57 protein-coding genes (1 of these 57 running past the window's edge) are annotated in these 54,473 nt (G+C 62.5%); 30 read left to right on the top strand and 27 right to left on the bottom strand.

Annotated elements, in window-relative coordinates; translation table 11 throughout:
- From NKH01_RS26410 to NKH01_RS26375, 8 genes are all read right to left on the bottom strand, one after another.
- A protein-coding gene (locus tag NKH01_RS26410) for an SDR family NAD(P)-dependent oxidoreductase (protein WP_353005778.1) crosses the window boundary here: on the bottom strand, positions 1-661 show its 5' portion. It extends 125 nt beyond the left edge of the window; the window shows 661 of its 786 coding nt (coding positions 1-661); it begins with the start codon at positions 659-661; the stop codon falls past the left edge of the window.
- Between the two features lies 1 nt (position 662).
- A complete protein-coding gene (locus tag NKH01_RS26405; RefSeq protein WP_353023181.1) occupies positions 663-1,658 on the bottom strand; it encodes an ABC transporter permease in 996 nt (331 codons plus the stop codon).
- 30 nt (positions 1,659-1,688) lie between these two features.
- Positions 1,689-3,221: a sugar ABC transporter ATP-binding protein gene (locus NKH01_RS26400; protein ID WP_353023179.1), complete on the bottom strand. Its 1,533-nt coding sequence runs from the start codon at positions 3,219-3,221 to the stop codon at positions 1,689-1,691.
- A complete protein-coding gene (locus NKH01_RS26395; protein WP_353023177.1) occupies positions 3,211-4,194 on the bottom strand; it encodes an ABC transporter permease in 984 nt (327 codons plus the stop codon). Before NKH01_RS26395 ends, NKH01_RS26400 begins: the two co-directional genes overlap by 11 nt.
- Before the next feature lie 138 nt (positions 4,195-4,332).
- A complete protein-coding gene (locus NKH01_RS26390; RefSeq protein WP_352918151.1) occupies positions 4,333-5,364 on the bottom strand; it encodes a sugar ABC transporter substrate-binding protein in 1,032 nt (343 codons plus the stop codon).
- 24 nt (positions 5,365-5,388) lie between these two features.
- On the bottom strand, positions 5,389-6,240 hold the full coding sequence (locus NKH01_RS26385) for an IclR family transcriptional regulator (protein WP_352640325.1): 852 nt from the start codon (positions 6,238-6,240) through the stop codon (positions 5,389-5,391).
- The gene (locus NKH01_RS26380) at positions 6,240-7,382 is read right to left on the bottom strand and encodes an extracellular solute-binding protein (protein WP_353023175.1); all 1,143 of its coding nucleotides are present in this window, start codon (positions 7,380-7,382) and stop codon (positions 6,240-6,242) included. The genes NKH01_RS26385 and NKH01_RS26380 overlap by 1 nt, the downstream gene beginning before the upstream one ends.
- 32 nt (positions 7,383-7,414) lie before the next feature.
- Positions 7,415-7,621 carry a hypothetical protein gene (locus NKH01_RS26375; RefSeq protein ID WP_353023173.1) on the bottom strand — a complete coding sequence of 69 codons (207 nt, stop codon included), beginning with the start codon at positions 7,619-7,621 and terminating at the stop codon, positions 7,415-7,417.
- 370 nt (positions 7,622-7,991) lie between these two features.
- On the opposite strand from NKH01_RS26375, the gene cyoA reads away from it, so the two are divergent.
- From cyoA to NKH01_RS26345, 6 genes are all read left to right on the top strand, one after another.
- Positions 7,992-8,915 (top strand): ubiquinol oxidase subunit II, encoded by a 924-nt coding sequence (gene cyoA, locus NKH01_RS26370; RefSeq protein WP_353023171.1) that lies wholly within the window; start codon positions 7,992-7,994, stop codon positions 8,913-8,915.
- A gap of 2 nt (positions 8,916-8,917) precedes the next feature.
- Positions 8,918-10,924, top strand: a complete 2,007-nt coding sequence (gene cyoB / locus NKH01_RS26365) for a cytochrome o ubiquinol oxidase subunit I (RefSeq protein ID WP_353023169.1) — start codon at positions 8,918-8,920, stop codon at positions 10,922-10,924.
- A complete protein-coding gene (gene cyoC, locus NKH01_RS26360; RefSeq protein WP_352640329.1) occupies positions 10,921-11,574 on the top strand; it encodes a cytochrome o ubiquinol oxidase subunit III in 654 nt (217 codons plus the stop codon). The genes cyoB and cyoC overlap by 4 nt, the downstream gene beginning before the upstream one ends.
- Entirely contained in the window at positions 11,571-11,999 is a 429-nt protein-coding gene (cyoD, locus tag NKH01_RS26355; RefSeq protein ID WP_023720496.1) for a cytochrome o ubiquinol oxidase subunit IV, read from the top strand. Before cyoC ends, cyoD begins: the two co-directional genes overlap by 4 nt.
- Positions 12,000-12,272: 273 nt before the next feature.
- Positions 12,273-13,478 (top strand): DUF3182 family protein, encoded by a 1,206-nt coding sequence (locus NKH01_RS26350; RefSeq protein ID WP_353023166.1) that lies wholly within the window; start codon positions 12,273-12,275, stop codon positions 13,476-13,478.
- A 9-nt stretch (positions 13,479-13,487) separates the two neighbouring features.
- A complete protein-coding gene (locus tag NKH01_RS26345) occupies positions 13,488-13,826 on the top strand; it encodes a SpoIIAA family protein (protein ID WP_353023164.1) in 339 nt (112 codons plus the stop codon).
- Positions 13,827-14,126: 300 nt separating this feature from the next.
- Here the strand turns inward: NKH01_RS26345 and NKH01_RS26340 are convergent, their stop codons facing one another.
- Together NKH01_RS26340 and NKH01_RS26335 are read right to left on the bottom strand one after the other, a co-directional pair.
- Positions 14,127-14,450: a hypothetical protein gene (locus NKH01_RS26340; protein WP_352481450.1), complete on the bottom strand. Its 324-nt coding sequence runs from the start codon at positions 14,448-14,450 to the stop codon at positions 14,127-14,129.
- 190 nt (positions 14,451-14,640) lie between these two features.
- Positions 14,641-15,078 (bottom strand): Lrp/AsnC family transcriptional regulator, encoded by a 438-nt coding sequence (locus NKH01_RS26335; protein WP_352481449.1) that lies wholly within the window; start codon positions 15,076-15,078, stop codon positions 14,641-14,643.
- A gap of 129 nt (positions 15,079-15,207) precedes the next feature.
- Between NKH01_RS26335 and rocF the strand changes: the two genes are divergently transcribed.
- Both rocF and ocd read left to right on the top strand, forming a co-directional pair.
- Positions 15,208-16,128 (top strand): arginase, encoded by a 921-nt coding sequence (gene rocF / locus NKH01_RS26330; RefSeq protein WP_353023162.1) that lies wholly within the window; start codon positions 15,208-15,210, stop codon positions 16,126-16,128.
- 3 nt (positions 16,129-16,131) lie between these two features.
- Positions 16,132-17,199 (top strand): ornithine cyclodeaminase, encoded by a 1,068-nt coding sequence (gene ocd, locus NKH01_RS26325; protein WP_023720502.1) that lies wholly within the window; start codon positions 16,132-16,134, stop codon positions 17,197-17,199.
- A 16-nt stretch (positions 17,200-17,215) separates the two neighbouring features.
- Here the strand turns inward: ocd and NKH01_RS26320 are convergent, their stop codons facing one another.
- Positions 17,216-17,377 (bottom strand): hypothetical protein, encoded by a 162-nt coding sequence (locus NKH01_RS26320; RefSeq protein WP_023720503.1) that lies wholly within the window; start codon positions 17,375-17,377, stop codon positions 17,216-17,218.
- Positions 17,378-17,648: 271 nt separating this feature from the next.
- Between NKH01_RS26320 and NKH01_RS26315 the strand changes: the two genes are divergently transcribed.
- The 4 genes from NKH01_RS26315 (at position 17,649) to NKH01_RS26300 (ending at position 23,048) form a co-directional block, all read left to right on the top strand.
- On the top strand, positions 17,649-19,598 hold the full coding sequence (locus tag NKH01_RS26315) for a PrkA family serine protein kinase (protein WP_023720504.1): 1,950 nt from the start codon (positions 17,649-17,651) through the stop codon (positions 19,596-19,598).
- A gap of 19 nt (positions 19,599-19,617) precedes the next feature.
- The gene (locus NKH01_RS26310) at positions 19,618-20,940 is read left to right on the top strand and encodes a YeaH/YhbH family protein (RefSeq protein ID WP_023720505.1); all 1,323 of its coding nucleotides are present in this window, start codon (positions 19,618-19,620) and stop codon (positions 20,938-20,940) included.
- Positions 20,940-22,478, top strand: a complete 1,539-nt coding sequence (locus tag NKH01_RS26305; protein ID WP_023720506.1) for a SpoVR family protein — start codon at positions 20,940-20,942, stop codon at positions 22,476-22,478. The genes NKH01_RS26310 and NKH01_RS26305 overlap by 1 nt, the downstream gene beginning before the upstream one ends.
- Before the next feature lie 78 nt (positions 22,479-22,556).
- The gene (locus NKH01_RS26300; RefSeq protein ID WP_352481447.1) at positions 22,557-23,048 is read left to right on the top strand and encodes a DUF1772 domain-containing protein; all 492 of its coding nucleotides are present in this window, start codon (positions 22,557-22,559) and stop codon (positions 23,046-23,048) included.
- Positions 23,049-23,168: 120 nt separating this feature from the next.
- Here NKH01_RS26300 and NKH01_RS26295 read toward each other — a convergent pair whose 3' ends face one another.
- A complete protein-coding gene (locus tag NKH01_RS26295) occupies positions 23,169-23,414 on the bottom strand; it encodes a hypothetical protein (protein ID WP_023720508.1) in 246 nt (81 codons plus the stop codon).
- A gap of 49 nt (positions 23,415-23,463) precedes the next feature.
- Positions 23,464-25,464, bottom strand: a complete 2,001-nt coding sequence (locus NKH01_RS26290) for a protein-L-isoaspartate(D-aspartate) O-methyltransferase (RefSeq protein ID WP_352481446.1) — start codon at positions 25,462-25,464, stop codon at positions 23,464-23,466.
- 299 nt (positions 25,465-25,763) lie between these two features.
- Between NKH01_RS26290 and NKH01_RS26285 the strand changes: the two genes are divergently transcribed.
- Together NKH01_RS26285 and NKH01_RS26280 are read left to right on the top strand one after the other, a co-directional pair.
- On the top strand, positions 25,764-28,175 hold the full coding sequence (locus NKH01_RS26285) for a phosphoketolase family protein (protein ID WP_353023159.1): 2,412 nt from the start codon (positions 25,764-25,766) through the stop codon (positions 28,173-28,175).
- Positions 28,175-29,356, top strand: coding sequence for an acetate/propionate family kinase (locus tag NKH01_RS26280; RefSeq protein WP_023720510.1), 1,182 nt, complete (start codon positions 28,175-28,177; stop codon positions 29,354-29,356). The genes NKH01_RS26285 and NKH01_RS26280 overlap by 1 nt, the downstream gene beginning before the upstream one ends.
- Before the next feature lie 48 nt (positions 29,357-29,404).
- Here NKH01_RS26280 and NKH01_RS26275 read toward each other — a convergent pair whose 3' ends face one another.
- Together NKH01_RS26275 and NKH01_RS26270 are read right to left on the bottom strand one after the other, a co-directional pair.
- Positions 29,405-30,187, bottom strand: a complete 783-nt coding sequence (locus NKH01_RS26275) for an ATP-binding protein (protein WP_353023157.1) — start codon at positions 30,185-30,187, stop codon at positions 29,405-29,407.
- A 133-nt stretch (positions 30,188-30,320) separates the two neighbouring features.
- On the bottom strand, positions 30,321-30,536 hold the full coding sequence (locus tag NKH01_RS26270; protein ID WP_353023155.1) for a KTSC domain-containing protein: 216 nt from the start codon (positions 30,534-30,536) through the stop codon (positions 30,321-30,323).
- A gap of 129 nt (positions 30,537-30,665) precedes the next feature.
- On the opposite strand from NKH01_RS26270, the gene NKH01_RS26265 reads away from it, so the two are divergent.
- Positions 30,666-31,268, top strand: coding sequence for an alpha-ketoglutarate-dependent dioxygenase AlkB (locus NKH01_RS26265; protein WP_352481442.1), 603 nt, complete (start codon positions 30,666-30,668; stop codon positions 31,266-31,268).
- Between the two features lie 55 nt (positions 31,269-31,323).
- Here the strand turns inward: NKH01_RS26265 and NKH01_RS26260 are convergent, their stop codons facing one another.
- Positions 31,324-31,788, bottom strand: a complete 465-nt coding sequence (locus NKH01_RS26260; RefSeq protein ID WP_353023153.1) for an NUDIX hydrolase — start codon at positions 31,786-31,788, stop codon at positions 31,324-31,326.
- 125 nt (positions 31,789-31,913) lie between these two features.
- Here NKH01_RS26260 and ku point away from each other — a divergent pair, with 125 nt between their 5' ends.
- The 4 genes from ku to NKH01_RS26240 all read left to right on the top strand — a co-directional run bounded on the left by ku (position 31,914) and on the right by NKH01_RS26240 (position 35,237).
- A complete protein-coding gene (gene ku / locus NKH01_RS26255; protein WP_352909716.1) occupies positions 31,914-32,747 on the top strand; it encodes a non-homologous end joining protein Ku in 834 nt (277 codons plus the stop codon).
- A 93-nt stretch (positions 32,748-32,840) separates the two neighbouring features.
- Entirely contained in the window at positions 32,841-34,241 is a 1,401-nt protein-coding gene (locus NKH01_RS26250; protein WP_353023151.1) for a PAS domain-containing HWE histidine kinase family protein, read from the top strand.
- Positions 34,242-34,316: 75 nt separating this feature from the next.
- Positions 34,317-34,688: an avidin/streptavidin family protein gene (locus tag NKH01_RS26245; RefSeq protein WP_023720517.1), complete on the top strand. Its 372-nt coding sequence runs from the start codon at positions 34,317-34,319 to the stop codon at positions 34,686-34,688.
- Between the two features lie 132 nt (positions 34,689-34,820).
- Positions 34,821-35,237 carry an HD domain-containing protein gene (locus tag NKH01_RS26240; RefSeq protein WP_023720518.1) on the top strand — a complete coding sequence of 139 codons (417 nt, stop codon included), beginning with the start codon at positions 34,821-34,823 and terminating at the stop codon, positions 35,235-35,237.
- A 31-nt stretch (positions 35,238-35,268) separates the two neighbouring features.
- Here the strand turns inward: NKH01_RS26240 and NKH01_RS26235 are convergent, their stop codons facing one another.
- Complete coding sequence (locus tag NKH01_RS26235) at positions 35,269-35,679, bottom strand: DUF427 domain-containing protein (protein WP_023720519.1); 411 nt, start codon at positions 35,677-35,679, stop codon at positions 35,269-35,271.
- A 181-nt stretch (positions 35,680-35,860) separates the two neighbouring features.
- On the opposite strand from NKH01_RS26235, the gene NKH01_RS26230 reads away from it, so the two are divergent.
- From NKH01_RS26230 to NKH01_RS26220, 3 genes are all read left to right on the top strand, one after another.
- The gene (locus NKH01_RS26230) at positions 35,861-36,676 is read left to right on the top strand and encodes an endonuclease/exonuclease/phosphatase family protein (RefSeq protein WP_023720520.1); all 816 of its coding nucleotides are present in this window, start codon (positions 35,861-35,863) and stop codon (positions 36,674-36,676) included.
- Positions 36,677-36,740: 64 nt separating this feature from the next.
- On the top strand, positions 36,741-38,141 hold the full coding sequence (locus NKH01_RS26225) for a phospholipase D family protein (protein ID WP_353023148.1): 1,401 nt from the start codon (positions 36,741-36,743) through the stop codon (positions 38,139-38,141).
- 472 nt (positions 38,142-38,613) lie between these two features.
- Complete coding sequence (locus NKH01_RS26220; protein ID WP_353023146.1) at positions 38,614-38,931, top strand: hypothetical protein; 318 nt, start codon at positions 38,614-38,616, stop codon at positions 38,929-38,931.
- A 20-nt stretch (positions 38,932-38,951) separates the two neighbouring features.
- On the opposite strand, the gene NKH01_RS26215 is transcribed toward NKH01_RS26220, so the two are convergent.
- Together NKH01_RS26215 and NKH01_RS26210 are read right to left on the bottom strand one after the other, a co-directional pair.
- Complete coding sequence (locus NKH01_RS26215) at positions 38,952-39,206, bottom strand: cytochrome C oxidase subunit IV family protein (RefSeq protein ID WP_353023144.1); 255 nt, start codon at positions 39,204-39,206, stop codon at positions 38,952-38,954.
- On the bottom strand, positions 39,203-39,622 hold the full coding sequence (locus tag NKH01_RS26210) for a cytochrome c oxidase subunit 3 (protein WP_353023142.1): 420 nt from the start codon (positions 39,620-39,622) through the stop codon (positions 39,203-39,205). The genes NKH01_RS26215 and NKH01_RS26210 overlap by 4 nt, the downstream gene beginning before the upstream one ends.
- A gap of 50 nt (positions 39,623-39,672) precedes the next feature.
- Between NKH01_RS26210 and NKH01_RS26205 the strand changes: the two genes are divergently transcribed.
- The 3 genes from NKH01_RS26205 to NKH01_RS26195 all read left to right on the top strand — a co-directional run bounded on the left by NKH01_RS26205 (position 39,673) and on the right by NKH01_RS26195 (position 43,023).
- Positions 39,673-40,269 (top strand): FAD-dependent oxidoreductase, encoded by a 597-nt coding sequence (locus NKH01_RS26205; RefSeq protein WP_353023140.1) that lies wholly within the window; start codon positions 39,673-39,675, stop codon positions 40,267-40,269.
- A 62-nt stretch (positions 40,270-40,331) separates the two neighbouring features.
- Complete coding sequence (locus tag NKH01_RS26200) at positions 40,332-41,303, top strand: SDR family oxidoreductase (protein ID WP_353023138.1); 972 nt, start codon at positions 40,332-40,334, stop codon at positions 41,301-41,303.
- A gap of 4 nt (positions 41,304-41,307) precedes the next feature.
- Positions 41,308-43,023 carry an HAD family hydrolase gene (locus NKH01_RS26195; protein ID WP_353023136.1) on the top strand — a complete coding sequence of 572 codons (1,716 nt, stop codon included), beginning with the start codon at positions 41,308-41,310 and terminating at the stop codon, positions 43,021-43,023.
- Positions 43,024-43,068: 45 nt separating this feature from the next.
- Here NKH01_RS26195 and NKH01_RS26190 read toward each other — a convergent pair whose 3' ends face one another.
- The 3 genes from NKH01_RS26190 to NKH01_RS26180 are packed head-to-tail and all read right to left on the bottom strand — an operon-like array spanning position 43,069 to position 46,990.
- Positions 43,069-45,348, bottom strand: coding sequence for a xanthine dehydrogenase family protein molybdopterin-binding subunit (locus NKH01_RS26190; RefSeq protein ID WP_353023134.1), 2,280 nt, complete (start codon positions 45,346-45,348; stop codon positions 43,069-43,071).
- A gap of 3 nt (positions 45,349-45,351) precedes the next feature.
- Positions 45,352-46,374 (bottom strand): FAD binding domain-containing protein, encoded by a 1,023-nt coding sequence (locus NKH01_RS26185; RefSeq protein ID WP_353023132.1) that lies wholly within the window; start codon positions 46,372-46,374, stop codon positions 45,352-45,354.
- A gap of 1 nt (position 46,375) precedes the next feature.
- On the bottom strand, positions 46,376-46,990 hold the full coding sequence (locus NKH01_RS26180; RefSeq protein ID WP_353023130.1) for a (2Fe-2S)-binding protein: 615 nt from the start codon (positions 46,988-46,990) through the stop codon (positions 46,376-46,378).
- 176 nt (positions 46,991-47,166) lie between these two features.
- On the opposite strand from NKH01_RS26180, the gene NKH01_RS26175 reads away from it, so the two are divergent.
- On the top strand, positions 47,167-47,610 hold the full coding sequence (locus NKH01_RS26175; RefSeq protein WP_353023128.1) for a PPC domain-containing DNA-binding protein: 444 nt from the start codon (positions 47,167-47,169) through the stop codon (positions 47,608-47,610).
- Positions 47,611-47,620: 10 nt separating this feature from the next.
- Here the strand turns inward: NKH01_RS26175 and NKH01_RS26170 are convergent, their stop codons facing one another.
- A complete protein-coding gene (locus NKH01_RS26170; RefSeq protein WP_353023126.1) occupies positions 47,621-48,883 on the bottom strand; it encodes a DUF763 domain-containing protein in 1,263 nt (420 codons plus the stop codon).
- Positions 48,884-49,083: 200 nt separating this feature from the next.
- Positions 49,084-49,788 (bottom strand): MgtC/SapB family protein, encoded by a 705-nt coding sequence (locus tag NKH01_RS26165; protein WP_031194456.1) that lies wholly within the window; start codon positions 49,786-49,788, stop codon positions 49,084-49,086.
- A gap of 225 nt (positions 49,789-50,013) precedes the next feature.
- On the opposite strand from NKH01_RS26165, the gene NKH01_RS26160 reads away from it, so the two are divergent.
- Both NKH01_RS26160 and NKH01_RS26155 read left to right on the top strand, forming a co-directional pair.
- Positions 50,014-50,181, top strand: a complete 168-nt coding sequence (locus NKH01_RS26160; protein WP_352791470.1) for a hypothetical protein — start codon at positions 50,014-50,016, stop codon at positions 50,179-50,181.
- Between the two features lie 30 nt (positions 50,182-50,211).
- Complete coding sequence (locus NKH01_RS26155; RefSeq protein ID WP_353023123.1) at positions 50,212-51,210, top strand: ATP-dependent DNA ligase; 999 nt, start codon at positions 50,212-50,214, stop codon at positions 51,208-51,210.
- Between the two features lie 138 nt (positions 51,211-51,348).
- Here the strand turns inward: NKH01_RS26155 and NKH01_RS26150 are convergent, their stop codons facing one another.
- Entirely contained in the window at positions 51,349-51,876 is a 528-nt protein-coding gene (locus tag NKH01_RS26150; protein ID WP_023677104.1) for a YciE/YciF ferroxidase family protein, read from the bottom strand.
- A 170-nt stretch (positions 51,877-52,046) separates the two neighbouring features.
- Positions 52,047-52,778 carry a Crp/Fnr family transcriptional regulator gene (locus NKH01_RS26145; RefSeq protein WP_353023121.1) on the bottom strand — a complete coding sequence of 244 codons (732 nt, stop codon included), beginning with the start codon at positions 52,776-52,778 and terminating at the stop codon, positions 52,047-52,049.
- 499 nt (positions 52,779-53,277) lie between these two features.
- On the opposite strand from NKH01_RS26145, the gene NKH01_RS26140 reads away from it, so the two are divergent.
- Positions 53,278-53,475, top strand: coding sequence for a hypothetical protein (locus tag NKH01_RS26140; protein WP_023720547.1), 198 nt, complete (start codon positions 53,278-53,280; stop codon positions 53,473-53,475).
- Between the two features lie 146 nt (positions 53,476-53,621).
- On the opposite strand, the gene NKH01_RS26135 is transcribed toward NKH01_RS26140, so the two are convergent.
- A complete protein-coding gene (locus NKH01_RS26135) occupies positions 53,622-53,786 on the bottom strand; it encodes a DUF3309 family protein (protein WP_023720548.1) in 165 nt (54 codons plus the stop codon).
- Between the two features lie 276 nt (positions 53,787-54,062).
- On the opposite strand from NKH01_RS26135, the gene NKH01_RS26130 reads away from it, so the two are divergent.
- Positions 54,063-54,374 (top strand): hypothetical protein, encoded by a 312-nt coding sequence (locus NKH01_RS26130; protein WP_023720549.1) that lies wholly within the window; start codon positions 54,063-54,065, stop codon positions 54,372-54,374.
- Positions 54,375-54,473 lie beyond the last annotated feature (99 nt).

Here is a 54,473-nt window from a genome sequence, read left to right as displayed (position 1 = left end):
GTTTGCCGATGCGGCCGAGCGGATGCATCTTCACCCAGGCCTTGGCGAGGTTGCCGCCGATCTCTTTGACCAGTTTGTCGTTCATTGGCGTGTTGATGGTGCCGGGCGAGATCGAGTTGACGCGAATGTTGAGCGGGCCGAACTCGACCGCCATCTGGCGCGTCATCGCCATCACCGCACCCTTGGCGCCGGCATAGGCGGTCCAGCCGTCGAGCCCGATATGACCTTGCGCCGAGGCCATGTTGATGATCGAGCCGGATTTCTGCGCGATCATGTGCGGCAGCGCATATTTGCAGCCGCGGAACACGCTGGTCAGGTTGACCGCGATCAGCCGGTGCCACTGCTCGTCGGTCATTTCGTGAACCGGCATGCCGCCGATGGCGATAGCGGCATTGTTGACCAGAATATCGAGATGGCCGGTCTTGGCGACGGCTGCGTCGATCAGGGCGGCGATGTCGGCCTCCTCCGCCACGTCGCAATGGACGTAGTCGGCGCGATGGCCGGCGGCGCGCAGTTCCGCGGCGAATTTTTCACCCTTCTCGTCGGCGATGTCGCCGAGGAAGACGTGCGCGCCTTCCCTTGCCATCGCCTCGCCGATCGCATGGCCGATGCCGTCGGCGGCGCCGGTAACGATTGCGGTTTTCCCTTTGAGACGATCCATATCAGCCTCCAATGGCGCGCCGGCGCTTTGCTTCGTCGAAGGCGACGGCGGCAATGATGATCATGCCGGTGATGACCAGTTGCCACTCGGTCGGCAGGCCGAGACCGCGCAGCCCGTTGGACAGGAATTGCAGGATCAGCACGCCAAGCGCCATGCCGGTCAGGCTGCCGATGCCGCCGGCAAGGCTCACGCCGCCGAGCACGGTGGCAGCGACGACCTGGAACTCGAAATTCAGCCCGGCCGTATGCTGGGCCGAACCGACGCGGGCGGCCAGGATGATGCCGGCAACCGTTGCAAGCAGCGCGCTGATGATGAAGCAGATGAATTTGACGCGGCGCACGTCGTAGCCTGCCAGCCGTGCCACTTCCGGATTGCCACCGACGGCATAGATCTGCCGTCCGAACGGACGATGCTGCATCATGTAGGCGAAGACGGCGAGCAGGACGATGGCGATGACCGCCGAATACGGAATGACATTGAACAGGCGGCCGTCCGACAGCGCAATGAAGCTGTCGAGCGCGGCATCGTCGGGGATGGCGCGCTGGCCGGTGTAGAGATAGACGCCGCCGCGCATGATGAACATCGTGCCCAGCGTCACGATCAGCGAGTTGATGCCGGCATAGGCGGTCAGATAGCCGTTCACCACGCCGATGATCAGCCCGAACAGCAGCGCACCACTGATGCCGAGCAGCAGCGAGTTGGTTTCGTTCATGATGATGATCAGCGGCAGGGCGATGGTCGCCAGCAGCGACCCTATCGAGATGTCGACCTCGCCGGACATGAAGACGATGGCGCAGCCGATGCCGGCGGTGAGCGCCAGCGACGCCTGTCCGAGCACATTGGTGATGTTGCGCACCGAGAAGAAGTTCTCTGCCGTCAGGGAAAAGAACGCAATCACCAGGATCAGGCAAAGCAGCAGGGCGAGCTCCTGCCGCGCCAGCAGCCGTGCCAGCATGGATGGCCCGGCTTTGATGGACTGGGTGCCTGCAAGACTCATCGCTTGCTCCCTTTGCGAAGCGTCATCATCTTAGCCGATCGCCGCATTGAGGATTTTCTCCTGCGTGGCCTCGTCGCGAGGCATGATCGCGGTGAGGCGGCCTTCGCACATCACCGCGATGCGGTCGGCAAGGCCCAGCAGTTCGGGCATTTCGGACGTCATCATGACGACCGCCAAGCCTTCGCCGGCGAGCCGGTCGATGAGCGCGAAAATCTCCGACTTGGCGCCGACGTCGATGCCGCGGGTCGGTTCGTCGACGACGATCACCTTGAGACCGCGCATCAGCCAGCGCGAGATCAGCACTTTCTGCTGATTGCCGCCGGACAGATTCTTGACCTGCTGGAACAGGCTGGGCGTCCTGATGCGAAAACGGTCGACATAGTCCTGCACCGCCTTGCGTTCCCTGGCCTTGTCGACGAAGCCCATTCTGGCGAAGGCACCGAGCGAGGCGAGGCTGGCATTCTGGTAGACCGGCAGCTCGCCCATCAGCCCTTCGCTCTTGCGATCCTCGGTGAGCAGTCCGATGCCGAGCCGGACGCCGGTGTGGGTATCGTGCGGCAGCAGCCTGCTGCCATCGACCGAAATGGCGCCGGAAGTGACCGGGTCGTAACCGACGATGGCCTTGGCGAGCTCCGTCCGGCCGGCCCCCATGAGGCCGAAGAAGCCGAGGACCTCGCCGGCATGCGCCTCGAACGATACGTCCTTCAGCTTCCTGGCGGTGCTGAGCCCTTCAACGGAAAGCGCGACCTTGCTGCCCGGCGCGCCGCGTTTGCGCGGGAACAGGTTTTCGATGCGCCGGCCGATCATGTCCTGGATCAGCGTATCGTTGGTGTGCTCGCCGATCGGCCTGGTCGAGACGTGACGGCCATCGCGCAGCACGGTCACGGTGTCGGCGATCTCGAAGACCTCGTCGAGCTTGTGGCTGACATAGAGCACCGCGATGCCGAGAGCGGCCAACCGGCGGATGACGGTGAACAGCAGCGAGACCTCGTTCGGCGTCAGCGAGGAGGTAGGCTCGTCCATCACCACGACGCGGGCTTCATGGGCGAGCGCGCGGGCGATCTCGACCATCTGCTGCTGGCTGACCGGCAGCGATCCGGTGCGCGCCGCCGGGTCGACGTTGAAGCCGATGCGCTTGAACAGAGCGGCCGCATCGGCACGGATCTTCTTCCAGTCGATCGAGCCGCCCTTGCCGGTCGGATAGCCCTCGAGGAAGATGTTTTCGGCGACGCTGAACTCGGCGATCAGCGCGATCTCCTGGAACACCACCTTGATGCCGTCTTTCAGGCTGTCGCGCGGCGACTTGATGTCGGCCTCACGGCCGCGCAGGCGGATGGTGCCGGCATCCTTGCCGTAGACCCCGGCCATGATCTTGATCAGCGTCGACTTGCCGGCGCCGTTCTCGCCCATCAGGGCGTGGATCTTGCCGGGTTCCAGGGTCAGATCGACATTGTCCAGCGCCACCACGCCGGGAAAGCGCTTGCCGATGCCGCGCATCTCGAGCGCCGGCACGCTTTTATCGACGGCCGCGGTTTTGCCGGGGTGGAGGAAATCAACCGACATTGGCTCTGTTCCGGACGATGTCGAGATAGGTTGCCATGATGATGACGATGCCAGGCACCACCATCTGCAGGTCCTGGTTCCAGCCGAGGATAATAATGCCGTTGTCGATGACCTTCAGCACCAGCACTCCAAGCAGCGTGCCGAGCAGCGAGCCGCGCCCGCCAAGCAGGCTGGTGCCGCCGAGGATGACGGCGGCAATCACGGTCAGCTCGAAGCCGCGGCCGGCGGTCGGCTGGCCGGCATTCATCAGCGACGACAGGATCATGCCGGCAATGCCGACGCAAAGGCCGGTGACGACGAAGGCGAACAGCTTCAGGCGTTGCGAGCGCACGCCGGAGAGGCGGACCGCCCGCTCATTGGCGCCGACCGCGTAAAGATAACGGCCGAGCGTGGTGAAGCGCAGCGTTGCCGCGGCTAGGGCGAAAATCAGCGCGGCAATGACCACCGGCAGCGGGATCGCGCCGATATAGCCGGCGCCGAGATCGGTAAAGCTTGCAAGCCGGTGGTGGTTCTGCACCGCTTCGCGGGTGAACAGATAGACGCCGCCCTGCAGCATCATCATGGTGCCGATGGTGGCGATCAGCGAGTTCACCTTAAGCCTGGTGACAACCAGCCCGTTGAACAGGCCGACCGCACCGGAAAAGGCGAGTGCCGCCAGCAGGCCGAGCGTCAGGCTGTGCGTCGAATTGAGTACGGCCATGCCGATGCAGCCGACAAAGGCCAGCGACGCACCGACCGACAGGTCGACTTCAGCGGTGATGATCAGCATCGTCATGCCGGAGGCGACGATCAGCACCAGCGCGCATTGGCGCAGGATGGCGATGATGTTGGCCTCGGAATAGAATTGCGGCGCCGCAATCGAGATGGCGATGCAGAGCACGGCCAGGATCACGCCGAGCACCAGCTGGCTGCTGCCCAGCAGCTGGCCGCCGATGAAACGCCTTGGCGCGGAGGATTGCGTAAGCTCGCTCATGTCCATTTCATTTCCGGGCCGCATCGGGTGCCGTCGCCGTTTGGAAACTGCCGGCCAAAACAGGGCGGTTGACCTGTTTTGCCGCCTGCATCCGATCCGATGCCCTTCCCGCGGCGCGGGAAGGGCTACCCGGAATCCTTACTTCTTCAGGTCGGCGGAAGTTTTCATGCATTTTTCCGGTGGCTGAAGCGCATTGACGGCATCCCATTTGATCGTTCGTGTGGTGCCGTCGTAGTCGTAGAACTTCTTCCAGTCGTCGCCGTTCATCGGCGCGGTCGGGCTGACGATGTGTTCCGGCACCTCTTCGCCGTTGAAGAGCTTAACCGCTGCATCGATGGCGGTGTAGCCTTCCTTTTCCGGGAACATCGCGGCTTCGATGCGATAGGACGGCTCGTTCTGCATGGCATTGATGAAGGCAAGGCCTTCGCCGCCGGTGCCGACCGTCAACAGGCCATCCTGCGACTTGCCGGCCGCTTTCCAGGCCTGAAGGCCGCCGAGCGACGAGGAATCGTTGATGCCGTAGATGATGTTGATGTCGGCGTTCTTGGCAAGTGCCGCCGAAGAGACTTCGAGCGCGCGGTCCGGATTGCCGCCGCCGTCGAGGTCGTGGACCATGACCGCGTCGGGGACGATGGTCTTGAGGCCGTCCATGAAACCCTGCGAACGCAGCACCGTGGCGGACAGCAGCGGCAGGCCGACATTCATCACCTTGGCTTTGCCTTCGAGCTTTTCCTTGGCGTATTTGCCGGCTTCGACGCCGGCGGTGTAGCCGGTGTCGTAGTCGCAGATCGCGACCATGGTGGTCATGCCCTTGACCGGATTGCCTTCGAGCACGACCGGAACGTTGTTGGATTTCGCCTGGCGCAGCAGCGGCACGACGCCTTCCTCGTTGACGGGCGTGATGATCAGGACGTCAACGCCCTTGGCCATGAAATCTTCGGCGGCGGAGACCTCCTTGGCAACGTCCAGATTGGCGTCCTGCACCTCGAGTTCGATACCGAGTTCCTTGGCGCGGGACTGCATGCCCTTGATAACGTTCTGATACCATTCATGCGTGGCGTAGTTGGTGACGTAGCCGATGCGCTTCGGCATGTTTTCGGCGTGTGCCGCGGCGGCGCTCAGAGCCAGCGCGGCCGCCGAGACAAACAGCATTGATTTGGACCAGTTCATGTTTCTTCTCCCTGTATTTTCTTGTCAGTTGCTGAACGGATAGTCCCGCCGTTCCGGGTCGGCACGTGGAGAGTTGGCAGCTTCGCCCGCGCCCAGCGCCGCCGATATCGTCTCGGCCGCCGCCTTCGTCCGTTCGAAGACGGTCTTGCGATCGAAGCGGGCGGCCTTTTGCGGCAGGAACGGGACTGTGAGCGCGGCAATGACCGCGCCGGTATGGTCGCGCACCGGCATCGAGATGTTGGTGCAGCCCTCGACAGCCAGCGAGGCGCGCATTTCATAGCCGAGCCTTGCGACGTCGTTCAGCCGCGCTTCGATTTCCGCCCGGCTGCCTTGGCCTTCGCCCGCAGCGACGATCCGTTCGACGATGCGGTCGCGCTCGGCGCGGCTCGAATGCGCCAGCAGCACCGCGCCGGAGCTCGTTTCGAGGATCGGGAAATGTGAGCCGAGGGCAACCGAATAACGCATCGGCAAAGGCGAATCGATCTGCAGCACGACCAGCGCGCTCTCGCCTTCGCGCACGACCAGATGGCAGCTCTGATCGGCATTGGCGGCGAGGCCGCGCATTACCGGCAGCGCGCATTCGACCAGGCGGTTTACCGGCGGATGCATATGCGCCAGCTCGAATAGCTTCAGCGACAGGCGGAAGCGGTCCGATTGCGTCCGGAAAATGTAGCCGCGCTTCTCCAGCAGCAGCAGGATGCGGTAGATCTCGTGAATGGAGCGCCCCATTCCGGTGGCGATCTCGGTCTGGGTCAGCGGCTCGCCGCTGGCAGCCATGAATTCCAGGATATCGAGCGCCTTCTCCACCGCCGGCACGCGATAGCCGTTGCGGCCGCTTTCGCCCTCGTCGACGATCTGGGCAATATCGGTGGCCATTACGCGACGCTCCGTTGCGGCTGGCCATGCCTAGTCTCGCGATAGAGCCGGTTCAGCCGGTCTGCCAACTCGGCCGCCTGCAATTCGCCGGCGAGCGCCGCCGCGGCATGAGGGGCGCATTGGCGGAAGAAGCTGATGAAGCCCGCATGGGTCGGGCGTAGATAGGAGGCTTCGATGGTCGCCAGCGTCGAGGCGAAGAAGCCGCCCGAGAGCGCGTTGACCTCGGTATCCTGCCACGCCGCCAGCGACCCCGGCTGTCCGCCGGATTTCACATAGTCGCCGCGCTGATAGCCGGGCGAGCACAGAAACAGCGCGTAGTCGATGGCTGCCTGTTTGTGTTGCGATTGCGTGCTGACGCCGATGCCGGCGCCGCCGAGCAAGGCGCCGGCGGATCGCGGCGTCGGCACATCGGCGAAGCGCAGATACGGCCTGTCTGCCTTGAAGGCATAGTTCACATAGCCGAAGGCGAACGGCACGTAGACCACATCGTCATGCGCGATCATATGATCGTAGCAGCGGATCGGGTTCCATTTCGGCGAATCCGGATGCGACAGCGCCGCAAGCTGGCGCAATTGCCCAACGGCCTGCTCGATTTTTTCCCTGGCAATGAACTCGTCGCCGTCTTCCCGCGGTTCGCCCAGCGTCAAAAGCAGGCACATGGCGTCAGTCGGCACCAACGGCAGCCCAAGCCATTTGCCGTCCTTCAAGGCGCGCCGGCCGAGCTCCAGCACCTCGTCATGGCTGCGCGGCAGCGGCCCGTAGCGCTCCAGGAGATCGGGGCGATACGAGGCAACCTGGCAGGCAGCATCGATCGGCAACGCCCATTGGCGCCCGTCCCTTGCGTAGGATTGCCAGGATGCGCCGACCGAATCCCGTTCGAAGCCGCGGCGCTGCTCAGCCGACAAATCGAACGGCACCATCAGCCCGCCTTCGGCAATATCGCCGATGAACGGATGGTCGAACACGACAAGATCATAGGCGCCGAGCACCGGACCAAGCGCGCCCTCGCCGAACTCGTAGAGGCTGCGGCGGTCCCATTCGATCTCAAGACCGGGATTGGCGGCACAATACGGCCCGATGCTGGCGTCGAGCGGACCCCAGCAGCGTCGGTGATCCCACGCGAGACCGCGCAGTCTTGTCATGCCCGAAATTCCTCCCTGAACTGCCCAGCCGATTAGTAGCAACTATTTTCACCTAGACAAGTAATTTTTACATACGCAAAACTAGTCTCGGCTCCGTTTGGCAGGGAAGCCGCCCAACCGCCGCTGGTGCGCATCGCATTGTCGCCGGCCTGCAACCAAAGGCTGCGACGGGTCTGGCTTTTTGGAACTTTCGCGACGAACATACGTTCGGTCGGCGCAACCATCTTGAGCAGCATCATTGGGCAGCGTCACTGGAATTCAGCGCCGAGTCGCAGGGAGCGGACGAAATGGCCCAACTGTGGGCGCGGCCATGAACCGGTTTACCGCCTTGGCATTCGCCACGTTTCTGGCGATAACTTCGATCTGGGTACTGTTTCTGGTTTCTTAAGATTTGGCTTTGGTTGCGTGGGATTTGCCGCTGGTTTGTTAGGATTTGGAGGGGTTCTCGACAGGTTGCCCGCTTAACGACATCCACGGCATGTGGTTCTGCCAGCCGGAGCCGCGTGCGTGAAGAAACTGTCGCCAGGAGCACACCGGCGCGCACATTCGGGGTTGGCAGCCACGCTGCCTGCAACGTTCCAATCGGTTTTCAGGAAACGGCGAGATCTCATGTTGCCGAGGGCGATCGTTCGAAACTGTGCCGCCATCCGTCCCGGCCGCATCGGCGCGTCGATGCTTCTTGCCGGGCTGCTTGCCGGCTGCCAGGGCGGCGTGCTCGACCCACAAGGGCCGGTGGGGGCGGCGCAGCGGACGATCCTGCTCAATTCGGTTGCCATCATGCTGGCCATCGTCATCCCGACGATCGTGGCGACGCTCGGCTTTGCCTGGTGGTTCCGGGAAACCAACACAAGAGCGCGGTATCTGCCGGAATGGGCCTATTCCGGACGCATCGAACTGGTGGTCTGGTCGATCCCTATCCTCGTCATCCTGTTTCTGAGCGGCATCATCTGGATCGGGTCGCATGACCTCGATCCAATGAAGCCGCTGGATTCCCAGCAAAAGCCGCTTGAGGTGCAGGTCGTCTCGCTCGACTGGAAATGGCTGTTCATCTACCCCGAGCAGAACGTCGCGAGCATCAACCAGCTCGTGGTGCCGGCGGGCAGGCCGGTGCATTTCTCGCTTACCTCGGCAAGTGTCATGAACGCGTTCTTCGTGCCTCAGCTCGGCGGCATGATCTACACGATGAACGGCATGACGACGCAGCTTCACCTGCAGGCGGACCAGCAGGGCGAATTCTATGGGCGGTCGGCCCATTTCAGCGGCGACGGCTTTCCAGGCATGCAATTCGTGCTGCATGCTGTCGCGGTGGACGACTTCGACGCGTTCGTCAATTCGGCGCGAAGCCAGGGACAGGCACTCGACAAGGCCAGCTACCAGGAACTGGCCCGACAGAGCCTGGACGTGCCGCCTTCGACCTATCGCTCGGTCGAGCCGGATCTTTTCCATGAAATCGCGACGCAGGGCGTTCCGCCCGCGCCCGGCCCCCAGGCCGGTCGCCCCGAGCCGAGCGTATCGCCCAAGACAGGAGGCTGACAATGCTCGGAAAATTGAGCTGGGACGTCATTCCGTTGGATCAGCCTCTGCCGATGATCGCCTCGGCGGTCGTCGCCCTGGCAATCCTCGGCGTGCTGGCCTGGGTCTTCCTGGCCGGCCATTTCCCCTATCTGTGGCGCGAATGGATCACAAGCGTCGATCACAAGCGGATCGGCGTCATGTACACGCTGCTGGCGCTGCTGATGCTGCTGCGCGGCTTCAGCGACGCCATCATGATGCGGTCCCAGCAGGCCCTCGCCTTCCAGGCGCCCGGCTATCTGCCGCCCGACCACTTCAACCAGGTCTTTTCCGCCCACGGCACCATCATGATCTTTTTCGGGGCGATGCCGTTCGTCATCGGCCTGATGAACCTGGTCGTGCCGCTGCAGCTCGGCGTCCGCGACGTTGCCTTTCCAACGCTCAACTCGGTGAGTTTCTGGCTCACCGCCACCGGTGCGCTGCTGGTCAACATCTCGCTGGTGATCGGCGAATTCGCGCGCACCGGATGGCTGCCCTATCCGCCGCTCAGCGAGACCGCCTACTCGCCGGGCGTCGGCGTCGATTATTATCTGTGGGCAGTGCAGATAGCGGGCGTCGGAACGCTGCTCACCGGCATCAATTTCGTCACCACGATCCTGAAGATGCGGGCGCCCGGCATGAGTTACCTCAGGATGTCGATGTTCTGCTGGACCTCACTCGCCGCCAGCTTGCTCATCGTCGCCGCGTTCCCGGTCCTCACCGCGACGCTCGCGATGCTGACGCTCGACCGCTATTTCGGCTTTCATTTCTTCACCAATGAAGCCGGCGGCAACATGCTGATGTTCGTGAACCTGATCTGGGCCTGGGGCCATCCCGAGGTCTACATCCTCGTCCTGCCGGCGTTCGGCATCTTCTCGGAGGTTATCTCCACGTTCTCCAGCAAGCCGCTGTTCGGCTACCGCTCGATGGTGGCCGCGACGCTCTTCATCTGCATCGTCTCCTTCATGGTGTGGCTGCACCACTTCTTCACCATGGGAGCCGGCGCCGACGTCAACGCCGCGTTCGGCATCGCCACCAGCATTATCGCTGTCGGTACCGGCGTGAAGATCTGCAACTGGATGTTCACCATGTATGGCGGCCGCATCCGCTTCGCGACGCCAATGCTGTGGTCGCTGGGCTTCATGGTGACGTTCGTCATCGGCGGCATGACGGGCGTTTTGCTGGCCGTGCCGCCGGCCGATTTCCTGCTCCACAACAGCCTGTTCCTGGTGGCGCATTTCCATAACGTCATCATCGGCGGTGTGCTGTTCGGCGCCTTCGCGGGATATACCTACTGGTTTCCCAAGGCATTCGGATTCCGGCTGCACGAGGGCTGGGGCAAGCTGGCCTTCTGGCTGACGCTGATCGGCTTCTACGCCACCTTCGTGCCGCTCTACACCGTCGGCCTGCTCGGCATGACCCGCCGCATGCAGCATTTCGACGTGCCGGCCTGGTATCCCTGGGTGCTGGTTGCCGGCGCCGGCATGTTAATCACCACCGCCGGCGTGGTCGCCCAGATCATTCAGCTCGTCGTCAGCATCCGACAGCGCGCGGCGCTTCGCGATGTCACCGGGGATCCCTGGGACGGGCGTTCGTTGGAATGGGCCACACCCTCGCCGCCGCCGGTCTTCAACTTCGCCGCGCTTCCGCATGTCGAGGGCGAAGAGCCCTACTGGAGCATCAAGCAGCGGGCACGCGAGCAAAACCGGCTGCGCGACGAGCCTGAATACGAGCCGATCGAGATGCCGCGCAACAGTCCCACCGGGTTCATCTGCGCCTTCTTTGCGACCGTGATGGGTTTCGCCCTCATCTGGCACATCTGGTGGATGGTGGCGCTCGGCGCGCTCGGTGCTTTCGCCACCTTCGTCGTATTCGCGTGGCGCGACATACCCGAATACGTCATTCCTGCCGCCGAAGTCGCCCGGATCGACCGCGCCAACCGAAGTGCCCGCCGCGAGGCGCTGGCCACGTATACGGGGCCAAGGCCATGACCGCGATCGACGTTCGAGAGCGTGACCCCTACCACCTCGGCCATCGCGGGCACGGCCATGCCCCCGGCCATGGCGACGGCGGACCGGCACCGATCCGGATCGTCGTCGGCTACGGCTTCTGGATCTTCCTTCTGAGCGACATCGTGATGTTCTCGGCCTTCTTTGCGGCCTACGCTGTGCTGGCGGGCAAGACGGCGGGCGGACCAAGCGGAGCCGAGCTGTTCGACCTGCGCAACGTCGCGATCGAGACGGCGGCCCTGCTGTTGTCGAGCTTTACCTGCGGTCTCGCCAGCCTCGCCGTGACCGCGCGGCGAAGCTCCTGGTTCTATGTTGCGATGGCTGTCACTTTCGTGCTCGGCGCCAGCTTCATCCTGCTCGAGCTGCGCGAGTTCGCGCATATGATTGCCCGCGATGCCGGACCGACGCGCAGTGCTTTCCTGTCGGCGTTCTTCACGCTGGTGGGATGCCATGGCCTGCACGTGACGGCGGGGCTGCTGTGGCTGCTCACGATGATGGCGCAGATCTTCGCCAAGGGATTCCGCGACGATATTCTTCGGCGTTTCATGTGCTTCAGCCTGTTCTGGCACGCCCTCGACATCATCTGGGTCGCCCTGTTCACGGTGGTCTATCTCCTGGGAGCAAGTCGATGAGCAATGCTGACGACCGCCATGCGCAAAGGCGCGACACCGATGGCCTGGAGCGCTACGACATCGATACGGCGCCGGGTGACGAATACCTCGGCGACGCCGAGGTCGGATCCGGGTTACGCGGCTATGTGATCGGCCTCGGGCTGGCAACGCTGTTGACCATCGCCTCGTTCTGGTTGCTCGGAACCAACCTTATATGGGCACCGGGCATCCCGGTGGCGCTGATTGTGCTGGCGATCGCGCAGATGGGCGTGCATCTCGTCTTCTTCCTGCATATCACGACGGGGCCGGACAACACCAACAACGCCCTGGCGCTTGCCTTCGGCGTGCTGATCGTCGTCCTGGTGATCGGCGGCTCGATCTGGATCATGGCCAACCTCGACCACAATTTGATGCCGACGAATGCGATCATGAACATGAACCGCTAGTGACAGTTCCGGCCGTTGGCCGCAGTTCATGCGACAGCCAGCTCGGTCTCAAGCCCGTTCGAATGTGTCGACGACCTCGGCCGCTCCCAGGGCGCGGGGCGCGGCCTCCTTGAGCACATCCATCACCCTGTCTGAGGCTCCCGCATAAAAACCATGAGCCGCCGATGTTCCGATCGCCGCAACTCGGTCAAACCGGATAGCGCGCCGTTGCCCGGAACATTCGCCGAGGAAGCGGGTTTTTCGGTTCGGACGCATCGCCGCGGAATAACGGCAATGGGCTCGGCAATGGACGAAGGGCGGCGCGACATGACCGGGCTAAGCGGCACACAATCGGGCGGAGCAAAAGGTGTTGTGGTCGCGTTCTCCGCGCCGGGCGGCGAGACCGTCTATGCCCACGAATGGGAGACCGTCGCTGCCGTCGCGCGCACGATTGCGGCGTTGAAGGGATTTTCCTTCCGCCAGGGCCTGCGTGACTGGGGCGGTGACAACGGCGGGCTGTATTTCGTGCCGGACGACAGCCTGCTTGCCGCCGATGCGGTCCAACTGGGCATCAACGGGCCCGACGACCTCTTCGGCGGTGTGGTGCCCTGGCGCCTCGCAACCACCAAGGCCATAACCCACGAGCTGGTGGACGGGTCGGCGGCACGGCCAAAAGATTGGCCAGCCGGCTTCGGCAGCGCCGTCGGCGCGGCCGTACTGCCCGGCTACACCGCATTTTCACGCGATGACGCGCTGCGCGCAGCGGAACGTCTGCTGCAGCTCGGGCTGGTCCGGTTCAAGCCACCGCGCGCTTCGCGGGGCCGCGACCAGCACACCGCCGCGACGGTCGCCGATATCGAAAGGCTGCTGGAACGATATCCATCCTCCGACCTAAGCGAATACGGGCTTGTTCTCGAAACGGAGCTTCGCGACATTGTCACGCTGAGCATTGGCAGAACCGCGATCGACGGAACATCGGTCAGCTATTACGGCGTGCAGCGGATGACCGCCGACAATGCCGGACAGCCCGTTTACGGCGGATCCGATCTGGTCGTCGTGCGCGGCGGATGGGAAGCGCTCGACAGGCTGCAGCTGTCTCCGGCGCTGACTTTGGCTGTGGCGCAGGCGAGGACCTACGACGCGGCGATGCTTGGCCATCCCGGATTCTTCGCCTCGAGGCGCAACTACGACATCGGCCAAGGTGTCGATTCCTCGGGCATCTGGCGATCGGGTGTGCTGGAAGCCAGCTGGCGGATCGGCGGCAGCAGCACGGCAGAGCTTGCGGCAATGGAGGCCATGACGCGTGACCCCGACGTACAGCTCGTGCATGCGTGCGCGGTCAAGCAATTCGGCAACACCGCGCAGATGCCGCTGGATGCAGAAATCCACTTCCACGGAGAGGACCCCGTGGAGGGCCAAATCACGCGTTATACCGTCGTCACGCAGGCGATCCGAGGACCGGTCAGGAAGCCAGCCGATCGTCATTTTAGGTCGAAGTGAAACACGCTTTTGGCAGGGAACATCCGCGAATGGCCCGAGTTTGTTTCAGGCAGCCAGCCAATCCCGGCCATCGAAGCGAAACTGAGCGACCACAAGGACATCGGCGTCCTGACTGACCTTACCGATTTCGAAGACATGACGGCTGGCGCCTTGCGGTGCGACCTGCAGTATGGGTTGCGCAAACTTGGCGAGCTCCACCGCTTCAAACGTGCCGCCGTGATTTCCGACAAGCAGTGGATCAAGGCAGCCACGGAAATGACGGACGCACTGTTTCCGCAAATCGAGGCGCGGGTGTTCCCGGAGGACGAGAAGGCCCAGGCCCTGAAATGGGTAGCGGCCGTACAATAGCGGCGTTGCCTGCAGGAGTGATTACGGAAATGGCCTTGCCAACCGTTTACGACAAACGACAGGATCCGGAAGGCCTTTGGGAGGTCTATGACAGCGAGAGTGACGAGGCCGTCGTGGTCGGCGGATTTGCCGCTTTCCGATCTCGACGAAAGCGAAGCCGGTGAAGCGATTGAAAAGCTCAATCGGGGCGAGCTGACGTCGGACAACATCCCCGAGACGGTTCGGTCAGGGTGGCCTCCGACCAAGGACGGATTGTGATGACAACCGGACGGACGTCACCGAGGACGACCGGTCGCGGATCTACGGCGAGGCCTTGACGCCTAACGCGCGGGCCTTGTCCTCGAAGTCGTCGCGAATGTCCTCGATCGTCGGCAGATGCAGGCGTCGCAGCTGGGCGTGCAACTTTTTGGCAGCGTCGGAATTCAGGTCGCGCTTGAAATTGGTCGCGACCTCCTCAGCCGAGCCGTAACGGCGATAGCGCTCGATCTCGGTCTTCGTGGCCTGCTGGACATGTTCGAGCATCTTGCGCTCGGCATCGGATTTTCCGTCGGGTTTGGCCCGCATGACCGGATTGAAGGCTTTGCTGATAACGAATTCGACGAGTTCTTGCTGGGCGTGAGCCATGCTTGTTCTCCCTCGAAGAAGGCCTGTCTGGGCTTGGAACGGTTTCGCGGAAACGCCGAACCGCTCAATCTTTTTGTTTTGACGCAATTCCGAACGGAAAATCGTTCCACACTTTTCCTGGAATTGCTCTAACCGCGGCGGCAATTGAAGGTTCCGTAGCTTCGTTACCGCTACAGGTCACGGGCGAAGGTCACAGCCGCGCTTTGGTGGTGCGCGGCGTTGCCAGGAGCAGGCTTGTTTCGCTGCCGGTAATTCCGGGGATCAGGCGGATACGTCTCAGCACCGCATCGAACTCGCTCAGCGTCTGGGTTCCGAGTTCTATCACCAGATCCCAACGGCCATTGGTGGTGTGGATCGTCGAGACCTCGGAGAAGCCGCCCAGCGCCCGGATGACGCGATCTGCGGCATGGCCTTCGATTTCGATCATCATGATGCCACGCACCCGCTGATCGACCGCGTCGGCGCGTAGAATGACGGTGTAGCCGACGATGACGCCTCCTCTTTCAAGTCGCTCGATCCGGGACCTTACCGTTGCCCGGGAGACACCCAGGCTAACGGCAAGGTCGGAAATGCTGCGCCGGGCGTCATGCCGCAAAGAGGTGATGATCTGCTCGTCGAGCTGGTCCATGATTGCTCACAACGGAAGTAGATGCTGCCACTATGGTAAGGCACTTCGACAAATTTGCCAATTTGATATGTTCATTCTGCCAGCGATGCGGGCTTCACTAAAGGCATCGTAATTTGGTGGGGTATGAGAATGCATTGCACGATCGTTGGGGCTCCGATCCAGGCGGGCTCAGGCAGGATGGGCTGCGAGATGGGGCCGAGCGCGCTGCGCACGGCCGGTCTGGCCGGCGCGCTGACCGAGCTTGGCCATACGCTGACCGACCTCGGAACGATTGTCCCTGCCGACATGCGCCCTGTCGTACACGGCAACGCGGTGGTGAAGGCGCTGCCGGAAATCGCAGCCTGGACGGCAGCGATCAGCGAAACCGCCTATGCCGCGAGCGCCGACGCAATGCCGATCTTTCTCGGCGGCGACCACAGCATTTCGGCCGGCACGCTCGCCGGCATTGCTCGCCGGGCGGCGAAGGCCGGCCGGCCGCTCTTCGTGCTGTGGCTCGACGCCCACCCCGATTTTCATACGCTCGACACGACGACCAGCGGCAATCTGCATGGTGTGCCGCTGGCCTATGCCAGCGGGCAGCCCGGCTTCGAGGGCTATTTCCCCCGCCTCGCGGCGCAGGTGGACCCGGCTCGCATATGCGCGCTGGGGATCCGCAGCGTGGACCTGGCGGAACGGGATGCGTTGCGCAGAGCCGGCGTGACGGTCCACGACATGCGTTCGATCGACGAGCACGGTATCGCGCAACTGCTTCGCGCCTTTCTCGAACGGGTGAGCGCCGCCAACGGCATGCTCCATGTCAGCCTCGATGTCGATTTTCTCGACCCGTCGATCGCGCCGGCGGTGGGCACCACCGTTCCCGGCGGCGCCACCTTCCGCGAGGCGCATCTGGCCATGGAAATGCTGCATGACAGCGGCCTCGTCACCAGCCTCGACCTGGTCGAACTCAACCCTTTTCTCGACGAGCGCGGCCGCACCGCCACGCTTTTGGTCGACCTGACCGCGAGTCTGATGGGCCGGCGGATCATGGATCGCCCGACGAGGGGGTTCTGAGCCATGACCGTCAATTTGAATATCGTTCCGTTCGTCAGCGTCGACCGCATGATGAAGCTGGTGCTTGCCATCGGCATCGAGCGCTTCCTGGTCGAGCTTGCCGCCTATATCGAAGAGGATTTCAGGCGTTGGGAGCTGTTCGACAAGACGCCGCGCGTCGCCTCGCACAGCATTGACGGCGTCATCGAGCTGATGCCGACCAGCGACGGGCAGCTTTACGGCTTCAAATACGTCAACGGGCATCCGAAGAACACACGTGACGGCCGCCAGACCGTGACCGCTTTCGGCGTGCTTGCCGATGTCGGCAACGGCTATCCGATGCTGCTTTCGGAAATGACCATCCTGACTGCCCTGCGAACGGCGGCCAGCTCGGCGGTCGCGGCGAAATACCTCGCTCCCGGGGCCGCCAGATGCATGGCGATCATCGGCAACGGCGCGCAATCGGAATTTCAGGCTATTGCGTTCAAGGCGCTGCTTGGCGTCGACAGGCTGCGCCTCTACGATATCGACCCGGCGGCCTCGACCAAATGCATGAAGAACCTTGCCGGCATGGGTTTCGACATCAAGCTCTGCGCGTCGGCGCAGGAGGCCGTTGAAGGTGCACAGATCATCACCACGGTAACCGCCGACAAGCGATCGGCAACAATCCTGACCGACAACATGGTCGGGTCCGGCGTGCACATCAACGCGGTCGGCGGCGACTGCCCGGGCAAGACCGAGCTGCATCGCGACATTCTGCTGCGCTCGGATATTTTCGTCGAATATCCGCCGCAGACGCGCATCGAAGGCGAGAGCCAGCAGCTCGATGCGGACCATCCGATCACCGAATTGTGGCAGGTGATGACAGGAAAGGCAGCAGGCCGGACGGACGCCGGACAGATCACGCTGTTTGATTCCGTCGGCTTTGCGATCGAGGATTTTTCCGCGCTACGCTACGTCCGCGATCAGCTTCAGCGGACCGGCCTTTACGAGGAACTAGACCTTCTGGCCGATCCCGATGAGCCGCGTGACCTGTTCGGCATGCTGCTGCGCGCCGAAAAAGTGGCCGGGCTGGCGGTTGCCCGCAGCTGAGCTGCGATCCCGTCGGTCAGTCCTTCTTTTCCTGGTACAGGCGCTCGGTCGCGCGCTCGCTTTCCCTGCGCTCCGCCGGGCCGCGACGGCGCTGGGTGAGCAGGGCGTAGGCGATCAGGATTGCCAGCAGCAGTGGACCGCCTGCAACAACGAGCAACCACAAACTAGTCTCAAACATCGAACCGTCTCCTTTCCCTCACAACCGGGAAGGACCAGAACCGTTCCTCCGTCTTGTCGGAGGTCGCCCGCACCGCGTGGCGTGATTCAGGATTTTGTGCCTCGAGCAGGACGTTCCACGCCTTGTCGGCATGCAGGATGCTCTTATCTAGAGTCTTATCATTCGGTCACAGGCACTCTCTGCAAAGTGAAGGGAACCACAAGGGCTTTCCGACATTTGGTTGTTCAAGAGACAAACGTGCAGCCACACCGGCTCCGGGGCTAGGAATACCATGCGTGAGAATCAATCCGACGTCTTCGATCTGTTTTCCGAGGTTTACAAGAATGCGGCGCAGGAGGAGATAAGCCTCCAGCAATATCTGCTTGCCTGCCGCGAGGACAAGTCGATGTACGCCTCGGCGCCCGAGCGGATGGTCGAGGCGATCGGCGAGCCGACCTTTGTCGATACCAGCAAGGACGAGCGGCTCGGCCGTATTTTTTCGAACCGGACGATCAAGATCTATCCGACCTTCGCCGACTTTTACGGCATGGAGGATACGATCGAGCGTATCGCCGGTTATTTCCGCTATGCCTCGCAAGGGCTCGAGGAACGCAAGCAGATCCTGTATCTCCTCGGCCCGGTCGGCGGCGGCAAGTCCTCGCTTGCGGAGCAGTTGAAAAGGCTGATGGAGCAGCGTCCGATCTATACGCTGAAGGTCGGCGGCCAGGTCAGTCCGGTCTTCGAATCGCCGCTCGGGCTGTTCGACCCCGACCGCATGGGCGACCTTTTGGAGGACAAATACGGCATCGCCCGGCGGCGGCTGAACGGCCTGATCTCGCCCTGGGCGGCCAAGCGCCTCGACGAATTGTCCGGCGACATCTCCAAATTCAGCGTCGTCAAGCTGATGCCGTCCAGGCTTCGCCAGATCGGCATCGCCAAGACCGAGCCGGGCGACGAGAACAACCAGGACGTTTCGGCCCTGGTCGGCAAGGTCGACATCAGGCAGCTGGAAAACTTCAGCCAGTCCGATCCGGATGCCTATTCCTATAGCGGCGGCCTGAACCGGACGACGCAAGGACTGCTCGAATTCGTCGAGATGTTCAAGGCGCCGATCAAGGTGCTGCATCCGCTGCTGACCGCGACCCAGGAAGGCAGCTACAACGGCACCGAGAATTTCGGCGCTTTCCCCTATCAGGGCATCATCGTTGCCCATTCCAACGAATCGGAATGGCTGCAGTTCAAGAACAACAAGAACAACGAGGCGTTCCTCGACCGCATCCTGGTGGTCAAGGTGCCGTATTGCCTGCGGGTCACGGAAGAGCGGCAGATCTACGAGAAGCTGTTGCGCGAAAGCGAATTGGCCTCCAGCCCCTGCGCTCCGGAAGTGCTCGATATCCTCAGCCGGTTCACCGTTTCGACCCGCCTGGCCGAACACGACAATTCGCCGCTCTACACCAAGATGCGCGTCTATGACGGCGAGAACCTCAAGGAAACCGATCCCAAGGCGAAGTCGGTCCAGGAGTACCGAAACGCGGCCGGTGTCGATGAAGGCATGACCGGCGTCAGCACCCGCTTCGCCTTCAAAATCCTGTCGCAGACCTTCAACTACGACACCGAAGAGGTCGCCGCCGATCCGGTGCATCTGATGTACATCCTGGAAGAGGCGATCAAGCGCGAGCAGTTCCCGAAGGAAACCGAGGCGGACTATCTCGATTTCATAAAGTCGGAGCTCGCCACCCGTTATGCCGAGTTCATCGGCCACGAGATCCAGAAGGCCTATCTGGAATCCTACAGCGAATACGGCCAGAACCTGTTCGACCGCTACATCGCCTATGCCGATGCCTGGATCGAGGATCAGGACTTCAAGGATACCGATACCGGCCAGATCCTCAATCGCGAGGTTTTGGACAACGAACTGTCGCAGGTCGAAAAGCCGGCCGGCATCGCCAATCCCAAGGACTTCCGCAACGAAGTGGTGAAGTTCACGCTGCGCGCGCGGGCCAGAAACCACGGCCGTAACCCGTCATGGACAAGCTATGAAAAGCTGCGCGAAGTCATCGAGAAGCGGATGTTCGGGCAGGTCGAAGATCTGCTGCCGGTGATCAGCTTCGGCTCCAAGCAGGACAGCGTGACGGAGAAGCGGCATACCGAATTCGTGCAGCGGATGATCCAGCGCGGTTACACCGAGCGCCAGGTCCGCCGGCTGGTGGACTGGTACATGCGGGTGAACAAGGCGGGTTGAAGCCAGCCCGGGGTAACATATGCCGATCTTCATCGATCGCCGACTGAACCCGAAGGACAAAAGCCTCGGCAACCGGCAGCGTTTCCTGCGGCGGGCGCGCGAAGAGTTGAAGCGCACCATCCGCGATCAGATCCGCACCGGCAAGATCGCCGACGTGGACGCCGAGCATGCCGTTTCGATGCCGGCGCGAGGCACCGGCGAGCCGAGCTTCAACGATGCCCGGAACAGCGGCAGCCGCCAGCACGTCCTGCCCGGCAACAAGCATTTTGCCCCAGGCGACCGGCTGCCCAAGCCGGGCCAGGGCGGCGGCATGGGATCCGCCCCGGGGAGAACCGAATCGGAGGACGATTTCCGTTTCGTGCTGTCGCGCGAAGAGGTGCTCGACCTCTTCTTCGAAGACCTCGAACTGCCTGATATGGTCAAGCTCAACCTCAAGGAGATCCTCGCCTTCAAGCCGCGCCGGGCCGGCTTCGCCGCGACCGGCTCGCCGACCAACATCAATGTCGGACGCACGATGCGCAACAGCCATGGCCGCCGCATAGCGCTCAGGCGTCCCAAGCAGGAGGCGGTCGACGCTGTCGCGCAGGAGATCGCGACGCTGGAGGCCAAGCCGCAAAACGCCGAGATGCGGCAGCGCATCGTGGCGCTGCAGGAAGAGCTTGAGCGGCTGGAGCGCCGCCGCAAGCGGATCGCCTTTGTCGATCCGGTCGATATCCGCTTCAACCGCTTCGACGCCCAGCCGGTGCCGAACGCCAATGCGGTGATGTTCTGCCTGATGGACGTGTCCGGTTCGATGGGCGAACGCGAGAAGGATCTGGCCAAGCGCTTCTTCGTGCTGCTGCACCTGTTCCTGAAGCGGCGCTATGACCGGACCGAGGTCGTCTTCATCCGCCACACGCACGAGGCGCAGGAGGTGGACGAGGAAACCTTCTTCTACAACACCCAGAGCGGCGGCACGGTGGTTTCCACGGCGCTCGAGGAGATGCACCGCATCGTCGAGCAACGCTATCCCAGCCGCGAATGGAACATCTATGTCGCCCAGGCCTCGGACGGCGACAATTTCGTCACCGATTCCGAGCGCTGCATCGCCCTTCTCGACGAACAGATCATGCGGCTTTGCCAGTATTTTGCCTATGTCGAGATCCTCGACGAGCGTGAGAGCCACATCTTCGGCGCCACCGACAACGGCACGTCGCTGTGGCGTGCCTACAGTGCGGTCAAGCTGAGATGGTCGAACTTCCAGATGAGCCGCATCGCCACGGCGGCCGACATCTACCCGGTTTTCCGCCAACTCTTCGCCAGACAGCCGGGTTATCAAAAGAGCGGTGAAAGAGGGGGCTGATGGCGAGCAAATCCGGGTTGCTGTTTTCCGGTTCCGACTGGGATTTCAGGACGCTGTCGCGCGCCTACGAGACCATCGAGGCGGTCGCCACCGAAGAGCTCCACCTCGACGTCTATCCGGTGCAGATGGAGATCATCTCGTCCGAACAGATGCTCGACGCCTATTCCTCTGTCGGCATGCCGCTGATGTACCGGCATTGGTCGTTCGGCAAGCACTACCTCTACCAGGAATTGCTCTACCGCAAAGGTGGGCGAGGGCTGGCCTACGAACTCGTCATCAATTCCAATCCCTGCATCGTCTATCTGATGGAGGAAAACACCATGGCCCTGCAGGCGCTGGTGACGGCGCACGCGGCGCTCGGCCATAACCATTTCTTCAAGAACAATTATCTTTTCCGGCAGTGGACGGACGCCGGCGCCATCCTCAGCTATCTCGACTTTGCCAAGGGCTATATTGCCCGCTGCGAAGAGCGGCACGGCGTCGATGCGGTGGAAGAGATCCTCGATGCCGCACATGCGCTGATGGAACAGGGCGTGTTCAGATATCACCGGCCGCCGAAGCTGTCGTCGGAAAAGCAGCGCGAGGGGATTCGCGAGCGCCTGGAATACGAGGAACGTTCCTACAACGATCTGTGGCGCACGCTGCCGCCTTCCAAGGACGGCACCAAGGTCCGCGAAACGGATACCATGACGGAGCGCAAGAAATCGCTCAAGCTGCCCGAGGAGAACCTGCTTTATTTCCTGGAGAAGAACAGCCTGATCCTGGAACCGTGGCAGCGTGAGGTCATCCGGATCGTCCGCGTGATCGCGCAGTATTTCTATCCCCAGCGGCAAACGCAGGTGATGAACGAGGGCTGCGCCACCTTCGTGCATTACACGCTGATGAACCTTTTGTTCGACCGCGGCCTGATCGGCGAAGGTGCCATGCTGGAAATCCTGCGCAACCATTCGAACGTGATCTTCCAGCCAGGGTTCGACGATCCGCGCTTTTCCGGTATCAATCCTTACGCGCTGGGTCTCGACATGATGCAGGACATCCAGCGCATCTCGACCGCGCCGACGGCTGAGGACCGCGACTGGTTTCCCGATATCGCCGGCAATGGCGACTGGCGCCAGACCTTGCTGGACGCCTGGGCCAACCATCGCGACGAGTCCTTCATCCGCCAGTATCTGAGCCCTACCCTGATACGGAAATGGCGGTTCTTTGTCCTTGCCGATGCCGCCAACGACCCGCATTACGAAGTCGCCTCGATACACAATGAGCGCGGCTACGAGAGCGTCCGCGCCGCACTCGCCCACAGCTACGACATCGGCGCCAGCCGGCCGGACATCCAGGTGGTGGACGTGGACCTGCTCGGCGACCGGCATCTGCGCCTGCAGCACAAGGTCAAGGACGGCATCGTGCTGGAAGGCGGCAGCCGTGACGCCACGCTGCGCCATATCCGCAAGCTCTGGGGCTACGAGGTCAGCATGGTCGCGGTCGACGCGCAGACCGGCGCCACACTCCACGAACGGTCGACCAGCCAGATCGGGGAATGACCGAACCGGCCTGCAGGGAAGTCGGGTGGCGTCGCCTTTACCGGATCACCAACCACGCTGTGGTCAGGGAGCAGGAACATGCGCGTATTGATGATCGCCGCCCTTCTTCTGGTCGCTGTCACGATGGCGCTGTCGCTTGCGCACGCTTTGGAGTTGCCGGGCAAGTTGCGCCTCAAGGAGGCTACCTACAAATCAGTGCAGGCGATCTACTATCCCGGCTTCACGATCGGCGGGTTTGCCGAGATCGGCGGCATCATTGCACTCGCCATCCTGCTCTACCTGACGCCTTATCCAAGCGCTCGATTCTGGTGGACCTTGGCGGCGCTTGTCTTCCTGCTGGCGGAACATGCGACCTATTGGTTGGTCACGCATCCCGTCAATAATTTCTGGGTGCAAGACGTTGCCATGCCGCAATCAGCCGCGACGTTTTTTTCAATGTTTTCTCGAAAGCAGACCGGCGACTGGAGAGATTTGCGCAACGTCTGGGAGACTTCGCATGTCGCCAGGGCAGGCCTGGCGATGCTGAGCCTCGTCTCAATTGCTGTCGCCGCGACATTTTTTGCTGAATAGCGCCGAGGGGATCAAGACGGCGCCCTCGTCCGCCAATTTGCGGCCACGAACGCTGCATCCGTCAGATCGGGGAACGGGAACCGGCGCCATACTGTCTTAACGTTAAGCGATCCCGCCGTTTCAGCGGTCGGCGCGATGCTTGTTGTGGGCGCTTTCCTGGTGCTCGCCGCGGATGATGTTGCGGTCGTCGGGATCGGCAATGTCCTTGGGGTCCGATCTGAGCTCGGCACCGCGCCGGAACGCCTCGCGCTCTTGCCTGGTCTTTTTCAAATCCGCTTCCGCGTCGAAATCCTTGCCAGCGTTTTTCGTGTTCTCGCGCTCTTCGATGATGCGCAATTGCTGCTCATGAGTCTTCTTTCCGGCCATTGGTGACGTCCTTCTTTCGATTTTCCGCTTCCCCCGGGGTCCAAATTCGCTACAGCCCGAAAGGATAGGTCTCGGGAAGGCCTGTCCCCGCATGTTCCGGCCCAAGCGGCGTCACGGCACTGGTTTCATCGAACCAGACGAAAGCATCGAACTGGCGGGCGAGCGAGGCATCCGCATAGTGGCTGTGCAACTCGGTCTCCGGCCGGTAGATAACGCCGATAAAGCGTTCCAGCCGGCGCTCCAGAAGCCGTTGGCGCAGCGTGTCGTCGCGCTCGAAATCGAGCAGGAAAGGCGAGACGCCGCTGTCATGGCAAAGCCGCTCATAGCTGTCGTTGTGGGAAGGACGAACCGGTTTCACTTCCATGTCGCCGTCCCAGTCGGTGGCGGCGGCCACCGTCCCGGAATGCGTGCTGAGCCCAATCAAGGCAACCTCGTCGCCAAAACGCTGGCGGCAGAGCTGGCCGATGTTCACTTCGTCCCTGACGATCCCCATCTCGGTATAGCGGGCATCGCCGATATGGGAATTATGTGCCCACACCACCGCCTTGGCGGCCGGGCCGCGGGCCTGCAGCAGGTGCTCCAGTGTTTCGAACATGTGGGTGTCGCGCAGGTTCCAGGACTGCGCGCCGCCGTAATACATGGTGCGGTAATAGCGTTCGGCGGAGGCGACCAGGCGGGCGTTTTGGGTGGCGTCGAGGAAATCGATGCCGTCCTGCTGCGCATAGTCGAGCTCTCTGGAAAGCAGTTCCCGGCATTGCTCGAGCACGGCCTTCTCGCATTTCTGGTAGCCGGAGGTGAGTGCGACACGGCCATAGGTGGCCGGGTCGTTCTGCCACGGCGTCAGGCAGCCATAGCGCTCGCGTGCGATCCTTGCCGCCTGCGGATCGATCCGGTCGAGATATTGCAAGACCGCCGCGATCGACCCGCCCATATTGTAGATGTCGAGGCCATAGAACCCGGCCCGCCGGGAGGATATCCTGATCCGCTCATTATGCTCTCGCATCCAGTCGACGAACGCCGCGACGTCGGTGTTGCGCCACATCCAGGTGGGAAAGCGCTGGAACGGCGGATCGGCGCCCGGCCGCGGTGGCCGGTGACGGACGTAGCGGTCGATCGCCGCGGCATCGGGCCAGTCGGCCTCGACCGCGACGATGGTGAAGCCATGCTTCTCGATCAGCCTGCGAGTGATCGCGGCGCGCGCGCGGTAGAACTCCGACGTGCCGTGGCTGGCTTCGCCGAGCAAGACGACGCGGCGGTCGGCAAACCGGTCGAACAGCGCACCGAAGGCGGGATCGTCGAAATCCGGAAGCGGTTCGGCGGCGGTCGCTATCATCTGCGGCAGGCTGCTTCTGCGCTGATGCCGGTGCGGAAGATCGGCCGCTATTTGGCTGTCGCTGCCTGGCTCGCCCCAGCCTTGCTCGCCGATCAGTGGAACAAACCGCACGCCGCCGAAATCCTCCTCGGTGTAAGTTGCTGCGCCAGTCCGGGTGACTTTGAGCAGGCGCTGCGAGTCGAATTCGTCGCCGACCGGGATGATAAGCCGGCCGGCGACGTCGAGCTGTTCTTGCAGGGCGAGCGGTGCGCCGGGCCCGGCGGCCGCAACCAGGATCGCATCGAAGGGTGCCGCCTCGGGCCAGCCCTTGGTGCCGTCGCCGGTGCGGACTTCGATATTGTCGTAGCCAAGCTTTTTAAACCGCTGCCTTGCCGTTTCAGCCAACGCGGCGTGGCGCTCGATCGTGTAGACGCGTTCGACGATCCGGCTCATTACGGCAGCCGCATAGCCCGAGCCGGTGCCAACCTCGAGGACGTGGTCACCGGCTCCGATCTCCGCCATTTCGATCATCAACGCAACGATGTAGGGCTGCGATATCGTCTGACCTTCGGCGATCGGCAGCGGCCCGTCCTCATAGGCAAATTCTTCAAAACCAGGCTCGACGAAAGCCTCGCGCGGCACCTCGCGCATCGCCTGAAGGACATTGCGGTCGCGAATGCCACGGCGGCTTAAGTGAATGTCGACCATTTGGTTGCGGGCATGGGAGAGATCGAGCATTTTTCTGCTCCTCCTATGGGCCTCCGCCACAATCGCCCAAGCTGCTCAAACGGCACTTTGGCCGGTCCATGTCCCAGGGCCTCGGCAGTCCGCCTGGATTCATACAATGCGGTGCACCTTCCTAACCGTTGGCAAGCCCCGAGGTTCCCCAAAGACCGACCCGCTTTTGTCGGGCTCGCCAGGTTGCAGGATCGGCAAGCGGCGCTGGCGGCCGCCCAAACTTATTTCGAGGCAAATCCTTTCTCCGGCGCGACGCCACCCCAGATAACGACGGACGAGGGTATTCCGGAGGCATTTCCATGAACGACGAGGCCCGCACCACTGCGCAAACAACCGGCCTTGACCAGATCGATGTGATGGACCGCTACTGGCGCGCCGCGAACTACATTTCGGTTGGCCAGATCTATCTGCTCGACAATCCGCTCTTGCGCGAGCCTTTGCTGCCCGAGCACATCAAGCCGCGGCTGCTCGGCCATTGGGGCACGACACCCGGCCTCAATTTCATCTATGTGCATCTGAACCGGATCATCCGTGAACGTGGTCTCGATGTTCTGTTCATCTGCGGTCCGGGTCACGGCGGCCCGGCAATGGTCGCGAACACCTGGCTCGAGGGGACCTACAGCGAGATCTATCCCGAGGTCGGCAAGGACGAAGACGGCTTGCGAAAGCTGTTCCGGCAGTTCTCGTTTCCCGGCGGAGTGCCGAGCCACGCGGCTCCGGAGACGCCCGGCTCGATCCACGAAGGCGGAGAGCTCGGTTATGCACTGGTCCATGCCTTCGGCGCCGCCTTCGACAATCCGAACCTTGTGGTCGCCTGCGTCGTCGGCGACGGCGAAGCCGAGACCGGTCCGCTCGCCGCGGCCTGGCATTCCAACAAGTTCCTGAACCCGGCATCCGACGGCGCCGTCCTGCCGATCCTGCATCTCAATGGCTACAAGATCGCCAGCCCGACGATCCTCGGCCGCATGGAAGACGAGGCGTTGCGCAGCCTGTTCCTCGGCTATGGCTACGAAACCTTCTTCGTCGAAGGTCATGAACCTGCTGCGATGCATCGGGAGATGGCCCGCACGCTCGATACCGTGCTCGACCGGATCCACTCCATCCAGGAGCCTGCACGAGCCGCGGGCTGGAAGGGAGAGCGGCCGCTGTGGCCGATGATCGTGCTGCGCAGCCCAAAGGGCTGGACTGGGCCGAAAGAGGTGGACGGTAAGAAGGTCGAGGATTTCTGGCGTTCGCACCAGGTACCGGTATCGAACGCACGCGGCGATGCGGCGCACCGCCAGATCCTCGAAGACTGGATGCGCAGTTACGAGCCGGAAAAACTGTTCGATAAAGGCGGCCATCTCCTGGCGGAGCTCGCGGCGCTGGCACCTACGGGGTCACGACGCATGGGCGCAATCCCCTACGCCAATGGCGGCCTGCTGAAACAGGACCTCGTGCTTCCCGACTGGAAAGGCCTGGCGCTCGACGTACCGCGTCCGGGCGGCACTGTGGGAGAGGCGACGCGCACGGTCGGAAGCTATCTTCGCGACGTGGTCCGCTTGAACGCCGAGGCCAGGAATTTCCGGCTGATGGGACCGGATGAGACGTCCTCCAACCGCCTCGACGACGTGTTCGAGGTTACGGACCGGGTCTGGATGGAACGGATCGAGCCCTACGACGTACATCTTTCCCGTGACGGCCGCGTCATGGAAGTGCTCAGTGAACATCTTTGCCAAGGCTGGCTGGAGGGCTATCTGCTGACCGGCCGCCATGGCCTGTTCTCGTGCTATGAAGCGTTCGTACACATTGTCGATTCCATGGTCAACCAGCACGCCAAATGGCTGAAGATCTCCGGCGAACTTGCCTGGCGCAAGCCGGTGGCCTCGCTCAATTACCTGCTGACCTCGCATGTCTGGCGGCAGGATCACAACGGCTTCAGCCATCAGGACCCGGGCTTTGCCGATTTCGTCGCCAACAAGAAGGCCGACACGGTCAGGCTCTATTTTCCGCCCGACGCCAACACGCTGCTGTGGATCACCGACCATTGCCTGAAAACCTACAACCGCATCAACGTCATCGTCGCCGGCAAGCAGCCGGCGCCGCAATGGCTGTCCGCCGAAGACGCGGAAGCGCACTGCAAGGCCGGTGCCGGCATCTGGGAATGGGCCGGGACGGTTGCCAAGGGCGAAGATCCGGATGTGGTTCTCGCTTGCGCCGGCGACGTGCCGACGCTGGAGACGCTTGCCGCAGCCGACATCCTGCGCTCAGGCATTCCGGACCTGCAGATCCGCGTCGTCAATGTCGTCGACCTGATGATTTTGCAGTCGAATTCCGAGCATCCGCATGGCTTTGCCGACGACAGATTCGACGCGCTGTTCACCAAGGCCAAGCCGGTCATCTTCGCCTATCACGGCTACCCCTATCTCATTCACCGCCTGACCTACCGGCGCGCCAACCACGACAACATGCATGTGCATGGCTTTCGCGAGGAAGGCACGACGACGACGCCGTTCGATATGGTGGTGCTCAACCAGCTCGACCGCTATCATCTGGCGCTCGCCGCGATCGCGCGCGTGCCGGGGCTGGCCGAGCGGGCGAAGGATCTTGCCGCGGCGCTGCATGGGAAATTGGCTGAGCACACGGCCTATGTCCGCGAACATGGCGAGGACATGCCCGAGATCCAGAAATGGTCCTGGCCACAGGACAGCGCGACGAGGGCCGGCGATTGATGCGACGATCGATCCTTGCGTTGAATGCCGGCTCGTCGAGCATCAAGTTCCGACTTTACGATCTTGCAGCGTCCGCCGAGCTGGATCTTGCCTCGCGCGGTTCACTGGATCTGGGCGATGCGCCAAGGCTGACCGCGAAAGCCGCCGATGGGGAGCTGCAGTGCGATCGGCCACTTGCCGCAGACGCATCACGCGACATGGGCATCGGCCAGATGCTGCAATGGATCGAGAACGAACTTGGCGGAAGGAAACTGATCGCCGCCGGACATCGCATCGTCCATGGCGGACGCGAGTTCGTCGAACCTGTCCGCCTGATGCCGACAATTATCGAGGCTCTCGACAGGCTGACGCCGCTTGCGCCACTGCACCAGCCGCGCAGCCTCGCGCCGATCCGGGCGCTTGCCGCGTTGCGACCCGACCTGCCGCAGGTCGGATGCTTCGACACGGCCTTCCATCGGACCATCGAGCCTCTGGTCAGCCGTTTCGCGCTGCCGCGCCACTATGAGGCAGACGGCATCCACCGCTACGGCTTTCACGGGCTTTCCTACGAATATGTCGCCGGCCGGCTCAAGCAGATATCGCCCGATCTGGCGGCGAAAAGAACCATCGTCGCCCATCTCGGCAACGGGGCGAGCCTGTGCGCCATGCGCGACGGGCGAAGCGTCGATACGACGATGGGCTTTTCGGCGCTTGACGGCCTGGTCATGGGCACACGCTGCGGCGCCATCGATCCGGGCGTGCTTTTGTACCTGCTATTGGAAAGAGGGATTTCGGGAGAGGCGCTGCAAGACATGCTCTACGAGGAATCCGGCCTGCTCGGCGTGTCCGGCATTTCCGGCGACATGCGCACGCTGGAAGCCAGCGACGACCGCCGGGCGCGCGAAGCGGTGGAGCTTTTCGCCTTCCGCGCCGCCAGGGAGATTGCCGCCCTCGCCAACACGCTGGGCGGGTTCGAATGCCTGGTGTTCACCGGCGGCATCGGCGAGCACTCGGCTCCGGCCCGCAAAGCGATTTGCGACAGGCTTGGCTGGCTCGGTGTGGCGATCGACGAGGCGGCCAACAGCTCCCATGCCGCGCTGATGAGCCAGGCGGAGAGCAAGGTCGAAGTCCGCGTCGTGGCGACCGACGAAGAAGGTGTCATCGCCCGCCACACGCGCAAGGTAATGGAGGGGCCCGGCTGATGCGGATGGCCTCGAATGACCCCGCTTGCGGCAGCCCTGCTCGTGCGGCTACGAAGCGAGCGCGGCCGATCTGTTGAAGACGATGGTCACTCGCGTTCCTTTGCCGGGGGTCGAGTCCACCTCGAACCGGGCTTTGGCGTTCTCGGTCAGCGATTGCGCGATCAACGCTCCGAGCTTGCCGGGTTTCGGCCAGGTCTCGCCTTCGGGCAGGCCGATGCCGTCATCGGCGACAACGATGCGAAAGCCGTCGCCGTCGACAACACTGCGCAGCGTGATTGTCCCGCCTTGGCGACCCAGAAAGGCGTGTTTCAGCGCGTTCGTCAAAAGCTCGTTGACCACCAGGCCGGTTGGCATCGCCACGTTGATGGACACGGGATAGGTGTCGACCTTCATATCCAGCCGGATGCCTTGCACGGCGTGCGACGTCATCACTGCGGAAGCGATCTGGCTGAGATAGACGCCGAGGTCAACTTCGGCCTTCTGTTCGTCGGCCGACAGCGCCTGATAAAGAATTGCGAGTGCATCGACGCGGCCGGCGAGACGCTCGACGATGGCCCGGGCCAGCGGCCGGTCCTTGTATTCGCCCAAGCCTTGTCCGCTCAGCGCAGCCCAGTTGCGGCGCTCCAGCTCTGCGACGGAAACGCCTGACAGTTTCTGGAACTCGGAATTGACGTAAACAACACGTTCATCGCCGCCCAAATCGGAAATTGCGATCGCAATCGGCAGCTGGTCGAGGAACCTTTTATAACTGTCACTGTCCAGGGCGCCCGCCAGGTCGAGGTTGTCGAGCAATTGCTGGAGCTGCTCGGTTTTTTCGGCTTCGGCGGACATTCCAGGCTTTCGATGTTTCGGGTAGGACCATGGTCAATATCAGGTCGCTCGCCAACTGCGAAGTCCGCTCATTGCCACCGCGCGGCTAGGCATGGCGGAGAACCGAGACCGTGGTTGAGAAGCGCCTGAAGGCTCACTTCGAATGGCTCTGCTCGACCAGATGGTATCTGTACCGGTCACGAATATGCTCGTTGAAGAACCGGCCCTTTGACGAGGCTTTGCGGAATGCCTCGTGGACCTGCGGCGGCACGTCCTCGTAGTCATAGCGGTTTCCGCTCGGGACGAACCATACGGAAAGTACCCTCGTCGCCGGCTGGTAATCGATGTTCCTGATCGCAGTTGAAGGCATCCTCGACAGGTCCAATGCTCGGCAGTGCTCCATTCCATGCCGTCGTGTGAATAACCCTGCACGGAGAGCGAGGTTCCTTGCTGCCGAAGCAGCCTTGCCGCTACGGGGCGGCTTCACCAAATACGGTTGATGCCATCGCCCAAGACATCGGCTGCAGCCCGCCAGGGCGATCTCTTTGCCGCCACCGACGACCGGCCGGAAGGATTCCGCTACCGGCCCGAACTGATCACGCCGGACGAAGAAGCAGCGTTGGCGAGCCAGCTCGCAAGCCAGCCATTTCAGGCTTTCGACTTTCATGGCCATCTGGCAAACCGGCGGATAGTCGGCTTCGGGCTGCGCTACGACTACGACCGGCGCGCAGTCGTCGAGGCACCGCCGATACCCGGCTTTCTGCTGCCGCTCAGGGAAAAGGTTGCAGCCTTTGCCCGCCTGCCCGCCGAGACCTTCGTGCAGGTGCTGATCAACGAGTACCGGCCGGGCGCCGGTATCGGCTGGCACCGCGACAAGCCTCACTTCGAGGCGGTCGCCGGCGTTTCCCTGCTGGCCGCGTGCAGCTTTCGCCTGCGCCGGAAAAACGGCACGCGATGGGACCGCAAGACGGTCACCGTCGAGCCAAGATCGGCCTATCTGATGACGGGCGCCGCGCGCAGTGAATGGGAGCACAGCATCCCGCCGGTTGCCGAGCACCGCTATTCGATCACGTTGCGCACGCTGCGGCCGCAACGCGCTTAAAGCAGAGCGGTGAGGAAGCCCAAGCACTGCCCTTAAGAACTGGGCTGAAACAAATTCATCCGTCGCCACGCCGACTGGCAAAGTCCGCCAACATGGCGCGCTGGCCTTTCAGGATCTTATGGTTGGCTTCAGGCAGGGAGAACCAGCCCGCTCTGTCGACTTCGGCGAATTCCTTCATCGAGCCGGACCTTGGCGGCCATTCCATGACGAAGGTGTTGCTGCTGATGGCGTCGCTGTCGAAATCCGCCTCGACGCACCATGCGATGACGAGCTTGCCGCCCGGCTGCCGGTAGCTGCCAAGGTGTTCGAAACCTCCATCGATGGCGACGCCGAGTTCCTCTTCGGCCTCGCGTTTTGCCGCCGCTAGCTCGTCCTCGTTCTCGTCGATCAAGCCCTTCGGGATCGACCATGCGCCGTCGTCCTTCTTCGCCCAGAATGGGCCGCCCGGATGCACCAGCAAGACCTGGAAACGTCCTTCGCTTCGGCGAAAGATCAGCAACCCTGCGCTGCGTTTAGCCATTGCGCTATTCCCCCGACGAAAATGAAACGAACGTTCTCGTCCGGGCGGGCCTATGGAATAGCCTGCCACGGCGGAACGATTTCCGCTCGCAGCCGTTCCGTCCGTTCGGCAAATGAGTGATCGACATGGCGACGCCACGAGCTGCCTGGAAGGGCTTTATGAAAGTCGGATCTGTTTCCTGTGGCGTCAAGATCATCGGCGCCGTCAGCGAGGCCGAGAAAGTGCATTTCAGGATCCTGAACCGCAAGGACGGTCTTCCGGTCAAGAGCGCCTATATAGACGAGGAGACCGGCGACACGGTCGAGGCGGCCGAGCAGGTAAAGGGCTACGAGGTCGAAAAGGGCGAGTTCATCCGCATTGAGCCGGACGAAATCAAGAAACTGAAGATGGTATCGCAGCATACGCTCGAGATCGGCGAGTTCGTGCCCGCCGCCGAAATCGACGCACGCTACCTCGAAAAACCCTACTATCTCGTTCCGGCCGACGCGCCCTCCACGGAGGCTTTCGCGGTGATCCGGGACGCCATGGCCAGGAAAAAGGTAGCAGCCCGCTCCTGCGTCGTACTGTACCAGCGTGGCCGAGAGGTGCTGATCCAGCCGCTGGGCAAGGGCATGGTGATGACTGAATTACGCAACCACAATGAAGTGGTCGCGGCGGACGCGGTGTTCGAAGGGCTGAAGGATCGCAAGGTCGATCCGGAGATGCAGGAAATCGCGCAATTGCTGATCGACAAGAAGCCGGCCAAATTCGACCCGTCGAAGTTCGAAGATACTTATGAACAGGCGCTGGTTGCGATGATCGAAGCCAAGCGCAAGGGCAAGAAACCGCCCAAGCCGGCACCCGAGCCGAGGACGAACGTCGTCAATCTCGCCGATGTTCTGCGCAAGAGCCTGGCGCAAGAAGGCGGCAAGGCTCCGAGCAAAGGTCCGGGAACGGCCGCGAAACGCAAATCAGCCTGAATGTCCGAAAGCAGACCGAACGGAACCGAAAACGCTCGCGCGCATTTAGATGACGAAGCAATCCGTCGGCAAGCCAAGCGGAGCGGGGGACTGGTGGACGTCGTTGAACTAAAGACTGGCGGAATCCCGCAAGTTTCCTCCGCCGATCTGATGCAGGCGTTGCCTGTGGCCGTCTACACCACCGACAGACAAGGCTACATCACCTTCTTCAACGAAGCCGCTGCCGATCTTTGGGGATATCGTCCGGTTATCGGCCAGGACCGCTGGTGCGGTTCATGGAAGCTTCGCCACCTCGACGGGCGACCGATGGCGCACGACGAATGTCCGATGGCCGTTGCCTTGCTGGAAGAGCGGGACGTTCGTGGGGGCCGGGCGATCGTCGAGCGGCCGGACGGCCAGTTCATCCCGTTCAGCGCGCACCCGGCCCTGCTTCGCGATGCGACCGGCGAGGTCGTCGGCGCCATCAACACCTTGCTCGACCTCCGCACCCAGGCGCTGGCTGACGACGTCGGCATAAGGCTCGCTGCCATCGTCGAATCCTCGATGGACGCGATCGTGTCGAAAGACCTGAACGGCATTATCACCAGCTGGAACGACGCCGCACAACGCCTGTTCGGCTACACGCCCGCCGAGGCGATCGGCCGCCCGGTGACGATCCTCATCCCGCCCGACCACCTGGATGAGGAAGCCATAATTATCAGCCGCATTCGCGCCGGCGAACGGATTCCCTCATACGAGACTATCCGGCAGCGCAAGGACGGCACCCTGGTACCGGTTTCGCTCACCATCTCGCCGATACGCGACGGCATCGGGCGTATCATCGGCGCCTCCAAGATCGCGCGCGACATCAGCCCGCATAAGGAGAGCGAACGGCGCATCCGCACACTCATGCGCGAAGTCAACCACCGCGTCAAAAACCAGTACTCGGTGATCGTCTCGATGATCCGCGAGACCAGCAAGCTGGCGGAGACGCCAGAGGCTTTCCTTTCACAGGTCCGGGAACGCATCATGGCGCTTTCGGAATCGCACGATCTGCTGGTCGATGCCGAATGGCGCGGCGCGACTATCGGCGAATTGATCCATGCCCAGACCAAGGCCTTCGCGACACAGGCCCGTCTGTCGATGAGCGGGCCGATGATCATGCTGCAGCCGAACGCCGTGCAATATCTCGGCATTGCCTTTCACGAGCTGGCCACCAATTCGGTAAAGCACGGAGCGCTGTCGCGCCATGACGGACGGGTCGAGGTCGAATGGACCGTGATGCCAGCCGCCGATGGCAGCGACGGCTTCCGCCTTGTCTGGCGGGAACTGGACGGGCCATTGGTGGATGAAAACACGCGACGCGGTTTCGGAACGGTTGTGCTCAAACGCGTCACGCCGCAGGCGCTCAGCGGCACCGGACGCCTGGAATTCGACAGGAGCGGCATCACCTGGACGCTGGAGGCGCCGCTGCACTTCGTGCAGATGTCGATGACTGGCATCGCGGCTGATTGAAGGCCGCTACACCGGCCGCGGCTTGGCGGCCGTGTGGCAACGCAATCCCTGTGGAGGCAATCAGGAGGAGCAACGATGAGTTGGCTGGGCACCTGGCGGAACCAGTACGGGTCGGTGGTCGAAATAACCGGCGAAGAAGGCGGACGGATCAGCGGAACCTTCAGGACGGCGCTGGAGGACAGCGCCTTCTTCGGCATGACGGTGCCGCTGTTCGGTGCCTGCCATGGAGACGTCATCGGATTCACCTGCGCGGCCGAAGGGCGGGTCGGAGCCGCAGCGGTGAGCTATACCGGCATCCTCAGGAACGGGAAGCTGGAGATGCTGTGGCACACTGTTGCCGATGCCGCTTTGTCGGCGGAAAAGGAAGGGGCGCCGGCCCGAGCCAGGAAACTCCCCGCCTGGCGCGCCTTTGGAACCAGCCTCGACAGTTTTGAACGCGTCTCCTGACGTGTCGCGCCTGCTGCGGCGGCATTCAGCACGCAAGTGAGGGAGCAGGGCGTCCCGTTGTGCATCGGAACTCGCGCTGACTATGGCGCGTTGGTGCGCCAGGAATGCGCTGTTCGTTACGGGGTCGATCCGATGAGCGTGCTGTATCGCGCGGCAAAAATCGCCGAACAGGCCCATGCCGCACAGGCGGACAAGACTGGAAGGCCTTATATCGAACATTGCCGCCGGGTCGTCGATGCCGTCGAAACGCTCGACCAGAAAGCCATCGCCTATCTTCACGACGTCATCGAAAAAGGCGACGGCTGGAACCGCGACCGGCTTGAGGCGGCCGGGTTTGGACCGTCCATCGTATCTGCCGTCGATGCCATGACGCGGCGGCCGAACGAGGACGATGCCGCCTTCGTTCGCAGGGCCGCGGCTAACCCGCTGGCATTGCCGGTCAAGCGCGCCGATCTCGCCGACAATCTATGGCAGGCACGGCAGATCGGTGCCTCGACGGCGAAATACGAAGACGGCCTGCGCATCCTCAAGGAAGAGTTCCCGAGCTGACGGAAAGCTGGCGGCTATCGCCGATGTGGGTCTACTCGGTGACGTGCGGCGTGTGCCGCTTGTCTTCCGCGGGATCGGCCTCGATCCGCGCCCGGTCGGGATCGAACGCACCATGGCGGGCGATCGCCAATGCCGGGGTGTCGGGCGTCTCGTAGGCCCACATGAAGTCTTCTGCCGACGAACCGACCGCATGAACACGCCAATAGCTTGCCGTGCCCTTCAGCGCGCCGTGGCTCGTTGTGTTCGTCTTCTCCAACAGGTCGAAATAGATGTCCTCGAAGGGGATGTAGAAAACCGGATCATGGCCGTCTTCATAGAGCAGCTTTGCCCGCTCGCTCGACGCAATAATGGCATCGGAGAACCGAACGGTCACAGTTCCATCGAACGGGACAATCCTGAGCGGGCCTGGGCGGGGGGCGGAATCTGCGGCTAAGGACTGCATTCGACTTCTCCGTTGACTGCGCTGCCTTCCCGAAACGTGTTGTTGCCCGTCTGAGTTCCAGACCGCGGGCGCGCCGAGGCCGGTGGTGGAACGGTTTTGCAAGGTCGTCGTTGTTTCAGACCTCCGCACGCGCCATAATCGCAATGGCCGCCACTCGCCGACTCAACCGCAAATGGACCACATGCTGGATCGATCGCCTACCCTCCCAAGGTCGCTTGGCGCTGCGCTGCGAAGGGAAGTGCCGCGGTTTACGGCACCCGGCAGTGAAATTTCATGCACCACGGTCGCATCCTACAATGTGCATAAATGCGTCGGCACCGACGGCAGGTTCGATCCGGAGCGGGTCGCGGCCGTGGTCAAGGAGCTCGATGCCGATATCATTGCTTTGCAGGAGGCCGACGAAAGGACCGGAAGCAGGCAGGGATTGCTGGATCTCGCAGCACTCGAGCGCGACAGCGATCTCGTCCCCACACATGTCCCGGAAAACCGCCGCAGCCATGGCTGGCATGGAAATCTGATCCTGGCGCGACGCGGCGTGGTCGAAAGCGTGAACCAGATCCGGCTGCCCGGCCTCGAGCCGCGCGGCGCGGTTATCGCGGACCTGGAGCTGAAGGGCGTCTCGCTCAGGATCATAGCCGCGCATTTCGGCTTGCTGCGGCGCTCGCGCTCGCAGCAAGCCAACGCGCTTGTCGAAGCCACGCACCCGGTTCTGCGGCCGACAATCTTGCTCGGCGATCTCAACGAGTGGCGCGTCCGCAACAGGTCTTCGCTGCTGGCCCTGCTGCCGCATTTCGGTCCGATCGATGCGGTTCTGCCGAGCTTTCCGTCGCGCTTTCCGCTGTTTGCGCTCGACCGCATCCTGGCCAGGCCGCCGCACCTCATTTCCAGCATCGAGGTGCACAAGACGCCGCTGGCGCAGCGCGCCTCCGACCATCTGCCCATCAAGGCCCGCCTGAACCTGGACGCGATAAGGCAGCCGCGACTGCAACCAGAATAAACCTGAAGGGTTGTTAGTCAGATTTTCAGATCGTTTGCTTCGCTGACGTTCGCCGGTGCATTTCATGGATACAGCCATTTCGCGGTTTGCCCAGGACAAGATCGCGGCCGGTAATAGCGGACTGCTGCTGATCGCCGACAATTATGACGCGTTTGCCGCGCGAATCCTTGCCGCGCGCAGTGCTACCAGCAGCCTCGACCTGATGTACTATCTCTGGCACGACGACCATAGCGGCCGGCTGCTTATGCAGGAGGTCGTCAAGGCGGCGGAGCGCGGTGTCCGCGTCCGCCTGCTGCTGGACGATATCAATCCGCGCAACAGCGACGCCGCTTACCTGGCGCTCAACAGCTACAAGAACATCGAGCTGAGGCTATTCAACCCCAGCGGCATGAGGAACGGCAGCATCTTTCGCTCGCTGGAGATGGTCGCCCGGCTGTTTGCGATGACCCGCCGCATGCACAACAAGGCCTGGATCGCCGACGAGAGCCTGGCCATCGTCGGAGGAAGAAACATCGGCGATGCCTATTTCGACGCTGCGGAGACGAATTTTCGTGATCTCGACCTGTTGCTTCTCGGTCCTGCCGTAGGGCAGACGATGCAGATCTTCGAGGCGTTCTGGAATTGCGAGGCGGCAAAGCCGATCCAACTGCTCAATCCGGCTACGGCGGGCTCGCGCGCCGATTTCCTCGACAATCTCGATGCGATCGCGGACGGCCAGCTTTTGAACAGCCTGCGTGCCTGGCGCACGATCACGGAGTTCATTGTAGCGCACAGCGACGTCTGCTGGACGAAAGGCGTTCGCGTCATTTCCGATCCGCCGGAAAAGGTGCGCGGCAAGAGGCGCAGGAACTGGCTGACAAAGGAGCTGCTTCCCGCTATCGCGGCGACCAGGCAGCGCCTCGAAATTGTCTCGCCCTATTTCATCCCCAGCCGCACCGGGTTGGCCATCCTGTCGAAGCTGGTGGACCGTGGCGCCGAGGTTGCAATCCTGACCAACTCGCTCGCCGCGACGGACGTCGCCGCCGTGCACGGCGCCTATGCCAAATACCGCCGCAAGCTGCTTAAAAAGGGTATCCAGCTTTTCGAATTGCAGCCATTCGACCGCCAGGCCAACATCTCCGTTTTCGGCTCAAAGGGAGCCAGCCTCCACACCAAGGCCTTCACGGTCGACGACACGTTGGGGTTTGTCGGTTCCTTCAATTTCGATCCGCGTTCGGTGTCGTTGAATGCGGAAATGGGCGTGCTTTTCCATGATACCAATCTGGTGATGGAGTTGCGCCGGCGGTTCGAGCGCGAAAAGTCGGCGCAGACGAGCTACCAGCTGGTCTTGGACAAAGGCGCCTTGCGGTGGCTCGGCATGGCGGATGGCGAGATGCGGCAATACTCGCATGAACCCGAGGCCAGTCTCTATCGGCGCATCGTTGCAGCGCTGGTTGGATGCCTGCCTATCGAATCGCAATTGTAGAGGCGACGGATTTGCCGGAACGCAACTCTTTGCTGGAACGGAACTCCGGGATGACGAGTTGTAACCGTTGTCCGGAGCATGCCGATGAAGACCACGATATACAGTTTTCTTGCCGAGCTCTTGCCATTCTGGATGGCGCATAAACGCAAAATGCGCGCCGACCGTGTCGCTGAGCGGCCGACACGATCTGCCGCAGATGACGATGTTCGGCCGTCCGGCGACCCGAATCGCGCAACACCGGCGCGACGGCGCAACGCGTCTTAGGGCGGGATGCCTTCAAATTACATCCCGCTCCAACTGTCTGGTTAGCCGCATTTCTGCGACGCCAAATGATTTCCCTGGCTGCAAAGCTCTAGCTCCTTGGCGATCACGCTATTGTCAAGTATCGCTATTCGAAATCCGGCGTTGCCAAGCATCCATTTTGCAGCACGTACGTTAATGGCACTACAGTTTGCCGCTACAGGTGAGCCCCATGAGTGATAGTGCGATAGAATTCTTGCAGGACTGGATTCACGAAAACGTTCATGTGCCGCCGCCTCCGATCAGGCTTGAAAGAGAGGCGGAAATCCTCGCCAGGGAATGCGAGGAAGAGGCGGCCGACGCCGGCGTACCCATCGAAGACATCGAGGAAGAGGTTGGCGAGCTCAAGGATCTGCTCGTCGCCAAGCTTGAAGACGCAGCCGAGGACGAGGCCCCGCATCTGAATGGCGATGGCCAAAGGGCTTCCATGCCCGCGGCCGAGCAAAAGCCGTCCGTGCAAAGCCGTTCCGGAGCCGCTGTAAGGGTATGAACGAGGTGCGCCGCTTCGGCCTATTGTCCGATCAGCGTCAGCCCGAACAGGATCATCAGCCAAAGCCCGGCAGCAGCGACCGCAAGACGCGGCAGGACGCCGGCGCTGGCCAGATGCATGAACAGGATGGCGATGACGGCAGCCTTGGCCGCGGCGATCGTCAGGTTGAGTGCCGAATTGAAGGTGCCAAGCGCCAGGAAGGACGAGCCGACAGTCAGGGCCAGCAGGGCCAGAAGCCCGACATAGGCAAGCGTGGGTTTGCGGAACTCGCTCATCTGTTGATCAGATAGAGGACGGGGAACAGGAAGACCCAGACGATATCGACGAAATGCCAATAGAGGCCGATTGCCTGCACGCGGCGGAACCGGCTGGCCTCGATCGTGCGCGGCCACAGAGCGAGGATGCCGCCGATGACGATTACGCCGCAAATCAGATGCAAGGCATGCAGTGAGGTCATCGCGAAATAGAGGCCGAAGAAGAATTCGGCATGGACAGGATCCGGGCCCTTATAGATGAAAGGCGCGCCGAGCACCGGCGCCAGCCCTTCGCCGAATTCCCTGGCGTACTCCGTCGCCTGATGATCGATACGCTCAACGGATTCGGCATCGAGGTCGAATGGCAAAGCACATTGGTCGGCATGGACGAGAACAAAGGCCGGGCCGAGGCGCGAATCGAGGCGCCCGATAGACATGATGAAGCAGGTTTCGACCTTGTCTTCGGAGCGACGGTGCGCAAAGCACGGTGCGTGACGCGATGGGCGTCGGCTTCGACGGCTATACGCATCGGCAGCAATGGAGCATTGCCGACACCGACATCGACGATTGGCCCTATGAGCCGATGGCCGCTCATGCGTTTCTTCACAGGGACGGCGACGTCGGTTTTATCATCCCGATCGGCGAGAAGCGCTATCGCGCGGTTTCGAACACCGAGGATGCGCTGGCCCGCATTCCAGGCAACTACCAGATCACGCGGGTGTTGCGGACCGATCGCTTCCACATCCCGGTGAAGCAGGCAACGCGTTATCAAACCGCATGCGCCTTCATGGGAGGCGATGCCGCCCATGTGCATTCGCCGCTGGGCGCGCGCGGCATGAATCTCGGCATCGAGGACGCCGCATCATTCGCCAGGCGTTTCGTCGAAGGCACGCTGGCCGGCTACACAAGCGAACGCCACCCGATAGGGCGACGGTGGATCACCCTCAGCGAGCGCATCCTGTCAATGGCCCAGTCGGACAACGGCATCATGCAAAGCTTCAGGAACGCGGCCTTCAGCGTCGTCGGCCATCTGCCGCGGCTGCAGCGGCCGCTGCTGGAGCGGGTCGCCGGGCTGAAGGAATGAAGTGGTCGCATAAACCTTTTCGCCGGACGTGCGTTGTTGGGTTTCAAGCCAGGGAGATGACCATGCAGATGAAATCGGAAATCGCCGGCGAGGCCGCCAAGCAACGGCACATCCAGCGCCGTATCGACGAGAAGGACAAGTCCAGGTCCAAAGGCAAGCCAAAAGGCGCCATGCAGGCCGGCGCCCGCAAATATCCCGAGCCGCCCTTCCCCGAGCAGCACCAGCCGAAGCCGGGGCATGAATGGGCGATCGAGCCGGCGCCGCTTTACGATGCGCCATTTTATATCGGATCGAAAAAGCTCGACGGCAAAGTGGCCGTCATTACCGGCGGCGATTCAGGCATCGGCCGCGCCGTGGCCGTGCTCTATGCACGTGAAGGCGCCGATGTGGCGATCGTCTATCTGTCGGAGGACAAGGACGCCGAAGAGACCAAAAGGGCCGTCGAAACCGAAGGCCGGCGATGCATCCTGATCAAGGCCGATGTCAGCGAACGCGACCACTGCCACAACGCGGTGGCTGAGATCGTGCAGCAGTTTGGGCGGATCGACGTGCTGGTCAACAACGCCGCTTTCCAGATTCATTCCAGCGATTTCAGCGAGCTGACCGAGGAGCATTTCGACACCACGCTGAAGACCAATCTCTACGGCTATTTCCACATGGCGCAGGAGGCCGTTCCGCACATGAAACCCGGTTCGGCGATCATCAACACCGGCTCCGTGACCGGCATCGAGGGCTCGAAGCAACTGGTCGATTACTCCATGACCAAGGGCGGCATTCATGCCTTCACCCGCGCGCTCTCGGGCAACCTTGTCGACAAGGGCATAAGGGTCAACGCCGTGGCACCAGGCCCGGTTTGGACGCCGCTCAACCCCTCGGACAAGGAAGCCGGCGATGTTTCGAAATTTGGCGCCGACACGCCGATGAAACGACCGGCACAACCGGAAGAGATCGCGCCAGCGTATGTGTTCCTCGCCTCGCCGCACTGCTCGAGCTACATCACCGGCGAGATATTGCCAATCGTCGGCGGCTACTGACGACATGTATTTCATAGCCTTGGCCACCGACTACGACGGCACGCTGGCGCATGAAGGGATTGTCGCGGAAAAGACCCTTGCGGCGCTTCAACGCTTCAAGAAGAGCGGCCGCAAGCTCATTCTCGTCACCGGGCGCGAGCTGCCCGACCTGAAACGCGTCTTTCCCGAAGTCGCGATCTTCGACAAGGTGGTCGCGGAAAACGGGGCGCTGATCTACACACCGGCCAGCGAGGAGGAGCGGACGATATCTCCGCCGCCCGCCCCCGAGTTCATCGCCAAACTCAGGAAACACGGTGTCAAACCGCTTTCGGTCGGACGCTCGATCGTCGCCACCTGGGAACCGCATCAGGTTACCGCGCTCGAGGTCATCAAGAAATTGGGGCTGGAGCTGGAAATCATCTTCAACAAGGGCGCGGTGATGATCCTGCCCAGCGGCATCAACAAGGCGACCGGGCTGACAGCCGCGCTTCAGGACCTCAGATTGTCGCCGCACAACGTCGTCGGTGTCGGCGACGCCGAAAACGACCACGCCTTCCTGCGCGCCTGCGGCTTCAGCGTCGCCGTCGACAACGCACTGCCGGCAGTCAAGGATACGGCGGATCTCGTGACACGAGGCGCGCGCGGAAAAGGCGTCGAGGAACTGATCGCCAAGGTGGTCGAGCGCGATCGCGAGCTTGTGCCGAACCGCGACGGCATTCTGCTTGGCTCGGACGATGGCAAGGAGGTGTATCTGTCGCCAACCGATACGGTGCTGATCGCCGGCAGCTCCGGCATCGGCAAATCGACCTTGGCGACCGCACTGACGGAGCGCTTTGTCGAGAGAAAGTTCCAGTTCTGCATCTTCGATCCGGAAGGCGACTATGACGGCCTCGAGGGCGCCGTCCGGCTGGGCGACGGCTCGAATGCGCCGACGAAGACGCAACTGCTCGATCTCCTGGAGAAGCCGGACAACAATCTGGTCGTCAACGGCCTGGCGCTGCGCGTCAACGAGCGGCCGGACTTCTTTGCCGACCTGCTGCCGGGCCTTGGCGGTGTTCGCTTCCGCACGGCACGACCACACTGGCTGATCATCGACGAAGCGCATCACCTCTTGCCGAAGCGGCGCGACGACACGCCAATGGTGCTGGCGATGGAGTTGCCGGGCACGATCCTGATCACGGTTCATCCGGATGCGATCTCAACCGAAGCATTGCGGCTGGTCACCGCCGTCATCGCACTCGGCCCCAAGGCGAAAAAGGTCATCAAGACGTTCTGTCGCGAGACCGGCACCGAACCGCCAAAGGACAAGGATCTGAGCTCACCAAAAGACGAGCACGTGCTGTTCTGGCGGCCGCAGGCGCACAAGAAACCTTGCACGGTCGAGCCGATCGAGCCGCGGCAGTCGCTCAAGCGCCATAGCCGCAAATATGCCGAGGGCCAGCTCGACGAGAAGGGCAGCTTCTATTTCCGCGGCCCCGACCATGCGATGAACCTGCGCGCCCATAATTTGATGATTTTCGCCCAGATCGCCGAGGGCATTGACGACAAGACCTGGGAACATCATTTGCGCGCCGGCGATTATTCCAAATGGTTTCGCCACCAGATCAGGGATAAGGAGCTGGCGCGCGAAACCGCCGAAGCGGAGAAAGACGACACACTTTCGGCGCAGGAGAGCCGCAACCACGTCCTGGACGCAGTGCGCCGCCGCTATACCGCGCCCGCCACCGCGCCGAAGGAATAGATGCAACGGCGCCCAGCCGGTCCCGAGCCGGCTGGTTTGGAGAGATCAGACGATCAGGTGATCGATCCTGATCGGCAGGTCGCGAATGCGCTTGCCGGTGGCGTGGTAGACCGCGCTCGCGACCGCCGCCGCGGTCCCGACATTGCCGAGTTCGCCCAAACCCTTGACGCCGGCCGGATTCACCTCGTGGTCGATCTCCGGAACCAGTATCACTTCCAGCTGCTTCACGTCGGCGTTGACCGGCACGAGATAGTCCTGCAGGTCGCGATTGACGTAGCGCGCATAACGCTTGTCGATTTCCGTCGCTTCGTGCAAGGCTTGGCCGATGCCCCAGATCATGCCGCCCATCAGCTGGCTGCGCGCGGTGCGGGTGTTCATGATGCGCCCGGCGGCAAAGGCGCCGACGATGCGTGGCACCCGGATCTCGCGCGTATGGCTGTTGATGCGCACCTCGACGAATTCCGCGCCAAAGGCGTATTTCACCGAATCCTTGTCCTGGTCGCCGCCGTGGAACTCCGATTGCCCGGCATAGAGCTTCTTCAGCGCCTCCGGTGACGATCCCTTTGGCGCGAATTCGGCATATTCCTCGATCGCACCGATCTGCATCGTCTTGAAAACATCCGACAGCTTGGCCGATTTGCGGTTGTCCGCGACGATTTTCTCTTGGCTCATTTCAAGCTTGGCGTTGCCGGACCCGGCCAGCGGCCCGGCTTCAGCGACGGCCGCGGCGAAGAGCTTTGCGCGGACGGCATCGCAGGCCTTCAGCACGGCCGAGCACACGCTTGCCGTCGAAATCGACCCGCCGGACACCGGTGCCGGCGGCAAGGCGCTGTCGCCCATTTCGACGCTGACCTTGTCCATTTCTATCCCGAGCCGTTCGGCTGCCATCTGCGCTGCCACCGTGCGCACACCGGTGCCGATCTCATGCGAGCCGCATTGGACGCGAACCTCGCCGTCAGTGGTCAGGCGGACGCGGGCGGCGCATGGCGCGGCCGCCGTCGGATAGATTGCGGTGGCGCAGCCCATGCCGACCAGCCAGTCGCCGTCACGCATCGAGCCAACCGCGGCCTCGCGTTTGGACCAGCCGAAGGCCTCGGCGGCCTGGTCGTAGCATTTCACGAGCGAGCGGCTGGAGAAGGGCTTGCCGCCGATCGGCTCCTTTTGCGGCTCGTTGACGCGGCGGAACTCGATCGGGTCCATGCCGAGCGCCACCGCCATCTCGTCCATGGCATTTTCCAGCGCATAGACATAGGGCGTCTCGGGCGGCGAACGCATATAGCCAGGCGTGTTGCGGTCGGCATGCACCAGCGAGACTTGCGTCAGCACGGAGCCGTAATCGTACATGCGTCCGGTGGCCGAAGTGCCACCGACGACATAGGGATCGGGCCGCGACGTGACTTCCCAGCCTTCGTGTGCAAAGGCGGTGATGCGGCCGTCCTGGTTGGCGCCGATGCGGATGCGGTGCCGGGTCTCCGCCCTGTAGGTCTGCGTGCCGTACGCCTGAATGCGGCTGACGACGCAGCGCACCGGCCGGCCGACGCGGCGGGCCGCAACGGCAACGATCGCCGTGCGGGCCGTCATCGGCCCCTTGGAGCCGAAAGCGCCGCCGACATAGGGACTGACGATCCGCACATTGCCCGGATCGATCTTCAACTGCCGGGCGAGCTCGGCCTTCCAGCCGGTGACGTTCTGGCTTGGTTCGTAGACCGTAAGCTGATCGCCCTGCCAGACCGCCGTCGTCGAGAACAGCTCGATCGGGTTGTGGTGCTGGGTCGGCGTCGAATAGTTCTCGTCGATCTTCACTGCGGCTGCGGCATAGGCAGCATCGAAGTCGCCGGCTTTGACGTCCTCCTTGAACAACGGACTCTTGCCGGCGGCCGGCTCCATCTCCGTTCCCCTGGAATCGAAGCCGGCGCTGGGCGTCTCTTCGGCGTAGTCGGCGCGGATCAGCGCCGCGGCTTCCTCGGCCGCCTCGAATGTTTCAGCCACCACCAGCGCGATGATCTGGCCGTCGTGGAAAATGGCCTTGTCATGCAGCGGCGCGATCGAACTTGCACCGGTGTTGCCGAATTTCGGCTTGTCGATGCCGTCCATGTCGCCGACGCTGACGATATCGAGAACGCCGGGCACCTTACGCGCCCTTTCGAGCCGGACGGCGGTGATGCTGCCCTTGGCGATGCTGCTGGTAGCAAGTGCGCCATAGGCCATATTGGCGGTTGGAAGATCGGCCGAATAGCCGGCCTGTCCGGTGACCTTCAGGCGGGCATCGATGCGCGGAACGGGATTTCCCATGTTCTCTTTCGGCGCGGGAGCAGCTTGGTTCATGGGTCAGACCTTCATGTCGCGCGTTTCGAGCAGTGCCCGCACAAGCGTGCGCTTGCCGAGCGGTATCTTGAACGCATTGTGTTCGCGCGGTTTCGCCTCGGCGAACGCGGCTTCGGCGGCAGCTTCGGCCGCCTCATCGTCGAGTGCCTTGCCGCTCAGTGCTTCCTCGGCCGCCTTGGCCCGCCATGGCACGGTTGCCACGCCGCCGAGCGCAATGCGCGCCTGGCTGACGGTGTCGCCGTCCATATCCAGAGCCACGGCCGCCGAGGCCAGCGCGAACGCATAGGACTCGCGGTCGCGGATCTTCAGGTAGCGTGAGCGGCGGCTCCAGGCCCCAAGCGGCACCTTGATGGCCGTGATCACCTCGTCGGAGGCCAGTTCGGTCTCAACGTTGGGCGTATCTCCCGGCAGGCGATGTAGCCTCGAAAACGCTATCTTGCGCATACCGCGCCTTGCCTCCACCTCGACCGTCGCGCCGAGCGCGATCAGCGCTTGGGCGAAATCGCCGTGGTAGGTGGCGATGCAGGCGTTGCTGGTGCCAAGGACCGCATGTTGCCGGTTGAAGCCTTCCATGGCCGCGCAGCCGGAGCCCGGCTCGCGCTTGTTGCATGGCCAGGAGGTCTCGCGAAAATACTCGCACCGCGTCCGCTGCAACACATTGCCGGCAAGGCTCGCCATGTTGCGGATCTGGCCGCTGGCGGCGAACTTCAGGCTTTCGGCAAGCATCGGGCAAAGGCGCTTGATCTCGCCTGTGTCAGCAGCCTCGCCCATGCGGACCAGCGCGCCGAAGCGGATGCTGTCGTCGCCGACCTCGATCTGCCGCAGGGCCCTGTCACCGAGACCATTGAGATCGACCAGCCGTTCCGGCCGGGCCACGCCAAGCTTCATGTAGTCGGCCAGATTGGTGCCGCCGGCGATGAATTGCGCGGCGGCCTCGGTCGGCGGAACACCCTCTGCGGCAAAACGGGAAGCAATGGCGGCCGCCGCGGACACGCTGGCCGGTCTCTCGTAAACGAAGGGGCGCATCTCAGGCTTTCCTTGTTTCGTCCCGGGCCTGCACGATGGCCGCGACTATGTTGGGGTAGGCAGCGCAGCGGCAGAGATTACCGCTCATATACTCGCGGATATCGTCCTCGGAGCCGGCATGGCCTTCGTTGATGCAACCGATGGCGGACATGATCTGGCCGGGCGTGCAGTACCCGCATTGGAAGGCGTCATTGTCGATGAAGGCCTGCTGCATCGGATGCAGATTGCCGTCGGCGGAAGCGAGCCCTTCCACCGTGGTGATCTCATGGCCCTTGTTCATCACGGCGAAGCTCAGGCACGACAGCACCCGCTTGCCGTCGACAAGAACGGTGCAGGCCCCGCACTGGCCGTGATCGCAGCCTTTCTTCGTGCCCGTCAGGCCGACATGGTCGCGCAGCGCGTCGAGCAGGCTGGTGCGATTGTCGAGGGCGAGATTGTAGGGCTGCTTGTTGATGCGCAGTGAAATCGCCGACAGATCGCGCGGCTCGGCCGAAGCGGCAGGTTGCGGGGCGGCGGCTTTTGCCGACGTGGCCATGAGCGGCCCTGCCGCAGCCGCCGAAACGGATCCGGTCATGAAACTGCGTCGGCTCAGGCTGGCAAGGGGGGGTTCGGACATGGCTGGCTCCCGGCTGGCTGGGTCTCAAGCCGGCCGAACCAGTCACGCAAGGCAAGGTTCCTCCGCCTCACGTGGCTGTGATCCTATGTTCATCCGAACCGTGCCGGGGAACTCTCGAGCCGGCTTGCCGTTCAACCCCGATCGGACAGAACCGAAATGGCGTCTGGAGCGAGATCATGAAGTCACAGATTGTTGCCGAAAGCGCCGGCCAAAGAACGTTCGTCGTTGTGCTTGATCCCGGCGAAGAGGCGTTTGCGCAGCTGACCTCGTTTGCGGCCGACCACGGCGTTGGCAGCGCGTCGCTGACCGCGCTCGGCGCTTTCGAAAGGGCAACTGTCGGCTGGTTCGACCCTAGGGAAAGGACCTACCGGAAAATTCCCATCCGGGAACAGTGCGAGGTGCTGAGCGCGATTGGCGATGTTGCCATCGGCGACGACGGCAAGCCCAGCCTGCACGTCCATGCCGTGCTCGGATTGAGCGACGGCAGCACAAGGGGCGGCCATCTACTCGACGGTATCGTGCGGCCGACGCTCGAGGTCACGTTGGTAGAGACGCCTGGACATCTGCGCCGCAGGCACCGTCCCGAACTCGGTGTCGCGTTGATCGACCTGGAGGCTTGATCCGAGCCGATCACTTCGTTGATTTAACTGCGGTCGTTTCGGGGGCGACTTCCCAACCGAAGACGCTGCGGCCGCCGAGCAGATGCGATTGGTCGAACTCCCCGGCGACGATTTCCTTCAGGCTCGGCCCGGTGGCATAGCGCTCGACTTGCCGCGACTGGTCGTCCAGCCGCCGCAAGGCGCCGATCTCTTCCTCACGGCCGAGCCTGGCCTTCTGGACAGCCGACTTCAGCACGCCGATCGTCTCGTCATAGACCTTCAGCGGCACAGGGAACGGATGCCTGTCCTTGCCGCCATGCGCCAGCGAGAAACGTCCTGGATCGGAAAAACGGCATGGCGCGCCATGCACGACTTCGGCGACCAGCGCCAGCGCCCGCACCGTGCGCGCGCCGACGTTGGGCACCAGGAGAAGGCCGGCGAAATCCGCCGGGCCGCGCTCGGCCGCCGCCGCGATGTTGCCGTGCAGGCGGCGCATGACGACATCGCTTTCGCGTACATCGTGGTGCGCCGGCATCACCAGATGCGGCAGCAGCTTCTGTGCCGGCTCCGGCACTGGCGCCGAACCCCGCTCCAAAGCGGCAAGCTCCCTCACGATGCGATCCGGTCCAAGATCGTGCAGAAGGTCCAGTTGTCCCTGGCGCGACGCTTCGGCGCGGCGGTCGGTCAGGTTGACGATCTCGCCCTGGTTGGCGCCTTCGATGGCGGCATGCGGCTGGTCGACAAAGCTCTTCAGGCCCTCCGACAGCCAGTGATAGCGGCGCGCCACCTTGCTGTCGCCGTTCATGCCTTGCTGCACCACCACCCACTTGCCGTCATCGGTGACGATGAAGCCGTGGAGATAGAGATCGAAACCGTCCTGGACCGCGGCGCTGTCCACCTTGGCGACGAGCCGGCTGGCAGTCGCCAGGCCTTCCCCGTCGAGGCCGACACGCTCGCCGATCAAGGCAAGCTCGTGCGGGGTCTTGCGCGAATGCGCACCGCGGCCGCCGCAAACGTGAATGCCGAGTTCGCTGGAAAGCGGCGACAGGCCGCGCTTCAAGGCACCGACGACGCTGGTGGTGATGCCGGAGGAGTGCCAGTCCATCCCCATCACGGCGCCAAAAGACTGGAACCAGAACGGATGCGCCAGCCGGCGCAGCAATTCATCGCGGCCGTAATGGTGGATGATCGCCTCGCACATGACCGCGCCAAGCCGCGTCATGCGGTCGCCGAGCCATTTCGGCACGCGCCCGCCGTGAAGTGGAAGGTCAGCACTTCCCGATCGCTGTGCCACGCTCTTTGCTTGCTCCTTGAGTCCTGCCTCCACAGATAGGTATCGAAAGCGCCGCGAAGAAGCGATGGCCTGATTCAGGCCGCGATCGTTGCGAGCCGCTAGAGCACTTCCAGGAAAAGTGTGAAACGGTTTTCCGTCCGAGATTGCGCAGAAATAAAGAGATAGAGCGGTTCGGCGTTTCCGTGAAACGATGAACCGCTCTACCGGGCAGGCTCGCTGAGGAGATCAAACTTCTGGATCTCGCAATGCTCGCCCACCGATGCCAGCAGATCCATTGGCGGTGCGCCAGTGTCGGGCCGCCTCCAACTGATCTCGAACGAGAACACAGGGTCCTTGAGATCTGGGCGCCTCTCTATTGCGACGAGGCGTGCCTGGTAGCCAAGCGGCCCGATGAGCGCATCGAGCTCCTGTCGAGCCGCGGCCTTCCACGTCAGTGCCAACTGGGCATGGTGTTCGCGCGACATTCGAAGGTCCACCCATTTCAGGACCAGCAAAGTGGCCAGCGTCAGCGCCGTGCCGGCCGCGCCCAAGCCGTATTGGCCACCACCGAAAGCCAATCCGATGGCCGTCATCACCCACAACGTGGCCGCTGTGGTGACCCCGCTGACAAGATTGCCGCGGCGAAGAATGGCGCCACCGCCGATAAAGCCGACGCCGGTCAACACGCCCAGCGGAAAGCGCAGGACGTCCATCGATGCAAACGAATCCGGGTGCTTGCCAACGGTCTCCAGCAGAATACTGGCCTGGATCATTGTGATGGCGGCGGCCAATCCCACCAGCACGGTGGTGCGTAGCCCCGCCGCGTGCCCGCGCGCCTCCCGGTTGAGGCCTATCAACAGGCCGGCGAGCGCGGTCAGAAGCAACCGTGCCGCGATGTCTTGCCAAACCGGAACAACGAGGAGCATCGCGGTCACCCGTCAGGCCAAGCGCTGCTGGCCTGGATTGGCGCCAGGGTCAAAGCGAACAAGGGTAACAGCGTCTTCATCGCAGACTCTTTTCGTCGATAAGCAACAAACGATGCGCTTAGGTTTTGGTTGCGCAGCCGACGATTCACCTCGGCTATGGGCAGCGGCGGAACAAAACCTTCGGCTCGGGGTTGGTGGGTTCACGCCAACGAAGGATTTTCAATCATGGTCCGCTTGCTGGTTGCAGGAGCCGTCGCTTATCTGGCCTATCGCATTACCAAGGAGATCGGCGGGTCCGACGAAGTCGATCCGCTGGCGCCTTCGCCCGACCAGACCGGCCGCAAAGTGGCGAGGCGGCAAAGCAGGGCCCAGGGGAATGGCCGACGGCGGTAGCGAATGCCTCGGCGGCGGCGCGGACCAGCCATGACCGCATTTCCGTTGCCGCTCGACCTTCGTCCGATGGAAGCCAAAGCCGCCGACGCAATTCCTGGCGGTGACGGGCTTTGGCAGTACGAACCGAAATGGGACGGGTTTCGCTGCCTCGTGTTCAAGGGCGACGATGCCGTCGATCTGCGTGCAAAATCGGGCAAGCCGCTTGGCCGCTATTTTCCCGAACTGGTCGCGGTGCTGCGCGATGTGAGGTCGCGACGGTTTGTTGCCGACGGCGAGATCGTCATCGAGGTCGACGGATCGTCCTCGTTCGAGGCCCTGCAAATGCGCCTTCATCCAGCCGAAAGCAGGATCCGCAAGTTGAGCCTGGAGACGCCTGCCATGCTGGTCCTGTTCGATATGCTGGCCGAACCCGGCGGCAAGGTCATCATCGAACAACCCCTCACCAACAGGAGACGGGCGATCGAGGCCTTTGTCGCGTCGGCGGGACGGCCCGAACTGTGCCTGTCCAAATGCACGCACGATGCCGCTGCCGCCGAGCGCTGGCTGCAAGGCGCCGGCCATGGCTCGACCGACGGTGTTGTTGCAAAACTGATCGCCGAGCCATACCAGCCCGGCGAGCGCGCCATGGTCAAGGTCAAGCGGCTGCGCACTGCGGATTGCGTGGTCGGCGGCTTTCGCTATGTCGCCGGCAGCAACGAAGTCGGATCCCTGCTGCTTGGCCTCTACAATAACGAAGGCAGGTTGGACCATGTCGGATTCACCTCGACCATCGGCAAGGACGACAGGGCGGCGCTGACCAGACGGCTGGAAAAACTGCGGGCCAAACCGGGTTTCACCGGCAAGGCGCCGGGCGGACCAAGCCGCTGGAGCACGGAGCGCAGCGGACAATGGGAACCGATAAAGCCTGAACTGGTGGTCGAGGTTCGTTTCGACCATGTGACAGGCGACCGGTTCCGGCACGGAACCAAGCTGTTGCGCTGGCGGCCGGACAAGGAGCCCCGGCAATGTACGTTCGAGCAGATCGAGTAAGTCCGTCCCGAGGCACCGCTTCAAAGTTCTTGCTGCCCCGTCCTGCCGATGACGACGGAACCAATGCAGAATTCGCTGGTTCGCTGTGCTAGCCGAGCCTCGGCAATCCATTGCCGAGGCTCGGAAGCGGTCTGAAGGTCAAGCGGCTTCTTGCATTGCGCGTTCGTTGACACCGCTTTCGCCGAGCTTGGAAAGCGCTTCGTCGGTCGCGACCTCTTCCTTGAGTGTTGCCCTGAGCAGTTCGACAACGTCGCTCTTGCCGAGTTCTTCGGCCCACGCGATCAAAGTGCCGTAACGAGCGATCTCGTAATGCTCGACGGCCTGCGCCGCGCCGACAAGCCCGGCGTCGAGTGCGGGAGCACCGTTATACTCCTCGAGCACTTCCGAGCCCTCTTCGATGATGCCGTCAATCGCCGGACAGGTCTTGCCACGGGCCGGCTTGCCGAATTTCTCGAACACCTCCTCCAGGCGGTCGACATGTCCTTCGGTTTCCATGCGGTGCTTCTCGAAGGCGGCGGTCACTTCTTCCGACTCCGCGCCCTTGGCCATTTTGGGCAGCGCTTTCAGTATCTTCTTCTCAGCGTAGTAGAGGTCTTTGAGCCCGTCGAGGAACAGATCCTCAAGGCCCTTGCTTGCCGCCTTCGCGGCCTTTTTCGTAGTCGCCATGATCCTCTCCCGAAGGTTGGTGGCCGCCTCTCAAAATAGAGGCGTCCGATAACCCTCCGATGGGAAACAAGTTCCCTCACGGTTCGGCAGCTTTGAAAATTTTTCCGACGGCGCTTGTGTGGTATCGCAAGGGGTCTCGACCTGCGGCAGCAACAAGCGAGGAAAGCGCGTCAGCGCTCACCGATATGCTCGAGCAAGCGGGTATATTCGGCTTCGGCCAAGCCATATCCGCCATCCGCAAGTGCGACGAGACCATCGCGGTCGCGGATGATAATTTCGCCGCGGCGGGACCGGATGAGCCCTCGCCCCTCAAGCAGCTGAAGCGCGACCGTGACGCCCGGACGCCTTACGCCGAGCATGATCGACAGGAATTCGTGAGTGATCGTCAGCCGGTCGCCGGCCACCCGATCGTCACACATGAGCAGCCAGCGCGCCAGCCGGTCTTCAAGCTTCGATCGCGCGTTGACCAGCGCGGTGTAGCCGGTCTGGACATGTAGACACTGCACGTAGCGCAACAAAAACAGCCGCAGTGTCGGGCTTTGCGTCAGCGCTGCCTTGAATGGCTCGGCATCTATCCTGGCGGCTTCTCCCGCCAGTTGCACATAACAATCATGGACCATGCGATCGTCGCCCATCACCAGGGCCGAGCCGGTCATACCTTCCAAGCCAATGAGGCCAACTTCCGCATCGCTGCCATTCGGCATTTTCGCAACCACTGAACCAATGCCGTCCTCGACGAAATAGATGGCCTCGATCGGTGATCCGGATACTTCGAGCGATTGCCGCAACTCCAGCGAACAGCGCTCGATGTGCGGCTCGAGGAATGCAAAATCGCCGGCGCTAATCCGGCGCAACAGCTTGTTTTTGAATAGATTTTGATTGGAAATTGCTGGATCAGACATAGCCAGGCCCAAAACAGGGCAAGAGCGTTTTGATCTCCCAGCCGTCCGCGCCCGGTATAACCTGCGGACGATACGGTTTATATAAGCGCTGAAAGGTATGGAGCCTACTAAATAAATAAATCAATCGATGCACGGCAGTTTCTCCTGCCGCTTGCCTACGAAAACATCCCACTGAAAGTTAGAGTTGAAAACGTACCAAAGGTGCTTTGGTACGAAATCGACAAATCAAGAATGTCGGGCGCGAAAGAGCCCGTCGCGAGGGATGCAACGGGCTCCATTCGGGCGTCGTGGGCTACGCCCAGTGATCCAAATGAGGGTGGCTTGGATCACTACAATAATGCAGGTGAAAGGTAGTCGTTCCCGATCTGTCCGCTCGGTAATTTCCGTACATTGAGTTTGGAGGCGAGCGGCGCTAATTGAATTTGAGTCATCCACACCGACATGGCGAGTGGATGCTTGAAAGACGCTTCGCGCTTTCGCCCTTTTCAGGGAGGATGGCATGTCGATGCATGGTGCAGCAACTCCAGCCGAACTGAGCGTGCTGAGAAAAGCGCTCGACGACTGCTGCCGCGAGTTGGGTGTTGCGGACGACAGTCCGGTCCGCGAGCGGTTGGCCGCCCGTATCATGTCGCTGTTCAACGAGGGCGTGCTAAGCGCCGATCTAAAAGAAGCACTGGCCGCCGATCGCCAACACTAAAGCTGCTGCTATGGCGGGGTCCTCCGTGTAGAAGGGTCCGGCGCGGGTCGGCATTTTTAGCCAGGGTCCCAGAGACTTTTTGTCTGTTCACGACAAAACGCCCGCCGCTTATTACCGGCGGCAGGCGTTTTGTCGTGAGCGTGACGCTAAATGCGCCCAAGCACGACCAAGATGATGACGATGAGCAGCACCAGGCCGAGGCCACCGCCACCGTAATAGCCGGTGCCGTAGAACGGTCCGCCGCCCAAGCCGCTGAAGCCGCCAAGCAAGGCAAGGACCAAGATGATGATGAGAATGGTTCCAAGGCCCATGATGTCTGCTCTCCTTGTTTGCGCTGCCGCCATTCGCATCAGCGCGTTCGCATTGTACAAAGGTATGAACTCGCAAGGAGCATTCCTGTTCCGGCGGGACAGCAAGGCGCACGCTCATGTAGCGAGGAAAACGCCGGGCTGTGCAATGGCGCGCCGGCCACCTTGAACACCTGAGAACATGCTGAATTCATAGGAAATTTGTCGGAACCTTCGCCCGCCCGAACGGTTGTTTTCGTAGTCGCAACGCGACGACCCTCGTAAAAAAGGAGAAGCATCATGCTCACGAAAATTCTCGCAGCTTCGGCGCTTACGATCGGTCTGGCCACGTCAGCGATGGCCCAGAACGTCGGCGACCCCTCCGGAGCCGCTGCCGACGGCAGCGGGCGGACGGTCGTAGTCCCGGATAATGGCGGCCCTGACACCGGCACAGATTCGACCATCACCAACAGCATTCGCGATTTCTCAACGACGAATTCGAATGCCGACCGGAATTGCCCGCCGGGCCCGCAGGGGGCTCTGCCCGATGCGACCGGCAAGGCTCCGGGCACGATGGCGCCGACGGTGAACGACAACCACTGCGGCAAGTAAGCGCCCTGTGATCATAGCCTGACGAGGGGGGCGGGCGGGGGGGGCCCCCCCCCGGGGTGAGTATAACAAAACCGCCGCCCCCCCCCAAAGGACGAGAGG

This window comes from Mesorhizobium sp. M1403, assembly GCF_040317695.1.
Taxonomy (GTDB): domain Bacteria; phylum Pseudomonadota; class Alphaproteobacteria; order Rhizobiales; family Rhizobiaceae; genus Mesorhizobium.
This window is presented reverse-complemented; position numbering and strand designations above follow the sequence as displayed.

Excerpts from the sequence above, each read along its gene's own strand:
- NKH01_RS26405 (WP_353023181.1), bottom strand. The coding sequence starts at position 1,658 with ATGAGTCTTGCAGGCACCCAGTCCATCAAAGCCGGGCCATCCATGCTG.
- NKH01_RS26400 (WP_353023179.1), bottom strand. The coding sequence starts at position 3,221 with ATGTCGGTTGATTTCCTCCACCCCGGCAAAACCGCGGCCGTCGATAAA.
- NKH01_RS26395 (WP_353023177.1), bottom strand. The coding sequence starts at position 4,194 with ATGAGCGAGCTTACGCAATCCTCCGCGCCAAGGCGTTTCATCGGCGGC.
- NKH01_RS26390 (WP_352918151.1), bottom strand. The coding sequence starts at position 5,364 with ATGAACTGGTCCAAATCAATGCTGTTTGTCTCGGCGGCCGCGCTGGCT.
- NKH01_RS26385 (WP_352640325.1), bottom strand. The coding sequence starts at position 6,240 with ATGGCCACCGATATTGCCCAGATCGTCGACGAGGGCGAAAGCGGCCGC.
- NKH01_RS26380 (WP_353023175.1), bottom strand. The coding sequence starts at position 7,382 with ATGACAAGACTGCGCGGTCTCGCGTGGGATCACCGACGCTGCTGGGGT.
- NKH01_RS26375 (WP_353023173.1), bottom strand. The coding sequence starts at position 7,621 with ATGATGCTGCTCAAGATGGTTGCGCCGACCGAACGTATGTTCGTCGCG.
- cyoA (WP_353023171.1), top strand. The coding sequence starts at position 7,992 with ATGTTGCCGAGGGCGATCGTTCGAAACTGTGCCGCCATCCGTCCCGGC.
- cyoB (WP_353023169.1), top strand. The coding sequence starts at position 8,918 with ATGCTCGGAAAATTGAGCTGGGACGTCATTCCGTTGGATCAGCCTCTG.
- cyoC (WP_352640329.1), top strand. The coding sequence starts at position 10,921 with ATGACCGCGATCGACGTTCGAGAGCGTGACCCCTACCACCTCGGCCAT.
- cyoD (WP_023720496.1), top strand. The coding sequence starts at position 11,571 with ATGAGCAATGCTGACGACCGCCATGCGCAAAGGCGCGACACCGATGGC.
- NKH01_RS26350 (WP_353023166.1), top strand. The coding sequence starts at position 12,273 with ATGGGCTCGGCAATGGACGAAGGGCGGCGCGACATGACCGGGCTAAGC.
- NKH01_RS26340 (WP_352481450.1), bottom strand. The coding sequence starts at position 14,450 with ATGGCTCACGCCCAGCAAGAACTCGTCGAATTCGTTATCAGCAAAGCC.
- NKH01_RS26335 (WP_352481449.1), bottom strand. The coding sequence starts at position 15,078 with ATGGACCAGCTCGACGAGCAGATCATCACCTCTTTGCGGCATGACGCC.
- rocF (WP_353023162.1), top strand. The coding sequence starts at position 15,208 with ATGCATTGCACGATCGTTGGGGCTCCGATCCAGGCGGGCTCAGGCAGG.
- ocd (WP_023720502.1), top strand. The coding sequence starts at position 16,132 with ATGACCGTCAATTTGAATATCGTTCCGTTCGTCAGCGTCGACCGCATG.
- NKH01_RS26320 (WP_023720503.1), bottom strand. The coding sequence starts at position 17,377 with ATGTTTGAGACTAGTTTGTGGTTGCTCGTTGTTGCAGGCGGTCCACTG.
- NKH01_RS26315 (WP_023720504.1), top strand. The coding sequence starts at position 17,649 with ATGCGTGAGAATCAATCCGACGTCTTCGATCTGTTTTCCGAGGTTTAC.
- NKH01_RS26310 (WP_023720505.1), top strand. The coding sequence starts at position 19,618 with ATGCCGATCTTCATCGATCGCCGACTGAACCCGAAGGACAAAAGCCTC.
- NKH01_RS26305 (WP_023720506.1), top strand. The coding sequence starts at position 20,940 with ATGGCGAGCAAATCCGGGTTGCTGTTTTCCGGTTCCGACTGGGATTTC.
- NKH01_RS26300 (WP_352481447.1), top strand. The coding sequence starts at position 22,557 with ATGCGCGTATTGATGATCGCCGCCCTTCTTCTGGTCGCTGTCACGATG.
- NKH01_RS26295 (WP_023720508.1), bottom strand. The coding sequence starts at position 23,414 with ATGGCCGGAAAGAAGACTCATGAGCAGCAATTGCGCATCATCGAAGAG.
- NKH01_RS26290 (WP_352481446.1), bottom strand. The coding sequence starts at position 25,464 with ATGCTCGATCTCTCCCATGCCCGCAACCAAATGGTCGACATTCACTTA.
- NKH01_RS26285 (WP_353023159.1), top strand. The coding sequence starts at position 25,764 with ATGAACGACGAGGCCCGCACCACTGCGCAAACAACCGGCCTTGACCAG.
- NKH01_RS26280 (WP_023720510.1), top strand. The coding sequence starts at position 28,175 with ATGCGACGATCGATCCTTGCGTTGAATGCCGGCTCGTCGAGCATCAAG.
- NKH01_RS26275 (WP_353023157.1), bottom strand. The coding sequence starts at position 30,187 with ATGTCCGCCGAAGCCGAAAAAACCGAGCAGCTCCAGCAATTGCTCGAC.
- NKH01_RS26270 (WP_353023155.1), bottom strand. The coding sequence starts at position 30,536 with ATGCCTTCAACTGCGATCAGGAACATCGATTACCAGCCGGCGACGAGG.
- NKH01_RS26265 (WP_352481442.1), top strand. The coding sequence starts at position 30,666 with ATGCCATCGCCCAAGACATCGGCTGCAGCCCGCCAGGGCGATCTCTTT.
- NKH01_RS26260 (WP_353023153.1), bottom strand. The coding sequence starts at position 31,788 with ATGGCTAAACGCAGCGCAGGGTTGCTGATCTTTCGCCGAAGCGAAGGA.
- ku (WP_352909716.1), top strand. The coding sequence starts at position 31,914 with ATGGCGACGCCACGAGCTGCCTGGAAGGGCTTTATGAAAGTCGGATCT.
- NKH01_RS26245 (WP_023720517.1), top strand. The coding sequence starts at position 34,317 with ATGAGTTGGCTGGGCACCTGGCGGAACCAGTACGGGTCGGTGGTCGAA.
- NKH01_RS26240 (WP_023720518.1), top strand. The coding sequence starts at position 34,821 with ATGAGCGTGCTGTATCGCGCGGCAAAAATCGCCGAACAGGCCCATGCC.
- NKH01_RS26235 (WP_023720519.1), bottom strand. The coding sequence starts at position 35,679 with ATGCAGTCCTTAGCCGCAGATTCCGCCCCCCGCCCAGGCCCGCTCAGG.
- NKH01_RS26230 (WP_023720520.1), top strand. The coding sequence starts at position 35,861 with ATGCTGGATCGATCGCCTACCCTCCCAAGGTCGCTTGGCGCTGCGCTG.
- NKH01_RS26225 (WP_353023148.1), top strand. The coding sequence starts at position 36,741 with ATGGATACAGCCATTTCGCGGTTTGCCCAGGACAAGATCGCGGCCGGT.
- NKH01_RS26220 (WP_353023146.1), top strand. The coding sequence starts at position 38,614 with ATGAGTGATAGTGCGATAGAATTCTTGCAGGACTGGATTCACGAAAAC.
- NKH01_RS26215 (WP_353023144.1), bottom strand. The coding sequence starts at position 39,206 with ATGAGCGAGTTCCGCAAACCCACGCTTGCCTATGTCGGGCTTCTGGCC.
- NKH01_RS26210 (WP_353023142.1), bottom strand. The coding sequence starts at position 39,622 with ATGTCTATCGGGCGCCTCGATTCGCGCCTCGGCCCGGCCTTTGTTCTC.
- NKH01_RS26200 (WP_353023138.1), top strand. The coding sequence starts at position 40,332 with ATGCAGATGAAATCGGAAATCGCCGGCGAGGCCGCCAAGCAACGGCAC.
- NKH01_RS26195 (WP_353023136.1), top strand. The coding sequence starts at position 41,308 with ATGTATTTCATAGCCTTGGCCACCGACTACGACGGCACGCTGGCGCAT.
- NKH01_RS26190 (WP_353023134.1), bottom strand. The coding sequence starts at position 45,348 with ATGAACCAAGCTGCTCCCGCGCCGAAAGAGAACATGGGAAATCCCGTT.
- NKH01_RS26185 (WP_353023132.1), bottom strand. The coding sequence starts at position 46,374 with ATGCGCCCCTTCGTTTACGAGAGACCGGCCAGCGTGTCCGCGGCGGCC.
- NKH01_RS26180 (WP_353023130.1), bottom strand. The coding sequence starts at position 46,990 with ATGTCCGAACCCCCCCTTGCCAGCCTGAGCCGACGCAGTTTCATGACC.
- NKH01_RS26175 (WP_353023128.1), top strand. The coding sequence starts at position 47,167 with ATGAAGTCACAGATTGTTGCCGAAAGCGCCGGCCAAAGAACGTTCGTC.
- NKH01_RS26165 (WP_031194456.1), bottom strand. The coding sequence starts at position 49,788 with ATGCTCCTCGTTGTTCCGGTTTGGCAAGACATCGCGGCACGGTTGCTT.
- NKH01_RS26160 (WP_352791470.1), top strand. The coding sequence starts at position 50,014 with ATGGTCCGCTTGCTGGTTGCAGGAGCCGTCGCTTATCTGGCCTATCGC.
- NKH01_RS26155 (WP_353023123.1), top strand. The coding sequence starts at position 50,212 with ATGACCGCATTTCCGTTGCCGCTCGACCTTCGTCCGATGGAAGCCAAA.
- NKH01_RS26150 (WP_023677104.1), bottom strand. The coding sequence starts at position 51,876 with ATGGCGACTACGAAAAAGGCCGCGAAGGCGGCAAGCAAGGGCCTTGAG.
- NKH01_RS26145 (WP_353023121.1), bottom strand. The coding sequence starts at position 52,778 with ATGTCTGATCCAGCAATTTCCAATCAAAATCTATTCAAAAACAAGCTG.
- NKH01_RS26140 (WP_023720547.1), top strand. The coding sequence starts at position 53,278 with ATGTCGATGCATGGTGCAGCAACTCCAGCCGAACTGAGCGTGCTGAGA.
- NKH01_RS26135 (WP_023720548.1), bottom strand. The coding sequence starts at position 53,786 with ATGGGCCTTGGAACCATTCTCATCATCATCTTGGTCCTTGCCTTGCTT.
- NKH01_RS26130 (WP_023720549.1), top strand. The coding sequence starts at position 54,063 with ATGCTCACGAAAATTCTCGCAGCTTCGGCGCTTACGATCGGTCTGGCC.